General features: G+C 47.3%; 41 protein-coding genes and 1 pseudogene (1 of these 42 running past the window's edge). 26 read left to right on the top strand and 16 right to left on the bottom strand.

Features of this window, described 5'->3' with window-relative positions; genetic code table 11:
• From ACED36_RS02965 to ACED36_RS02950, 4 genes and pseudogenes are all read right to left on the bottom strand, one after another.
• Window positions 1-209 (bottom strand): annotated as a pseudogene (locus tag ACED36_RS02965) (hypothetical protein); the annotation flags it as partial.
• A 558-nt stretch (window positions 210-767) separates the two neighbouring features.
• Entirely contained in the window at window positions 768-2,648 is a 1,881-nt protein-coding gene (locus tag ACED36_RS02960) for a methyl-accepting chemotaxis protein (protein ID WP_016962553.1), read from the bottom strand.
• 219 nt (window positions 2,649-2,867) lie between these two features.
• A complete protein-coding gene (gene trxC / locus ACED36_RS02955) occupies window positions 2,868-3,296 on the bottom strand; it encodes a thioredoxin TrxC (protein WP_016962552.1) in 429 nt (142 codons plus the stop codon).
• Window positions 3,297-3,424: 128 nt separating this feature from the next.
• Window positions 3,425-4,324, bottom strand: coding sequence for a LysR family transcriptional regulator (locus ACED36_RS02950; protein ID WP_017006250.1), 900 nt, complete (start codon window positions 4,322-4,324; stop codon window positions 3,425-3,427).
• A 143-nt stretch (window positions 4,325-4,467) separates the two neighbouring features.
• On the opposite strand from ACED36_RS02950, the gene ACED36_RS02945 reads away from it, so the two are divergent.
• From ACED36_RS02945 to ACED36_RS02920, 6 genes are all read left to right on the top strand, one after another.
• The gene (locus ACED36_RS02945) at window positions 4,468-4,872 is read left to right on the top strand and encodes a RidA family protein (protein ID WP_017003730.1); all 405 of its coding nucleotides are present in this window, start codon (window positions 4,468-4,470) and stop codon (window positions 4,870-4,872) included.
• 29 nt (window positions 4,873-4,901) lie between these two features.
• The gene (locus ACED36_RS02940) at window positions 4,902-6,350 is read left to right on the top strand and encodes an aldehyde dehydrogenase family protein (RefSeq protein WP_371732757.1); all 1,449 of its coding nucleotides are present in this window, start codon (window positions 4,902-4,904) and stop codon (window positions 6,348-6,350) included.
• Between the two features lie 39 nt (window positions 6,351-6,389).
• Entirely contained in the window at window positions 6,390-7,379 is a 990-nt protein-coding gene (locus ACED36_RS02935; RefSeq protein WP_371732756.1) for a membrane dipeptidase, read from the top strand.
• An 88-nt stretch (window positions 7,380-7,467) separates the two neighbouring features.
• A complete protein-coding gene (locus ACED36_RS02930) occupies window positions 7,468-9,039 on the top strand; it encodes a BCCT family transporter (protein WP_016962546.1) in 1,572 nt (523 codons plus the stop codon).
• A gap of 137 nt (window positions 9,040-9,176) precedes the next feature.
• Entirely contained in the window at window positions 9,177-10,886 is a 1,710-nt protein-coding gene (locus ACED36_RS02925) for a hypothetical protein (protein ID WP_016962545.1), read from the top strand.
• A complete protein-coding gene (locus ACED36_RS02920; RefSeq protein ID WP_016962544.1) occupies window positions 10,883-11,641 on the top strand; it encodes a DUF3726 domain-containing protein in 759 nt (252 codons plus the stop codon). The genes ACED36_RS02925 and ACED36_RS02920 overlap by 4 nt, the downstream gene beginning before the upstream one ends.
• 119 nt (window positions 11,642-11,760) lie before the next feature.
• Here ACED36_RS02920 and yeiP read toward each other — a convergent pair whose 3' ends face one another.
• The gene (gene yeiP, locus ACED36_RS02915) at window positions 11,761-12,327 is read right to left on the bottom strand and encodes an elongation factor P-like protein YeiP (protein ID WP_016962543.1); all 567 of its coding nucleotides are present in this window, start codon (window positions 12,325-12,327) and stop codon (window positions 11,761-11,763) included.
• 196 nt (window positions 12,328-12,523) lie between these two features.
• On the opposite strand from yeiP, the gene ACED36_RS02910 reads away from it, so the two are divergent.
• The 6 genes from ACED36_RS02910 to ACED36_RS02885 all read left to right on the top strand — a co-directional run bounded on the left by ACED36_RS02910 (window position 12,524) and on the right by ACED36_RS02885 (window position 19,548).
• Complete coding sequence (locus ACED36_RS02910) at window positions 12,524-13,093, top strand: cysteine hydrolase family protein (RefSeq protein ID WP_371732755.1); 570 nt, start codon at window positions 12,524-12,526, stop codon at window positions 13,091-13,093.
• Between the two features lie 48 nt (window positions 13,094-13,141).
• Window positions 13,142-13,687 (top strand): NUDIX hydrolase, encoded by a 546-nt coding sequence (locus tag ACED36_RS02905; protein ID WP_017006330.1) that lies wholly within the window; start codon window positions 13,142-13,144, stop codon window positions 13,685-13,687.
• A 363-nt stretch (window positions 13,688-14,050) separates the two neighbouring features.
• Complete coding sequence (locus tag ACED36_RS02900) at window positions 14,051-16,207, top strand: TonB-dependent receptor plug domain-containing protein (RefSeq protein ID WP_371732754.1); 2,157 nt, start codon at window positions 14,051-14,053, stop codon at window positions 16,205-16,207.
• 91 nt (window positions 16,208-16,298) lie between these two features.
• The gene (locus ACED36_RS02895) at window positions 16,299-16,784 is read left to right on the top strand and encodes a YfiR family protein (RefSeq protein ID WP_371732753.1); all 486 of its coding nucleotides are present in this window, start codon (window positions 16,299-16,301) and stop codon (window positions 16,782-16,784) included.
• A complete protein-coding gene (locus tag ACED36_RS02890; protein ID WP_371732752.1) occupies window positions 16,781-18,715 on the top strand; it encodes a diguanylate cyclase domain-containing protein in 1,935 nt (644 codons plus the stop codon). Before ACED36_RS02895 ends, ACED36_RS02890 begins: the two co-directional genes overlap by 4 nt.
• Before the next feature lie 209 nt (window positions 18,716-18,924).
• Window positions 18,925-19,548, top strand: a complete 624-nt coding sequence (locus ACED36_RS02885; RefSeq protein ID WP_016962534.1) for a LysE family translocator — start codon at window positions 18,925-18,927, stop codon at window positions 19,546-19,548.
• A gap of 150 nt (window positions 19,549-19,698) precedes the next feature.
• Here the strand turns inward: ACED36_RS02885 and ACED36_RS02880 are convergent, their stop codons facing one another.
• Window positions 19,699-20,565, bottom strand: coding sequence for a LysR family transcriptional regulator (locus ACED36_RS02880; RefSeq protein ID WP_371732751.1), 867 nt, complete (start codon window positions 20,563-20,565; stop codon window positions 19,699-19,701).
• 123 nt (window positions 20,566-20,688) lie between these two features.
• Here ACED36_RS02880 and ACED36_RS02875 point away from each other — a divergent pair, with 123 nt between their 5' ends.
• Window positions 20,689-21,345 carry a glutathione S-transferase family protein gene (locus tag ACED36_RS02875; RefSeq protein WP_016962532.1) on the top strand — a complete coding sequence of 219 codons (657 nt, stop codon included), beginning with the start codon at window positions 20,689-20,691 and terminating at the stop codon, window positions 21,343-21,345.
• Between the two features lie 206 nt (window positions 21,346-21,551).
• The gene (locus tag ACED36_RS02870) at window positions 21,552-22,658 is read left to right on the top strand and encodes a M20/M25/M40 family metallo-hydrolase (RefSeq protein WP_371732750.1); all 1,107 of its coding nucleotides are present in this window, start codon (window positions 21,552-21,554) and stop codon (window positions 22,656-22,658) included.
• A gap of 107 nt (window positions 22,659-22,765) precedes the next feature.
• On the opposite strand, the gene ACED36_RS02865 is transcribed toward ACED36_RS02870, so the two are convergent.
• The 4 genes from ACED36_RS02865 to ACED36_RS02850 form a co-directional block, all read right to left on the bottom strand.
• Window positions 22,766-23,368, bottom strand: a complete 603-nt coding sequence (locus ACED36_RS02865; RefSeq protein WP_016962530.1) for a LysE family translocator — start codon at window positions 23,366-23,368, stop codon at window positions 22,766-22,768.
• A gap of 115 nt (window positions 23,369-23,483) precedes the next feature.
• Window positions 23,484-24,335 carry an AraC family transcriptional regulator gene (locus ACED36_RS02860; RefSeq protein ID WP_016962529.1) on the bottom strand — a complete coding sequence of 284 codons (852 nt, stop codon included), beginning with the start codon at window positions 24,333-24,335 and terminating at the stop codon, window positions 23,484-23,486.
• Between the two features lie 164 nt (window positions 24,336-24,499).
• Window positions 24,500-24,850, bottom strand: coding sequence for a hypothetical protein (locus ACED36_RS02855; protein ID WP_371732749.1), 351 nt, complete (start codon window positions 24,848-24,850; stop codon window positions 24,500-24,502).
• Entirely contained in the window at window positions 24,850-25,074 is a 225-nt protein-coding gene (locus ACED36_RS02850) for a hypothetical protein (protein ID WP_017003719.1), read from the bottom strand. The genes ACED36_RS02855 and ACED36_RS02850 overlap by 1 nt, the downstream gene beginning before the upstream one ends.
• A gap of 575 nt (window positions 25,075-25,649) precedes the next feature.
• On the opposite strand from ACED36_RS02850, the gene ACED36_RS02845 reads away from it, so the two are divergent.
• A complete protein-coding gene (locus tag ACED36_RS02845; RefSeq protein WP_017003718.1) occupies window positions 25,650-26,324 on the top strand; it encodes a GntR family transcriptional regulator in 675 nt (224 codons plus the stop codon).
• Between the two features lie 49 nt (window positions 26,325-26,373).
• A complete protein-coding gene (locus ACED36_RS02840) occupies window positions 26,374-27,015 on the top strand; it encodes a class II aldolase/adducin family protein (RefSeq protein ID WP_016962524.1) in 642 nt (213 codons plus the stop codon).
• A gap of 314 nt (window positions 27,016-27,329) precedes the next feature.
• On the opposite strand, the gene gcvP is transcribed toward ACED36_RS02840, so the two are convergent.
• The 3 genes from gcvP to ACED36_RS02825 all read right to left on the bottom strand — a co-directional run bounded on the left by gcvP (window position 27,330) and on the right by ACED36_RS02825 (window position 32,129).
• Window positions 27,330-30,194: an aminomethyl-transferring glycine dehydrogenase gene (gene gcvP / locus ACED36_RS02835; protein ID WP_371732748.1), complete on the bottom strand. Its 2,865-nt coding sequence runs from the start codon at window positions 30,192-30,194 to the stop codon at window positions 27,330-27,332.
• A 15-nt stretch (window positions 30,195-30,209) separates the two neighbouring features.
• Window positions 30,210-30,587 carry a glycine cleavage system protein GcvH gene (gene gcvH / locus ACED36_RS02830; RefSeq protein ID WP_016962520.1) on the bottom strand — a complete coding sequence of 126 codons (378 nt, stop codon included), beginning with the start codon at window positions 30,585-30,587 and terminating at the stop codon, window positions 30,210-30,212.
• Window positions 30,588-30,728: 141 nt separating this feature from the next.
• Complete coding sequence (locus tag ACED36_RS02825; RefSeq protein WP_016962519.1) at window positions 30,729-32,129, bottom strand: L-serine ammonia-lyase; 1,401 nt, start codon at window positions 32,127-32,129, stop codon at window positions 30,729-30,731.
• 632 nt (window positions 32,130-32,761) lie between these two features.
• Here ACED36_RS02825 and ACED36_RS02820 point away from each other — a divergent pair.
• The 3 genes from ACED36_RS02820 to ACED36_RS02810 all read left to right on the top strand — a co-directional run bounded on the left by ACED36_RS02820 (window position 32,762) and on the right by ACED36_RS02810 (window position 35,657).
• Complete coding sequence (locus ACED36_RS02820; RefSeq protein WP_017003715.1) at window positions 32,762-33,394, top strand: helix-turn-helix domain-containing protein; 633 nt, start codon at window positions 32,762-32,764, stop codon at window positions 33,392-33,394.
• A 119-nt stretch (window positions 33,395-33,513) separates the two neighbouring features.
• Window positions 33,514-34,632: a glycine cleavage system aminomethyltransferase GcvT gene (gcvT, locus tag ACED36_RS02815; protein ID WP_371732747.1), complete on the top strand. Its 1,119-nt coding sequence runs from the start codon at window positions 33,514-33,516 to the stop codon at window positions 34,630-34,632.
• Window positions 34,633-35,048: 416 nt separating this feature from the next.
• Complete coding sequence (locus ACED36_RS02810; RefSeq protein ID WP_016962516.1) at window positions 35,049-35,657, top strand: DNA-J related domain-containing protein; 609 nt, start codon at window positions 35,049-35,051, stop codon at window positions 35,655-35,657.
• 32 nt (window positions 35,658-35,689) lie between these two features.
• Here the strand turns inward: ACED36_RS02810 and ACED36_RS02805 are convergent, their stop codons facing one another.
• Window positions 35,690-36,544: a DMT family transporter gene (locus ACED36_RS02805; protein ID WP_016962515.1), complete on the bottom strand. Its 855-nt coding sequence runs from the start codon at window positions 36,542-36,544 to the stop codon at window positions 35,690-35,692.
• 249 nt (window positions 36,545-36,793) lie between these two features.
• On the opposite strand from ACED36_RS02805, the gene ACED36_RS02800 reads away from it, so the two are divergent.
• Window positions 36,794-40,846 (top strand): response regulator, encoded by a 4,053-nt coding sequence (locus tag ACED36_RS02800; RefSeq protein ID WP_371732746.1) that lies wholly within the window; start codon window positions 36,794-36,796, stop codon window positions 40,844-40,846.
• A 125-nt stretch (window positions 40,847-40,971) separates the two neighbouring features.
• On the opposite strand, the gene ACED36_RS02795 is transcribed toward ACED36_RS02800, so the two are convergent.
• A complete protein-coding gene (locus tag ACED36_RS02795) occupies window positions 40,972-41,268 on the bottom strand; it encodes a DUF406 family protein (protein ID WP_017003712.1) in 297 nt (98 codons plus the stop codon).
• 183 nt (window positions 41,269-41,451) lie between these two features.
• Window positions 41,452-43,098 (bottom strand): AMP-binding protein, encoded by a 1,647-nt coding sequence (locus tag ACED36_RS02790; RefSeq protein WP_016962511.1) that lies wholly within the window; start codon window positions 43,096-43,098, stop codon window positions 41,452-41,454.
• Between the two features lie 454 nt (window positions 43,099-43,552).
• Here ACED36_RS02790 and ACED36_RS02785 point away from each other — a divergent pair, with 454 nt between their 5' ends.
• From ACED36_RS02785 to ACED36_RS02760, 6 genes are all read left to right on the top strand, one after another.
• Window positions 43,553-44,014 carry a TetR/AcrR family transcriptional regulator gene (locus ACED36_RS02785; protein WP_016962510.1) on the top strand — a complete coding sequence of 154 codons (462 nt, stop codon included), beginning with the start codon at window positions 43,553-43,555 and terminating at the stop codon, window positions 44,012-44,014.
• A gap of 231 nt (window positions 44,015-44,245) precedes the next feature.
• The gene (locus tag ACED36_RS02780; RefSeq protein WP_371732745.1) at window positions 44,246-45,448 is read left to right on the top strand and encodes an acetate/propionate family kinase; all 1,203 of its coding nucleotides are present in this window, start codon (window positions 44,246-44,248) and stop codon (window positions 45,446-45,448) included.
• 260 nt (window positions 45,449-45,708) lie between these two features.
• Window positions 45,709-47,247, top strand: a complete 1,539-nt coding sequence (gene gshA / locus ACED36_RS02775; RefSeq protein WP_371732744.1) for a glutamate--cysteine ligase — start codon at window positions 45,709-45,711, stop codon at window positions 47,245-47,247.
• A gap of 69 nt (window positions 47,248-47,316) precedes the next feature.
• Window positions 47,317-49,185, top strand: a complete 1,869-nt coding sequence (locus ACED36_RS02770) for an ABC transporter ATP-binding protein (protein ID WP_371732743.1) — start codon at window positions 47,317-47,319, stop codon at window positions 49,183-49,185.
• Window positions 49,175-50,959: an ABC transporter ATP-binding protein gene (locus ACED36_RS02765; protein WP_371732742.1), complete on the top strand. Its 1,785-nt coding sequence runs from the start codon at window positions 49,175-49,177 to the stop codon at window positions 50,957-50,959. The genes ACED36_RS02770 and ACED36_RS02765 overlap by 11 nt, the downstream gene beginning before the upstream one ends.
• Window positions 50,960-51,035: 76 nt before the next feature.
• On the top strand, window positions 51,036-51,107 hold the 5' end (the start) of the coding sequence (locus ACED36_RS02760; protein ID WP_371732760.1) for a glutathione synthase. 1,380 nt of this gene lie beyond the right edge of the window; 72 of the gene's 1,452 nt are visible here — the first part of the coding sequence; its start codon is at window positions 51,036-51,038; its stop codon lies beyond the right edge, outside the window.

Below are 51,107 nucleotides of genomic sequence, written 5' to 3'. Positions count from 1 at the left end.
AAGGCCGCCCTAGATGATATTAGTGCGCGGTCTCCTGGGTTCGAATAGCCCAGCAATTTATTGTCTTCTTTGAGGTCGAGTAGGAAGCCAACGTCGCCCCGCCCACCATTGATAGAATAAACATTGCCGAAACATTGTGCTTGTGCGGTGTTGGCAGCCATGGCTGCCAGTGATAATGCAAGGGAAGAGAGTGCTAGCCGTGCTTTCATGAATAGTCCTTTTTGTTTTACGTATTTTATTATTTTGATGGGTGCTGTTTATGGCCTTTGAGTGAATGTCTAACAGACATTTCCACAATGAAAGGAAGGCTTTGTTATGTAAATCAGAAGGTAAACAGGTAGATGAGTATCTCGATTTCGACGAGTATGCACGAAGGTGGTGCAGGTGGGGTGTCTCTATTATGGGACTAATTTCATATTAATTATTTAGAATATACTAATAGGAAAGCGCTTTCCTATGTCTTATTCTTTTCGTCTATATACCCAATTAACCTCAATATGATTGCTCAGCGAAAATTGGTCGGCATTCAGGCTGAGGCGGTACGTCGTGGATTTGAAAATATAGTCGTTCTACATTGAAGTCAGTCACCCAGCATGAGAACAAAAAAATCAGGCCCTTGGGAGGGCCTCATCCGTCTACCTTGTTGTCGAAAAACCTCGAAACGTTTTTCAACGTTGTTTTGCCTTTTTTTTCCCAAGTTGAACGTGATAACCGGCTCTGAACGCAGCAACTGGAGTTCGCTCGGTGATATTGCCAATGCTTTATGGTTACACTTTAAATTTATTTAGCTCAATGTCTTGTTTGCTAGTGAGCGTAACCATGCCTGCGCAACGTTGTTCTTGCTCTGTGGCTTTTTCGGATGCAGCTTGGCTCATTGCTCGCATGTTGTTGGTGCTTTGGTTAACTTCCATTGATGTTGTGTTTTGGCTTTCGGCACCGTTAGCAATATCGGTAGTGAGCGTATTTATCTCATTAATGCTGTTTCGGATTTCAGCGAGCACAGCGTCAGCTTGGCCTGCAATTTCTTGTGTGTTTTTGGCTGTATCACGTCCTTTGAGAATGATCTCTTCAGCACTGCCGACACCAATTTGAAGTTGGCTGATCATCTTTTTGATTTCTTCTGTTGATTGTTGTGTTCGAGAAGCCAACGCGCGAACTTCGTCAGCAACGACAGCAAAACCGCGTCCCATTTCACCTGCTCGCGCTGCCTCAATCGCAGCGTTGAGAGCGAGTAAGTTGGTTTGCTCAGCAATACCAGTAATGACCGTCAGAATTGATGCAATGTTGTCGCTATAGCCTGAGAGCTCATTAATTTTTCCGACCGCCGATTCCATTTCTACGGTTAATGATGAAATAGATTTGGCGGTATTTGAAACCACTTCCACCCCTTTACATGCGGCATCATCCGCTTCTTGCGCGGCACCTGATGCTCTTTGAGCGTTGTTAGACACGTTTTGGGCAATAGATGACATCTCCCCCATTGCATTAGTCAGTGATTCTAGTTCATGAAGTTGCTTTTGAATTCGTTGCGATGAGGCTGAGGCTGATTCTGCAGTGAAGTCGGTGTTTTTTCTGACCTCTAGTGAAATGCTTTTTACTTGCCCGATAAGGCTCTGTAAATATTCGAGGAACGCATTAAACTCAATCGACAATTTGCCAAACTCGTCATTGCCAGAAACAACAATGCGTTTGGTTAAGTCACCTTCACCGCCATTGATTTCTCTTAGTGAGTGACGGAGGCCTTCTAGCGGCTTCAGTTGACGTGACACTCCGAAATACAAGGCAATGGAACAAAATAAGGCGCTGAAGATCGTAGCAATCAATGCGGTCCAGCCAAATTGTGTCGCTTCAGCCATGACCTGATTTTTGTCGAGCACAACGCCAATCAACCATTTGTTGCCATACAGGTTAGAAAGCTCATAAAAAACCGTAAAGACACGTTGATCGCCGATGGTGGACTCGGTCATCGTTTGAGAAAACGACGGTACGTTATCGCCAAATAACTCGGTGATAGATTTGCCATTCAAGGTCGTGTTGGGGTGGCTGATAATATTGCCATCTGCGCTGAGCAGGAAAGCGTATCCAGTCTGGTCAAAGTTTAAGGTATTCACCGCCTCAGAAACGGAACTGAGGCTCAAATCGCCACCAAACGCGCCTTTGAATTCGCCTTTGTCGTAGAAATTTGCCACGGCAGAGATGAGAATTTCGTTGGTGCCTGCATCCGCGTAAGGTTCGGTAAGAATTGCGCGGTCATGTTGTTTGGCGAGCGGATACCAAGGGCGTTTTCTCGCATCCCAGTTTTCTGGTGTCCATGTCATGTCATTGGTGATGGATTTACCATCGGTCGCTAAGCCGCCAAAGATGAGAATGAACTCGTCTTTTAAAAGGGGAGTATCAAAGGTTTTTTGAATGGTTTCAGCAGTAAAGTCGGCATCAATGGTTTGAGCCATCATATCGATCAACGCAAGCTTACTATTTAGCCAGTTGGTCACTTGGTTCCCCAGTGCTGACGTGGTCTCGAGTGTCGTTTGGGCCTTGTTTTCATAAAGCGCATTTTTCACCGTGTTGTATTGAAACCAAGAGAAAATAGAGAAACTGAGAACAACAATACAGGACGCCAGCAGCGCAACTTTATGGGAAACCTTCATTTTTACCTCTAACACTTCGTATGATTCAATAATTAATTATTGGTTTATCAATAAGAAGTGTAGTCAGAAAAGAAACATTGAGGTTTTTATTGAGACGGCGAGGGAGGGGCGTTTCAGAGAGATAAGAAAGTCGCTCGGTTGAGCGATGTAACCATAAGTAAAACGCCTTCACTAGAGGGCGTTTTACTTTAGAAAGTGCTTTGATTTATCGAGAGTAAGTTAGATGCTTTGATCTAACCATGCATTGAACTCAGATTGCGGTAATGCACCGTTGATTTGGTTCGCCATTTTCCCGTCTTTAAACACCATAATGGTCGGAATGCTTCGAATCCGGTATTTCGCGCCAAGGGCTTGCTCTTGTTCCGTATTCACTTTCACGAAAATCACATCATCGCCTTTGTGTGCTGCAGTGGCTTCGAATATCGGGCCAAAGCTTTGGCAAGGTCCACACCACGGCGCCCAAAAGTCAATGACGACAGGCTTACCTGATGCGATAAGGGCATCCATGTTGGCTTCCGTTCCTTCAATAGGTTTACCGTTGATCAGCGACGACTTACATGAACCACAGCTTGGGTTGTCCTTAACGCGATCGGCGGGAATACGGTTCATTTTTTGGCAGTGTGGGCAACGCACCGTTAATGTACTCATGATTAAACCTTTCCTTTGTTCTGTTTATGGTTCGTAGCCTAAACCGATGCTTCTAAAAATACCATTGGGTTTTATCAATGGTATCGATAGTAAGTACCTATTAAACCGAAGAAATCATGTTAGTTCTCTCACCGGTTACTTGGGGAGGGTGCAGTGGTGCTTAAAGACGAAATGCAAAGTTCGAAGAAGTCATACGCCTGAGGCGAAATGTATCGGTCGCGCAAACGGAATATGCCGATTTGTCTTTCAACGTAAGGGGAAGAAAGAGGCAGCCAGCAAAGGTGCTCCGCATTTTCAGGAAAAGCCAGTTTAGGCAGTGTGGTGATGCCAACACCCAGCTCCAAGACCGAGAAAAGCGATGTGATGTTTTCCACGCTGTAGAGTGCATTGGCGGCGAGTATATTGGCTGGTGTTGGCTCCAACAAAGAACAGGTGCCATTTTTCACAAAAGGATAGGGCTGTAATGCCTGCCAATCGATAGGGACGTTGAGTGTAGCGAGGGGATGATCCTTTAGACAGACAACGCCTAAGGGATCTGTCATCAACAAGGTGAATTCAATACGTTCGTCTTGAATGTGCAGGCAGTTACCCAACGCGAGGTCCACATCTCCCGCCAATAAACGTGCTTCTACGCCTGCTGCATTGTCATCTATCAACGCCACTTCCACCGTTGGGTGGCTTTCGGTGTAATGGGCGAGAATGCCGGGAATTAACTTGGCAGCGACTGAGGGGACGCTGGCAATGCGCACTTGCCCTAACTGGCCGGCGGCGGCTGAGCGTAAATCAGAATTTAGGTCGTCATAACGTGCAAGAAAGTCATTGATTTTGGGTAGGCAGAACTCGCCAAACGGTGTGAGCTTGGCTTTGTGGCCTGCGTCAAATAATGTCTGACCGAGTATGCGTTCTAACTCCTTCACTGAGGTAGATAACGCCGCTTGAGAGCGATTTGCCTTAGAAGCTGCCGCACGAAACCCGCGTTGCTCTGCAACTAAAGAAAAATGTTTGAGTTGCTGAAGTTTAATATCCACGCTGCGATCCCTTCCCTGCGTTATCTGCCCCTAGTGATAAGTAAAACTGAACAATTGTCAAAAATTAACCGTTCGATTTATCAATTATTGTGATGCAAGATTTAACTAATCGTTAACAAGTGCACAAATTGATAAGGACACGCATGTCAGGATTACCTTCAAATAGGCATGGGATCACGGCAGTGAAAACCCCGCTTTTTGCTTCTAAAGCACCACTTGAATGGGCAGTAACCCATAACGGTACGCTCTACACAGCTCAAATTCCCATTGATGCGGATGGTGATTTGGTTGAAGGCGGTATTGAAGGGCAAACGCGGCAGACACTGAGTAATTTGATGCACACGCTTGAGGCGGCAGGCGTAGGCAGTGACGCCGTGTTGCAAGTATTGATTTACGTGACAGACAGAAATGATCTGCCTACCGTTAACAGAATATATGCAGAATATTTTACCGCTCCATTCCCGAACAGGGCTGCGATGGTCGTTGCAGGTTTGGCACGCGAAGGCATGTTGGTTGAGTTGGTGGTGTATGCCGCTGTAATGAAATAGACACTGGATTTGGATTAAAGGAATAACAGATGACACAACACAGCGAAAGCGCCCTATATATTGGCGGCGAATGGCACCAAGGCAGCGGCACCGTTGCAAATATCAACCCCTCCAATATCCAAGAGTCACTGGGTAATTATGCACAGGCGAGCAAAACACAAGTTCAACAAGCCATCGCTTGTGCTCGAGAAGCGCAGCCGAAATGGGAAAAAACACCGTTAGAGCAAAAACAAAAAGTGTTGCAGACCATTGGGGATGAGTTGATTGCGCGTTGTGATGAGCTAGGACGTTTGCTGTCTCTTGAAGAAGGTAAACCCTTTGCGGAAGGTCGTGGTGAAGTGTATCGCGCAGGGCAGTTTTTCCAATACTACGCGGCGGAGGTGCTTCGCCAAATGGGTGAGACAGCGGAGTCCGTTCGCCCCGGCGTTCAAGTGGAAGTCACCCGTGAAGCCGTTGGCGTGGTCGCCATTATTTCCCCTTGGAATTTCCCGACAGCGACTGCGTCCTGGAAGATCGCGCCCGCGTTGGCGTTTGGTAACAGTGTGATTTGGAAACCTGCCAATTTAACGCCAGCCAGTGCAGTGGCATTGGCTGACATTATTCACCGTTCTGGCCTGCCTGCTGGGGCGTTCAATTTGGTATTGGGCTCAGGCTCAAATGTTGGGGATAGCTTGATCCATAGCCCCAACATTGATGCGGTCAGTTTTACGGGCTCAGTTGATGTTGGGCGAAAAGTCGCAGCAGCAACAGCGCCAAATTTCGTGCGTTGTCAGTTAGAAATGGGTAGCAAAAACGCACTCGTGATAGCCGATGATGCTGATTTACAGGTGGCGGTTGATGCCACCATTGCAGGTTCATTTTCCGGCGCTGGACAAAAATGTACTGCCTCATCACGTCTCATCGTGATGGACGGTATTCATGATGCTTATGTGGATGCACTTACTCAACGTATTGCCCAACTGAAAGTCGGGCATGCATTAGAAGAAGGTGTATTCATGGGACCCGTCGTTGATGAAAAACAACTTGAATCAAATTTACGCTGGGTTACACGTGCCAAAGAATTGGGCGGTGAATTAGTGGCGGGCGGGGAGCGAATTTCGCTTGAACATGATGGCTACTACATGGCACCGACCTTGTTCATCAACACTGAAAATAGCTGGGATGTTAACCAAGAGGAATTGTTTGCACCGATGGCGTGTGTGCAGCGAGTGGGGTCATTGGAAGAGGCGATTGCTCAGGCTAATGACACACGTTTTGGCCTTACCGCAGGCATTGTGACCACCAGTCTTCGTAGTAGCGCCATGTTTAAGCAGCAAGCTCAAACAGGCTGTGTGATGGTGAACTTACCGACCGCTGGCACGGATTATCACGTCCCGTTTGGAGGCAGAAAAGAATCCAGCTTTGGGCCGAGAGAACAAGGACAGTACGCGCGTGATTTTTACACGGTTGTTAAAACCGCTTATCAGCGCCCGTATTAATGACTGACTGCCATTACGCGTGTCGAGCAAGGAGTCGCTATGTATCAGAACGAAATCATTGTTGATGGGTTGCAGTATTGCCATTGGGATCGCGCCTACTTTGAAAGCCTGCAAAAAAGCGGGGTGACAGCGGTACACGCGACCTTGGTTTACCACGAAAACGCCCGTGAAACGCTTACGCGATTTGCGGAATGGAATTTGCTGTTTGAACGTAATGCCGATCTGATCATGCCAGTGATGTCTATGGAGGATATCCGCTCGGCAAAGCAATGCGGCAAAGTGGGTATCTTCTTTGGTGCGCAGAACTGCTCGCCGATTGATGACGAAATTGGGTTGGTAGAGGTCATGCGCAAGCAGGGGCTGCTTATCATGCAGCTGACCTACAACAATCAGAGCCTGCTGGCGGCGGGTTGTTACGAACAAGAAGATGCGGGTATTACGCGTTTCGGCAAACAGGTCATTGAAGAGATGAACCGTGTCGGCATGGTGATCGACATGTCGCACAGTGCCGAACGTTCCACGCTGGAAACGATTGAACTGTCGGAGAGGCCCATTTGTATCAGCCACGCCAACCCATCCAACGTGCATTCTGCGCTGAGAAATAAATCACCAGAAGTGATCCGCGCGTTGACGGCGCGCGGCGGCTTACTCGGTTTCAGTCTCTATCCTTTCCATTTGCCGGATGGAAGCAAATGCAGCCTCGAAACTTTCTGCCAGATGATTGCAGAGACCGCTGATGAAGTCGGTGTGGAGCACTTAGCCATTGGCAGTGATCTGTGTTTAAACCAACCTCAAAGTGTTCTGGACTGGATGCGAAACGGACGCTGGTCGAAAAGCCTCGATTATGGAGAAGGCTCGGCATCGAATGCGGGGTGGCCTGCGGCATTGCCATGGTTCCCCGACAGCAGCGGTATGAAAAATATTTATAAGGGATTACGCGATATTGGCTTCAACGAGGCAGAAACCACCGCGGTCATGGGTGGTAATTGGCTCAACTTTTTGGATGCTGGGTTACGACCAGCACTCTGACAATCGCAGTGCGGGTTAGACCCGCTCACAAGGAAATAGGAATTGGCGCTGACAAGGCGCAGAGTCCGCAATAACGTGGAGATAGATGATGTCTGATTTACTCAATAACGAGAAGACAACAGCGATACCAAAGGCGCAAAATATCTGGGAAAAGTTGGGGTTAGACAACCCTGTACTCTGGTTGAGTGGCGGTTTTCTCACCGCTTTTGTGGTGACCGCACTCATCGATAATGAACTGCTCTCAAGCATGGTGAATAGCGGGTTCAGCTGGAGCGTGAAGATTTTTGGCCCTTACTGGCAGCTGCTACTACTCGCCACCTTTTTAATTGGTCTCGCGTTGGCGTTTAATCCGTCTACGGGCAAGGTACGTCTTGGGGCGATGGACAAACCTGAGATGGACGGTTTTAAGTGGCTGGCGATTATCCTTTGTACCCTGCTCGCAGGGGGCGGCGTTTTCTGGGCGGCGGCCGAACCGATTGCGCACTTTGTTAATCCACCACCGCTTTATGGTGTGCCAGAAGGCAATATTCAGCGCCAAGCGTTTAATGCACTTGCACAATCGTTTATGCACTGGGGATTTCTTGCTTGGGCCATTCTTGGCACCCTGACCACCATCGTGCTGATGCATTTGCATTATGACAAAGGTTTACCATTGAAACCGCGCACTTTGCTGTATCCAGTCTTTGGTGATCGCGCCATGACAGGTTGGCTTGGCGCCTTGATTGACGCATGCTGCATTGTGGCAGTCGCTGCCGGTACGATTGGACCAATCGGTTTTCTTGGCCTGCAAATCAGTTATGCCTTGAATGCATTATTTGCTCTGCCTGATGGCTTCACCACCCAATTTATTATCATTTTGTTTGCCATCGCTATTTATACCATCTCTGCACTGAGTGGTGTAAACCGAGGCATACAGATCTTGAGTCGATACAACGTCATTCTTGCTGTTGCGCTGATGGCTTACATTCTGTTGGTTGGCCCGACAGACTTCATCATCAATGGTTACGTTCAGGGTGTCGGCACCATGATAGACAAATTCATCCCAATGGCCACATTCCGTGGAGACATGGGTTGGTTAAGCTGGTGGACAGTGTTCTTCTGGGGCTGGTTCTTAGGTTATGGGCCAATGATGGCGATCTTCATTGCCCGTATTTCTAGAGGCAGAACCATACGTCAGTTAATTGTCACCATCAGTATTATTGCGCCGCTCATCACCTGTTTCTGGTTCACCATTGTGGGTGGTTCAGGGCTAGCATTTGAAATGGCAGAACCTGGCTCGGTGAGTAAAGCGTTTGAAGGCTTCAACCTCCCAGCATCCTTACTGGCAATTACACAGCAATTGCCATTTCCGACCCTGATTTCAATCTTGTTCTTAATTCTCACGACGATCTTTATCGTGACCACGGGTGACTCCATGACGTACACCATTAGTGTGGTGATCAGTGGGGATCTTGAACCTAACGCGCTGATCCGCATCTTTTGGGGGATCATGATGGGGGCAACAGCCATTATATTGATTTCATTGGGATCTGGCGGTGTATCCGCGTTGCAATCCTTCATCGTTATTACCGCAGTGCCTGTTTCCTTGATTCTTCTCCCAGCGTTATGGAATGCACCCAAAATCGCACTGCAAATGGCAAAAGCGCAGGGATTGGATTAACGCGATACGCCATATCTGAACAGATGCAATATCGGGACAACCTGAACCTAGGTTGTTCCCAATAATAGTGGTAGGGCTGAGTGTTGGCTTTGTTAGCCAGTTGGCTGTACCAAGATGTTGAGAATAGGTAAGAAGTGATGACTGCAAAATCTGTCATGAAAGCAGCAATGATACTGCGCGATCCTGCGATGGTAATGAACCCACATCGGCTTGGTGCCATGCATCAAACGCGTATCAGTTTTGTTCGTTCGCTGCTCCGTAAAATGGCCAACGAAGGTTGGTGCCTGTCACTTCAGCGATGGGATCTTCAGGAAGACGGGTTTGGCACAGCGATTTATGAGTTAGCAACGCCAGAGCATATTTATCAGCTGGTGGTTTTTTCTGACGCGATCGCTGATGACGAACGCATTGACCGAGTAATAGCCGAAAAATGGGATGTCACTTTCGCATTAATCAAAGGGCGTGTCAGTCAAGAAGGGCTTGAGCAGTTGAGACAGAACGTTCCTCTGCAAGAAGCAGGACGTAACTCGCCCAAGGTGTTGGTGTTATCTCGTGCAAACAAGAGTGTTCGCGTGTTTGAACATATCGTTGATACGTTAGCAAACGGTGAGCAACCTGACTCTTCTGTTATCGCGAGCGTGGGTTACATTTTGAGAACCACGGCAGTGTATGGCAACGGGAAATTTGGCATTGCGGATTTCGAAACGTTGCAAGATAACGCCGATTTTCACCTCTCGTTCAGTGCGCAAATGTGTGCCGTTTACTTGTTGCGGCAGTTCAGCTTGGATTGGGTTCACTTCATCGCTGAAAAGCGAGGAGGGCAAGGCGCTGTCACCTTATCGCCGGGCCTGCAGCGATATATCGGGATAGGCAATGCCACCGGTCTAGGAATGGCGCCCTATCTTATTACGCATCCTAGAGTGGTTGATAAGTGGCTCACTCAGCGTGAAGTGGCGTTAGCAACAGTGCTGGCGCTCCCGGTCGATGAAATGCGTGTCGCGGATGTTTGCCGTCTACTTGAAAAAGCCTGCAAGCATTTGTGCCAAGTAGAAACTATCGATGATAATCAGCGTGCATTAAATGCACAAAGCGTGATTGAGCTTGTTGATATTATCGCGACGATTAATGCGAAAACGAACCCCAAAATGCAATGGGAGAGTATTTACGCGTTGGCAAAATCGCTCAGCCTCGAAACACAGGAAATATTGCTGACCTGTCTTCTTGAAGTCCACCCTGAGCAAGTGAATGTGTTTGCTGAAGACATGAATTGCGACCAGACTTTGTCGTTGACGCCAGGTGTTCAAATTGGGGCGATGATGTCACTGATTGAAACACGTTATCAGTGGGTGATGGATATCGACTTCTCCCAACCTGATAGCCAATACTGGTTCTGGTATCGTTCGGTTGATAAAGAAGAGCCACGCATGGCGGTGCGAGGCGAGGAACCGGGTGAAGACAATGAATTGAATCTAGACGTTGCTCGCCAAGTGCATCGGCTTTATCTCGCGTTAAAAGAGAGTGATCAGCAAGCATCTCTTGCTCGATTTTTGCTGAATTATCCGAGCTTAAGGACCATTGCGCGTCGAGTATGGACCATGGGGAATTTACCTATGGGGGATATTCAAATAAACGTACTGTCACGCGAAGTACGCCCTATGCATCTGTTGAGGTGCAAGCTATCAATGTTTGGTGCGACCAAGTTTGACCCTCGTTCTGACCGCTGGGTGCGCGTAACCTTATTTCAAGGTGCTCCTCTGTTTGCAGAATTGTCGACTGAAGATATCGAGCAAAGCTGGCTATTTCCGCTGTTGCCCGAAGCCGATGCCAATAGGGAGAATCAGCCATGATGCAAGTCTCCCACAATGAGCTGGTCACGCTTTGCACCAAAGCCTATGACAGCTTAAAGCGGCAATGTGGCGAAGCTGAAACGATTGCCAACATGGTTGTCGATTTAGAAATGGCAGGGCTGCAAGGGATGTCCTTTTTCCTCGCTGCATTGGAATCAATCGAGCAGGACACTGATTACCCTGTGCCTGTTTTTGATGCTGATGATCATCAAATCAAGGTCGATCTGGGTGGGGCGAGTTTACTCTGCCATTTTCCTGCATTGATTGATGTGGCGTTAGAGCAGCTTATTCATGGGCAGCGAGTGCAGCTTCATATTCGGGATTGTCATAACCGCTGGTTTGGTTTTGGTGAGTTATTAAAGCTCGCCGGGAAAGGACTTTCTGTGAGAGCACAGTGGCGGAATGATCAAGCACCTAACTATGTTGATTACGTGCACAATGCCGGTTTTCGCTACCCAAATATCTATTTTGATAACCCAGGGCAACTGCGAACACAACCGCTGTTCTCAACCAAGATGCATCAAGAACAGCTACAGAAAAACGATTTGCTGGTGGATATTCAACTCTATCCTTTCGAGATTTTTCGAGCAAACAGCGTGCCAGACATCAGTGCTGAAATGCAATCAGTGGCTGAACAACGCGCATGGAAACATGGCATTGATATTGAAGAAAATGACTGGAATACATTGAAAAAATACGTGGCAAGAAGTCTCGTGGAAAACAGCGAACGTTCCCTGCAAGGTGCTGGAGAATAGTGAACATCGCAATTTAGCAAAGGTTGGCGAATAAACGAAAAAGCCCTGATGATTATGTCCTTTAGACAGTCATCAGGGCTTTTCTATTTGGCGCGATGAATCGGTGTAATGTTTAGAAACTACGCACGACTCATGAATTTGTGTTCCGTGGTGTTGATACGGATTTTGTCGCCAATGCCGATGTATTCTGGCACTTGAACAGTCAGACCAGTAGACACAGTGGCAGGCTTAGTACGCGCGCTCGCTGAAGCACCTTTGATAGACGGAGACGTCTCGGTGATCACCATATCAACGGTAGAAGGCAGTTCAATCGCTACTGGCTTACCGCTAACAGTCAGGATCTGAATGCCTTTGGTGTCTTCGTTAATGAACAACAGTTCATCAGCAATGGTTTCTTTGTTGAAGTGGTACGGCGTGTAATCTTCGCTGTCCATGAAGATATATTCTTCACCATCGATGTACGAGAAATCCGCTGCGTGGCGGCTGAAATCAGCAAAGTTCAGCATGTCGTCAGCTTTGAAGCTTTCGTCGACTTTTGCACCTGTTGCTACATCGTACATACGCATTCTGTACAAGCTAGTGCCTGCACGGCCAGCAGGAGTCAGCTTTGCAATGTCTTTAACCGCAAGCACTTTGCCGCCATGTTCGATAACTGCGTTCTTTTTGATGTCACTTGCCTTTGGCATGGTCGTATTTCCAATTTAGAAAATTTGGCAAGAAAATATCACGAATCAAAATTTTCGCAAGTGGATCAATGTGACTATCAGCTCTCAAACGTGCTGTTTGAGTGCAATTCTCCCTGCTTGGTTTCAATGGTACTCGGTTTTCCGTACGGCGTGTCTATACTGATCAATTCGTGAATTATGTAAAGGATGGGGCGCTATGCTAAACGCACTTATCGTTATCGACTTTATTAACGACATTGTTCATCCGCAGGGAAAAATCCCCAGTTGCGCGCTTCAGGTTTCGCAAAAGCAAGTGATTGCAAATGCAAACGTCGCGATTCGATGGGCGCGTGAACATCATCATCTGTTGGTGTTTATCAAAGTGGGTTTTCACCCTAGCTATCAAGACCAACCTAAACGTTCTCCTATGTTTGGTAAAGCGAACGAAATTGGGGCGCTCCAGTTGGACGCGTGGGGAACGCAATTCCATGATGATTTGGATGTGCAGAACTCTGATCTTGTGGTGGTAAAACCTCGCGTGAATCCTTTCTTTAATACGTCGTTGGATTCCATTTTACGTGCGAATCAAATCGACAGTGTGTTCCTCTGTGGCGTTAGCACAGGATGGGCAATTGAAAGTGCTGCCAGAGATGCCCACGACCGAGATTATTCCGTTCACATTGTCGCAGATGCCTGCACAGCACACTCAGAAGATGAGCACCAAACATCGCTTCAATTACTTGAGCGGATCGCGACCTTGCATCAAGCAAGTTTACTCAATGAATAACCCTGATAATCTTGAGGGCTGAACATCGAAGCAAATGCGCCTTAGCGAATGGACAAGCCTGTGATAAAGCAACTCGACAGTAAGATCGTATACCAGAACAAATGGATGACAGTGCGGGAAGATAAAATCCTTCGACCCAGTGGCGCTGAAGGCATTTATGGTGTGGTTGATAAACCGGATTGCGCAGCGATTCTCGCCATTGATAACGGGCTGATTCACTTGGTGCAGCAATATCGTTATACGGTGCAACAGCGCTGTTGGGAAATTCCCCAAGGGGCATGGGAATCAAACCCAGATGCAGATCATGCTGAGTTGGCAAAGGGAGAGCTTCGCGAGGAAACAGGCATGCAGGCGCAAAGCATGGTGTATGTCGGTGCGCAGTTTGTGGCTTATGGCTTCCTTAACCAGACTTGCCATGTGTATCTTGCTAGCCAGCTCAGTGAAGTGGGAAAACAACTTGATGACGAAGAAGAAGATCTTATATCACAAGCTTTTCTGGTTGCTGATTTTGAGCGCATGATTGTAGACGGTGAGATTAAAGACACTGTGACCATTGCGGCTTACGGTTTAGCAAAACTGAAAGGCTTGGTGTAAAAACCCGCCTTAAAAAAGCGCCTTCAATTCGCGTTATATCCACTCACCAGAAAGTACGGTTCATCGGTGTTTTTTTTGTGCAAATATCGCCGTAAAACTGACGCTTTATTACGCTTGAAGTCATTTTAATGCCGCGGGTTGCTTTTCACTCACAGACTAGTGAATAAAATACATATTTTCAGACTGTTGCTGTACAGAATTTCAAAAGTCCCACGTATAATATGCGTAAAAATACACTGTAATCCAAATTGCCAATGTAATGGCTAAGCGAATTGCAGCCAATGCATTCATTCGTGGATATGACGCTTGTAGCCGGACGCTACAGGTGGCGTGGCATCTGCGTCTATATACTGGAACCACATTATGCTTAAAGTCAGTCTTGCAGTGACTACTGCATGTTTAAGCTTGCAAATATCATCTCCAGCCTTTGCGGATACCGATTTAAGTGACCTTTTGGATATGCCACTTGAGTCGCTTTCAGAAACCAAAGTGGTATCAGCAACGCGAACGGCATTGAGCCTGGCGGATATTCCAGCTGCTGTGCATGTTATTTCCTCGAAAGAAATTCAACGATCTGGTGCGCGCTCTGTGGCTGACGTACTGACTCTTGCACCCGGTTTGCATGTTGCAAAATACTCGAATTATGACTGGGGTATTGCTGCTCGTTCACCCAATGAAACGCTGAGTAACACCATGCTAGTGATGGTGGATGGGCGCAGTGTGTTTAACGGCATGTTTTCTGGCGTGGACTGGGACTTGATCCCCGTTAGTTTGGACAGCATTGAACGTATTGAAGTGGTCATGGGTCCTGTTGGTACGATTTGGGGCGGCAACGCCGTGAATGCGGTCGTGAACATCATTACCTATGATGCTGAAGATGCGCCACGAAATAAAGTCTCCGCCTCGGTAGGTAATTACCATTACAAAGAAGCGCGAATTCATCATGGTGGTCAGGTTACCGATAATCTCTATATGAGTGGGTACGCCGAGCTTGTTGAACACATGCCATGGACCAGTGATGAAGGACGCGTCCAGCCGATACAGCACTTTCGTGTTCAAACCGAGCGCTTTGGTGTACGTGGTGACTATCAGAAAAATGACCGAGAGGTGTCGTTTCAGCTTGGCGGCATTCGTTCTCGTGAAGACTACAACTGGGGTTCTTATCAACCACACTTTTTGACGCCCGGTGTCGATGCTCCAGATTACGTCAATTATGAAACTGAAATGCTGGCGGAAGAGTATTTTGCCGGCGTTAAGTTCTTGCAAGAATTAGGTGATTCCAAACAGTGGGAGCAGCAATTCTGGCTGACCTATAGCAATAGCGATAGCTCGGATCGTAACGCCTATTTCACACGTATCGACTCGGAAACGCGCTACAGCGACAACAACGTGTGGGGCGGGCAACTGACGGTGGGTTTTGACTATCGTTTGATTGACGAATATTTCCGCCCGTATGAGAAAAATGAAATTTATACCTCGCCGTATGTGCGTGTCGCAGACGAACCCGGTTTCGTGAATCAAAGCGCTGCGGCGTACTTCAACTACACCTATCCGCTGACAGCCACGACGTCACTGATGCTGGGTAACCGTTGGCAGTACTTCAATATGGTCAGTGAGACCTTCTCTCAGCCACAGGTACGTGTCATGCAAGACGTTGGTGATAATCAACGAGTATGGGCGGGTTGGGGAAGGGCAGTGGTGACGCCTGCGCGCCAAGGGCGCACGACGGATTTTCACGAAAACGCTTATGGAAGTAACTTGGCATTTTGCGATCAAGGCACACCGCCAAACTGCATTCCAGTTGATTACCTTCAGATCATTGAGAATCATGGAAACGAGGATCTTCCTGTTCAGAATGTTGATACATACGAACTGGGTTACCGTTTCTGGGAAGGAAATCGCTTCCAGTTTGATGCTAATTTGTTCTATAGCGAAGAGGACGGTATTACTGCTTGGCAGTTGATTAATTCACAACGCGTTTTCCTTCCTGAGAATTCATCTCCTGGAACCGTTGGAACGATCATTGACGTATTCCAATATCAACACATTGCACCGCTAAGTTCTCAGACCTACGGTGGTGAGTTGAGCATGAAATGGCAGCCATCTTCAGCGGTACAAGTGAATGCGAGTTACAGTTATCGCGAAATCAAAGCGGATTGTCACGGCGCGATCTGTTCTTCGACGGACCTCCCAATGCGTTCTTACGAAAATGAACCTGTGCATTTAGCCAATGCCCTGATCATGTGGGACATCACGTCGCAATGGTGGGTGACTAACGTCCTTAACTATGTACATGCCAGCAATCCTGATGACGTGCTTCAGGATGATGAGTACTACGCGTGGCCAGAAGTATTAACGTGGGATATGGTGATCGGCTGGCAAGCATCTGAACATATGCCGCTTGTTACTTTGAGCGCAGAAAGCTTGTTCAACGACCAAGTGAACGAGTTTCCCGAAAGCTATCGGGGTTTTAATAACGGCACACAATATTGGTTAGAAGTCGATTGGCAATGGAAATAAAGACAATTTGATTGGGTTGCGCTTTTGAATGATTGATTTGGCGAAACGTACTTTCTCGCGAAGAATAAGCTGGCTCTTGTTGACGATTGTCATGATGGTCAGTTTAGGGGTGCGTGCGAGTGATTTTCGAGATGAAGATCTGAAAGCTGTGTACCTATTTCGATTTGCATTTTTGACTGATTGGAAAGACCGTCAACCCCAAAATGGTCGCTATCAATTTTGTGTAGACGGGAACAGCGTCGTGAGCCGACGTTTGCAAGATGTCGTTACACAAAAGCCGGAGCAGGCAAACTTTCGCGATATTACGCAAGGGGATGACAACGTTTTAGGCTGCCACATTGTTTACACCACTGAAAGCGCCGCGGCTCGAATTGCGGCATTACGTACTCGCTTTCCTGACGCGTTGATTGTCGGAGAAGGCGAAAGCTTCACTGCTGCTGGCGGCATGGTGGCCTTTATCAAAGTAAATAACCGAGTCAAACCCTTAGTAAACCTGAAAAACTTATTGGGTACGCCGTTTACATTGCGCTCTCAGTTGCTTTCAATCGCCGTCATTGATGTGGAGGGTAATGCATGATCTTTCGTTTTTTGAACAACCTCCCATTGAGGGTGAAGTTTATCCTGCCAACATGGCTATTAATGACCGGCGGCGCAGTTGTGCTTGGGGTGGCTGTCGATCATATTGTGGGTAAGAATCTCGAAAAAAGTTTGATTAGTCGTGCAACTGTGATGGCTAACGCGGCAGCGAGCAACCTGACCGCCGCCATCGCATTTAGTGACAAAGAAACAGGCCGAGAGCAACTGATGGCGCTGAGCGCTGATCCCGATTTAATTGCTGCACGGGTTGTGTCTCCCGAGCAGATTGAGTTTGTTTCGTTCATGAGGTTACCGTCAGATTGCGGATCTCAAAATGGCACTATCGCATGTACCAACATCGCCGTTGAGTATGTGGTCAGGCCAATCATTTTGGGTAAAGAGACGCTAGGGAAAATAGAGCTCTATATTTCTCGTGAAACCATCGACAGTGAGCATCGCATGTTGTTGGTGTACCTGGCTGTCGGTACGGGATTTTTGTCTGTGTTCTCGTTGCTGTTTGCACAGTTTCTACACCAAATCGTCGCATCCCCCCTGGGTTCACTGCATCAGTCTATGTCATCGATTGTTCGTCTGGGTGTGCTAAGTCGAACTATTCCTGTGCGTCATAATGATGAGCTGGGCCAACTCACCGCCTGTTTTAATGAGATGGTGACGAATCTCTCTGAGCGCGACAATCAGCTAAAACAAACGCTGCAAGAGTTGGAGAAAAAAGGGCGTTATATCAGCCAAGTACTCGATACCATGGAGCATGGCGTCATCGTGATCTCTCCAGGTGACAAAGTCACGTATTACAACCCTGCGGCGGCAATGCAGTTAAACCGTTTTGGCTGCTCCCCCACTGATCTTGAACAGTTGCTGGAAACGTTCGAGCCGGTTTCACGCATCATGGCGATATCAAAAGCAGTTGATGAGCACTTGCCATTGAAAAACGTGGAATTGGTTCACATTGAAACAGGTGCGGTATTCTCAATCAGCACTCATCCGATGGCGTCCGCACAGCACTCCTTGTTGCAGTTTGAAGACATCACCGCTGACCGAGAAGCAGAACAACGTCGAAAACTGGCGGAATTGATCTTCGATAAGAGCCAAGATGCCACGTTAGTTTTGTCGCGTTCACTTGTCATCAAAACACAGAATACAGCCAGCATCAGAAAGTTTGGGGTCAGTCACCACTGGCAAGATCTCTCAGCGGGTGACCTGGGATATGTCACTTTTGGTGGCTTAAAAACATTGATAACGTCGGGGAGCTATCAATGGAATAGTAAGATGCAATCAGCGGCTGGCCATTATATTCCATGTCAAGTCACCGTGCGGACACTGACGGATCACCGTGGAAAGGTTGAAGGCTTTGTGGTGTCGATTGTGGATCAGTCGGTCGAACTAGAAAATAAACGCCTTAGCCATATTGCTAACCATGATGTACTGACAGGGTTGGCTAACCGCGCTCACGCGTTCGAAAAACTGGTGAAGATACACAGTAAAGGACGAGATATGCATGTCCTATTTGTTGATCTGGATGGTTTCAAAGCGGTGAATGACCAATATGGACACAAGGTGGGTGATGAACTGCTAAAAGTGGTGGCAAGTCGGATGAAAGCCAGTGTTTCTCGTCTCGATTTCGTTTCTCGCTTGGCGGGAGATGAATTCCTTATCGCCATTTATGATATGACGACCGTTCACCCTATCGTGACGCGTATTCTCGATAGGTTGAATCAAGACATTGTCATCAATAGTTGTAAACCGAAAATCAGTGCGAGTATAGGTGTGCGTTTTTGGGCTTCCGATGACAGGACATCGTTGAGCACGGTGATTGAACAGGCGGACAAAGCCATGTATCACGCTAAAGCCAGTGGTAAAAACCGCTATTCTGTAGCAAAAGAGGGTCAAGAAGACGTGTTGGAATACGTTTAGGTAAGCTATTCATTCAGCACAATTCAGCCATCAATTAGGCCATACCATGAGAGCAGCGAGATCATTCAATGAATGTCTCGCTGTTTCGGCTTAAGTCAGGGAGCTGGAGATTGTGAGCAATAGTCTGTCAATTCATGCAAAACTCCTCTCGAGTAACCCTACGATTTCTGGTAATTTCTGAAAATTATTGAATGCCGAAAGGAAGAGCTATGTCTCTCGAAGGCGCGGTTACATTTACGCTCGCTATTTTTATCTTTGTATTGACTCCGGGGCCGGGGGTTTTTGCCATTCTTGCGCGTGCCATGGTAAAGGGGGCGCGTGATTGCACAGCACTGGCTGCGGGCATGGTGGTGAGTGATCTGGTTTATCTGACGTTGGCCTGTTTTGGCTTGGCAACCATTGCTGAAAACTATGCTGAACTTTTCACGGTTATCCGTTTCATGGGCGCGGCGTATTTAATCTATCTCGGCTACAAAATGTTTCGTGCGTTACCACAACTGGCTTCGATGTCAGATTCGCCGGAAGAGAAAACGAAAGGGCACTTGTCTGCTTTCATCCAAGGCTTTTTGATTTCGGCTTCCAACCCGAAAGTGATTTTGTTCTATATCGCTTTCCTGCCCACGTTTATGGATTTGACCGTACTCAGCATGGCAGATGTGGTATTGGCTAATGTGCTGGCAGCCATTGCATTAATGAGTGGTGCAATGCTGGTGGCGTTTGGCGCGGCGAAAGCGGCGAAATTACTTCGAACCGAAAAAGCAGTCAGGCGAATGAACCGTGGTGCGGGATCCATCATGATTGGTGCTGGGGCTTACTTGGCGCTAAGTCGTTAATGACGTCGTCGTTTGGCCAGTGACCACAGAGTGAGTGGCTCAAGGTTTCAAAAATAGAAAAGCAGCGAATTCGCTGCTTTTTTGTTTTTGATCGCGGGAAAAATCGCAATGAATTCCTCACCTAGACCTAGACCTAGACCTGTTCCAAAGCTAGGCGATGTGCATATGACTCTGCTCTTGGACCAAAAACGCCTGAGATATTTGTGATATTACTGACGGTGTGATCAATGGGTGTGAGCGGCTTGCGGTAACGACGACAATATCAACCGCAGGCAGTGGCGGAAGACTCCCACTATCAATGAGCTGTAAATCTAGCGGCACACTGCTGGCCGCCATGGCGGAAATAGCAAGGTTTTCGCGGGCTAAACCATGAAGGGTTGAAGCGCTGGTGGTAAACGCCACCAAATCGACCTCGATCCCGAATTTGCCTAACCCATCCAATGCGGTGGAATGAAACTTACAGTTCTTATCGAACAAGGCGATGGGCAAAGGTCTGCGATGAAGCAAGCTTGTATCGCTGCCACACACCCATACCCCTTTATCATGTTTGAGCAGCCAACCTTCGTCAGAATCGGGTGAACGGGTGAGGATTGCCATGTCTAATTCACCGCTATCTAAACGTTGTCTTAGGCGTGTGCTAGAAGCACAAAGCACATCGAAGGTTTGCTCACCGATGCGTGACCGCAGTGTGCTAATAAAGTCGGGTAACAAAGATTCTGCGTAGTCATCGGGACAGCCAATTCGTATCGGGCGAGAGGTATCTTCGCGCTTGAATGCTTCCAGCGCTTCATCGTGCCCAGCGATTAAACGCCGCGCATGACTGACAAGGCGCTGACCAGCAAAGCTAAGGCTAAGAGGCCGTTTTTCTCGGTCAAAAAGCGGGCTGCCCAGCTCTTCTTCAAGCCGCTTTATCTGCATACTGATCGCTGATTGCGTGCGGTGAATTTGTGCTGCGGCACGAGTGAAACTGCCTGTATCGACGATGGCTAAGAAGCTTCTCAGTGAATCAATATCCATATTTGCAAATCCTTAGCATCAACAATTCAAATACAAGGTATCAAGACTATGCGTTAGAAACCTTCACTGCAACCTAGCATACTGGTTCTGTCTTCATCCCCTATCAATGCAAAGGAGTGTGCAATGAAACTCATCATCGCAAACAAAAATTATTCAACGTGGTCGTTACGCGGCTGGCTAGCACTACGTGGTTTCAACATCGATTTTGATGAAGTTGAACTGGCGCTTTTCACCGAGTCTTTCTACGCAGAGATCGCTAAACACTCAGGTGCAGCGAAAGTACCTGTGCTGGTGGACGGTGACATCGCGGTGTGGGATTCGTTGGCAATCAGTGAATATGTGAATGATCGCTATCTCGATGGAAAGGGCTGGCCTCAGGACGTGGCACAGAGAGCCAAAGCACGTGCAGTGTCTGCAGAAATGCACTCAGGTTTTAATGCCTTGAGAAATGAAATGCCCATGAATATTCGTGGTCGAAGAAAAATATCGCCGTCGGCAGCATGCCTAAACGACATCGCCCGCATTGATCAAATATGGGCCGATCAAATGAAAGAGTTTGGCAATGAAGGCGGTTGGCTATTTGGTGAGTTCTCCATCGCGGATGTCATGTATGCGCCGGTGGTATTGCGCTTTATTACTTATGGCGTGGCGTTATCTGCTGATGCGCAGAAATACGCAGAGCAAGTCATGAACAGCCCCGCCGTGCAGCAATGGATCAGCGAATCGAAATCTGACACCTCTATTGTCTCTGAAGATGAAGCGGGTGTTGAAAAAGCCTAGCGTTGGCAAGTATGTCGGAGGAACAAAGCATCTGAAATGATGCGGAACAGGTACCATACCTTTGGCGGGCATTAGCCCGTCTTTTTTGTTCTTTTTTTGTCTGTCATTTTCTCAAATCGGCCATTTTATTGATGTAACCCATCTAAACGGTGCCTCATTTGGGTTTATGGTATTGCCTCATCTCGCAGAAAAGAAGTCGCACACCGATGACAACGATTAATCAAGAAAGACTGGTTGAGCATTTTATTGAGCTGGTGAAAATTGACAGCGAATCTGGCAATGAAAAAGCCGTAGCAGAAGTATTGGCTGAACAGCTGGGTCAGATGGGTTTTGACGTCACAAAATTGCCGGTACCAGATGCCATCTCTAATGGTTTTAATATCTACGGGAAACTGAAAGGTTCGCTGGATGGTAGCATCATTTTCAGCAGCCACATGGATACCGTGACGCCAGGCAACGGCATTGAGCCCGTTATTGAAGATGGCATTATTCGCTCCAACGGCGAAACCATTTTGGGTGGCGATGACAAATCGGGTATTGCCGCTGTGATGGAAGCGATACGCACGATTCAAGAAAGCAGTGACGCTCACAAAACGATTGAAGTGGCTTTTACGGTTTATGAAGAACTGGGCCTGGAAGGTGCGAAGCACTTCGACATGAGTATGATCGAATCGCAGCAAGCGATTGTCTTGGATTCAGGCGGCCCAATAGGCACGATTATTACGACGGCACCGGGTCAGCAAAGCCTAAAAATCACCATCAAAGGCAAACCTGCGCACGCGGGCTTGGCGCCTGAAACTGGCATCAATGCGCTAACCGTGGCGTCTGATGCAATCAGTAACATGACCCTCAGTCGTATCGATGAAGAAACCACTGCAAATATTGGTGTGGTGCGTGGCGGGCAAGCGACTAACATCGTGATGCCTGAGCTTTACATCGAAGCAGAAGCGCGCTCGCTGGATGACAACAAACTGGCGAAACAAGTTGAGCATATGGTGTCGACGTTTGAAGCTGCAGCGGGAAAGCACGGTGCAGGCATTCAAATTGAATCAACGCGTTCTTACAACGCCTACCGTATTTCTGATGACAACCCACATGTTGTTGCGATTAAAGCAGCGTTCGAAGCAATCGGCATTGAGCCTGTGACCAAACCTACGGGTGGCGGTTCTGACGCCAACGTTTTTAACGAGAAAGGCCTGCTGACGGTGAACATGTCGACAGGCATGGCAAAAGTTCACACGACGGAAGAGTTCATTGCGATTGCCGATCTCGTCGCTATCAGTGAGTTTGTTCGTTCTTACGTGACCAAATGATGCAGAGACTCTGTGATGTGTAGAGACATTGAAACTATCACATGCAGTCCAACGTTGAAGTGAACATCGAATCACACTGGCCGCCTATTTAGGCGGCCTTTTTTATCTTATCCAAACCAAGGTAAATAAACGTGTTGGTATCCAATCTCAAACGCAACGAAGACAAGTAACAACGCCATCACGATGTTGAACACCCGAAAATACATGGGTTGTTCAATTCGTCTTCCTAGCAAACTACCTATTAATGAATAAGACGTTGGCGCACCGAAGGCCAACATGCTTAAGACGGCGATCCAAAATACACTGCTTGTACCGTGAATACCTGCGGCAGGAAACTGAATGGTGACGATAGGAAGCGTTGCAATTAGGCCTTTGGGGTTAAGCAGTTGCAGGATGAGCCCGTCTTTGAAGGTCAGATATTCTTCATTATCATGCCCAGTCAGTGTCACAGTAGCCCTTAGCAGTTTGTAGGCGATATAGAAAATGTAGCCACAACCAAGCACGCTGAAATATGGCAACGAGGATTGAGTGACCAGCGAGCCACCAATGAGGTTCATGGTGACAAACAAGATAAACATTGCTGCTGCAACCCCCACAAAATAAGGGATATTCTGCTTTGTTCTTCCGTGAATACCCCCGTGAAGCCCGAGTAAATTGACAGGGCCTGGGGAGTACATGATGCCAAAAGCGTATGCCCAGAGTTCTAACATGGCGATCTTACCTCTTTATTGAAGGCGCAAAAATGACGTCCTCAGTGTGTTTACTGAAGAAATCAATGAGATGAATAGGATGGAATAGCGAGCGTAAGTGCTTGCGAAAAAGACGCTAGGTAGAGAATATCGGCGGCGGTAGCTGGCGGACCTGAATCTGATATTGTTTCGGCGTCATGCCATACACGCGCTTAAAGCGACGATTCAAGTGGCTGCTGTCAGCAAAACCGAATGCTTGGGCAACATCGCTGGAAAGCATGCCTGAACCCAATGCTTTTCTCGCCCCATTGATGCGGCAATTCAAAACATATTGGTGTGGTGTGATACCAAATTGGGCCCGAAAAAGCCGAATGAAGTGGAATTTTGATAGAGATGCAGCATTCGCGATGTCATCAATAGACATGTCTTTATCGAGATTACATTGGATAAACTCTTTGGCGCGAAGGAGTAGGGTATCTTGTCGGCGAGACGGGCCTAATTCGTCAAGCAGCCCAGCACAAGACACCATGGCATGAGAAAGCTGAAACAGCGCTGATTCCTGTTCAATGCGAGTGCTTTGTTTATCTTTGATTAACGAAGACATCATCAATGCTTGGTTGCGCAGCGCCAAGCTATCAAGACGGCAACCTTCAACGCGAAGATGGTTGGGGTCACGCACACCAAGTGCCTTGAACTGACTGTCTACGCTTTTGGGATGCACATACAACATCAGGTACTCAAGATCTTGTTGACCGCCTGAACTGCCGTCGTGGACATCTTCAGGATTAAACAGCAACACACAGCCAGCGGGGTTTTTGTGGTACGCCCCCTGACAGAAAAAATCTTGGCGGCCTTGTAATGTCACGCCAATCGAGAACTCTTCATGGGCATGCTTATCGTAGGCAAATTCACGCATATTGGCATCAAGTACGGAGACACCATCAAGGTGTTTGCTGTTAGCAAAATGAAAGTGATTCTCTGCGTTCACGTCGATTCCCCTGTGTGCCGATTTAACATCTTGGCAAAGTATAAGCATCGAAGGGCATCAAAACTTGAACAAAATTGCTCGATTTACGCCCAGCAGCGTCAAGACGTTTTGATGTAAGGCCTCGTCCAAAAGGAACTTGGCTCTTAGTAGGATGAGAGAAAGGATTAAATGTCTTGCTGAGGAAGGGCCATTTGCCGTAAGTGTTGGCGTATTTCTTTGGCCGAAGAGTCAGTCAAAACAACATTCATCGCACACAAAAACACAACAGACCCAGCAAGCCCAGCTGAGAAAAATGCGCCAGCGCCTAGGAATATGAAGCACTGAATAACAAAGAGGATAGCGACAAGCAATTGACCGGTTTGATTGTATGCCACGACAAGCATGTCTTTGGCGATGTCGTGCTTAATGGTAATCGGCAACACCGCCCAACCTGAATGCACGCGGACATTCCCATTTTTCATTGTCGCGTTAAAGCCGTTGTTATTGAGCAGGTCACTAAGCGCGCTTAACGCCATTAGATGCCGCCAATACTGTCTGTGTACCCAAATGTTGAACCACAGCATGTGCATTGTTCGTAGGCGCTGCCGAGCATTAAATCCATTGAGTTCGAAAGAACAATCGTGGCACGTTGAAAGAAGGTGCTGTCTGGGGAAATTTTTCGTGGCTCGAGTTGGATGTGCATATGGAGCGTTACCTGCCCACAGTCCTCACAATAAAGCGTATCGTTTTGTTCTGCCATCTCGCCCTCCTTGGTTTCTTACTAGAGATACTCTACTGCAACATTTCATCATCCTGATGTTTTGTGCTGCAAAGGAGTATTCAGACTACGGTTTGCCGAATGAATCGGTAGTCTAAAGGCCTATTTTTGAGATCTGTATCAATAGAACAGTGAAAATATGGAGGTATTTTAACCGTATCGGATTCAATCAGAGGCTAATTGTTCTCTCCCTTCAGTGCCGCCCTTGCTTAGACTCTCCCTCTATTCGTCTATCCATTCCTCATTCTATCCATGTAACGTATTTCTAGCGGCTCCAAAAGACAATTTAATGTATACATTAAAAATATGAGAATTCTAATCATCTAAAAGATGACCTATGATTTCTATGACTTGAGATTGATGATTTAAGTGATAAGACTCTCATTTATTGATGTATATAAGTTAATAAGTGTCTTCAACTTGCGAAATATTCACTTTTTGACAAAACTATCAATGTATACATAAAGTACGAAATACGTATAAATGGTCATGACGCAATGCGAGTCTTTCGGGGGAGGCATCTTCCACAGCGAAGCGCATGAATGTTAAGGATGGTGATGAGAAGAACGCTGACAGAAACGGCATATCAGGCTGTCAGGCAAATGGTTTTGTCCAATGAACTTGAAGTCGGGAGTTACTACCTCGAAGAGGCGCTGGCACGTCGTATCGACGTTTCACGTACGCCACTGAGGGAAGCATGTATTCGGTTGGCGCAAGAAGGGTTGGTTGAGCCAGTGCCAAGACGTGGCATCTATATCAAGCCTATCTCCTTGGATGAGCTTAATGAGGTGCTTGAGGTGGTTGCCGCGTTGGAGCTATTTGCCATTAGTCATCTTGACCTCCAAACGCTGGATGAAAAACGTTGGGATACCTTAAGATTTCATCTGCAAGGACTTCATGACGCACGTGACCAGCAAAGCCACACTAAGTGGGTGAGGCATGAAGCGGGTTTTCGTATGTCGCTGATCCGGTTAACAGGCAATAAAACCTTTTTATTGCTCATGCAGCGCATGATGGATAAATCTCGCCGTGTACGGGCAATGGTTTCCAAATTAGGCGCAACGCCTTGGGATTCAGTTGATGCGTACTCACATTTAGTCAGCGCAATTGAACGTGGTGATAAAGAAACGGCGAAACATACTCATGAAGCGTACTTACAGCGTTCCTCGGAAGATTTGATTGCCTTACTGAAAGGTATTACAGGCTTGATTGAAGCAAGACCGACGCAATAGACGTACACGATATTTTTGGCAGTGACAATTACTTGGTTGGAGATGAGACATGTTAGAGCAGGGTAATCTACGGAAGCAGCTCGTTGATTACAGCCGCGAACTCTTTTTACACAGACAAGGTGTAGAGGGGCGAGGTAATCTCTCTGTGTTGATGAGTGATGACACAGTCTTGATGACGCCAAACGGTTTGGGTCATGGAAAGCTGCGACCACAGTTGCTTTCATTAATGTCTCTAGAAGGTCGACTAATATCCGGAGAGAAACCGCAATGGGATGTTGAGTACCACTTGGCTATCTATCGTGCGAATCCCAAGTATCGCGCCATTGTTTCTATGCGTTCCAAACACATTTCAAAACTGGCAGACAACGAGAGCCTTAATCCGGAGAACGTCTTGCCTGCGTTTGCGCCGTTTGTTGCGATGCGAACGCCGATACTACCTCGAGTCTCGGTCACTGATAACAATGGAGTGAGTAATGAGTTTTGTATGCTGGCAGAAAAAGCCAGACAGCATCATGCTTTGTTGACAACAAATGCGGGTTTAGTTGTCATGGGTGAAAACCTTAAAGATGCTATGTATAACTTTGAAGAGCTGGAAGAAACGGCAGCACTAAGATTACAAACTCCAAATGAAAACCTGCAATATCTCAGTAATGAAGAGATTGCCGAGATTAACGCCGTTTTTGCACATTGAGTGTATTTAGTATTGAATCGTGTATGGCTGATTTTTTGCCATACCAGCCATAATGGGTATCATCCCTCTTGCTGCCATCACGTGTATTTTTAGCCTCCAGTATTTACCTTTCAGATATTGAACAAGATCGTCATCTTACCCATTATCTTATTGATTTTGTTTATCTTATTTATTTTGTTTATCTTATTGATTTTATTTATCTTATTGATCGTTGTTTTATCTAGACAAAGATAGATTTTGATCAAAAAGAAAAGGGCCATCGGATTCGATGGCCCTTTTTATATCGTTCTGCAGCGCTTAATGAAACAAGTGGATTACTCTTCCACGTAGCTTTCAATGCTAGGGCAAGAACAAATCAGGTTACGATCACCGTAGACGTTATCGACACGATTTACCGTTGGCCAGTATTTGGCTGCCTTCGCTTGTACGCTAGGAAAACAGGCTTGCTCGCGGCTGTATGGACGCTCCCATTCTGCCGACATCAGATCAGCTTGCGTATGCGGTGCATTGACCAATGGGTTATTTTCCAGCGGCCATTCACTATCTTGTACTTTTGCGATTTCTTCACGAATAGCGATCATTGCATCACAGAAACGATCTAGCTCTGCTTTGTCTTCACTTTCCGTTGGCTCAATCATCAGTGTGCCCGCAACAGGGAACGACATGGTTGGTGCATGGAAACCAAAGTCCATCAGGCGTTTCGCGATGTCTTCTTCACTGATGCCTGACGCGTCTTTAAGTGGGCGAATATCAATGATGCATTCATGCGCAATACGACCATGTGTACCGCGGTACAGGACAGGGTAGTAAGGGCGCAAACGCTCCATCACATAGTTCGCGCTCAAGATAGCGATCTTGGTGGCTTCTGTTAGGCCTTGCTCACCCATCATGGCAATGTATGCCCAAGATATTGGCAAGATAGACGCACTGCCCAACTGCGCAGCAGAAACCGCGAAGTTTGAACCGTCTTCTACGTGGCCTGGCAAGAAGGGTGCAAGGTGCGATTTCACACCGATTGGACCCATACCTGGGCCGCCACCACCGTGTGGAATACAGAAGGTTTTGTGCAGGTTAAGGTGAGACACGTCAGAGCCAATAAAGCCTGGCGTGGTCAAACCTACCTGTGCGTTCATGTTAGCGCCATCAAGGTAAACTTGACCGCCTGCTTCATGAACCAATTCACACACTTCTTGAACCGCTTCTTCATATACACCATGTGTAGATGGGTAAGTGATCATGATGCATGACAATTCGTTGCGGTGTTTTTCGATCTTCGCTTTCAGATCCGCCAAATCGATGTTGCCATTGTCATCACAGCCGACAACGACCACTTTCATGGAAACCATCGAGGCTGATGCTGGGTTCGTGCCATGTGCAGAGCTTGGGATCAGGCAAACATTGCGGTGCGTGTCGCCACGGCTTTCGTGATAACGCTGAATGGCGATTAAACCCGCGTATTCGCCTTGCGCGCCAGAATTTGGTTGAAGCGACATGGCATCGTAGCCTGTGATTTCACAAAGCATCTTGTTCAACGACGTTGCCAGTTCGCCATAACCTAACGCTTGATTCGCAGGAACAAACGGGTGCAATGCGCCGAATTCTGGCCAAGTAACAGGGATCATTTCTGCGGCTGCGTTTAGCTTCATGGTGCAGCTGCCTAGTGGGATCATGCCGTGAGTCAAAGAAAAATCTTTGTTTTCCAGCTTCTTCATGTAGCGCATTAGCTGGGTTTCACTCTGGTGTGTATTAAACACAGGGTGAGTCAGGTAATCGCTAGTGCGACGGCACGTTTCTGGAATCGCGGCGAATTCGTCTGCTTCCACAGAAGAAGCGAACGGCGCAACGTCTGATTCGTCAGTCAGTGCTGCAACCAGTGCATTCACTTCTTCCAGTGTGGTTGTCTCATCGAAACTGATACTCAGTTGACCATCTAGCTTGCGCAGGTTGAAACCAGCGTCTTGTGCTTTTTGGAACAAAGCGTCAGTGTCCGAGCCAGTATTCAACGCGATGGTGTCGAAGAAATCATGGTGCGCTAGCGCGACGCCTGCGTGGTTAAATGCTGCTGCTGCCAAAGCCGTCAAATGATGTACACGACGTGCGATCTTCTTCAGGCCTTGTGGACCATGATAAACCGCGTAAAAAGCTGCCATGTTCGCCAGAAGTGCTTGCGCCGTACAGATGTTAGACGTGGCTTTCTCACGGCGAATATGTTGCTCGCGAGTTTGCATCGCCATGCGCAATGCTTGGTGGCCTTTAGTATCAACAGATACGCCAATAACACGGCCCGGCATGGTGCGTTTCAGCTTGTCACGCGTGGCCATAAAGGCCGCGTGAGGACCACCAAAGCCCATTGGCACGCCGAATCGTTGTGCCGAACCAATGACAACATCAGCGCCCATTTCACCCGGCGCTTTTAACAAGGTTAACGAGAGAAGGTCAGTCGCCACAGCAACCAATGTTTTGTTCGCTTGAGCCGATGCAATAAGCGCAGTCAAATCGCGCACTTGGCCCGTTGTGCCAGGGTATTGAAGAAGCGCACCGAAGACATCATGGGTCGGCAGCGTGTCTTCTGCACCAATAACGACGTCGAAACCCATAAATTGTGCGCGAGTCTTAATCACGTCCAGTGTTTGTGGGTGAACGTCGTCAGCCACGAAGAAGGTATTACTTTTGCTCTTACCGCCACGTTTACACAGGGTCATGGCTTCTGCAGCAGCTGTCGCTTCATCCAGCAGTGATGCGTTTGCGAGATCCATGCCGGTCAAATCCATCACCATTTGCTGGAAGTTCAGCAGAGATTCAAGACGACCTTGGGAAATTTCAGGTTGGTATGGGGTATAAGCCGTGTACCAACCCGGATTTTCAAGCACGTTGCGCAGAATTGGGTTTGGCGTGTGAGTGCCATAGTAACCTTGACCAATAAAGCTTCGCTTAATGATGTTCTTGCTAGCAATCGCTTTTAGCTTTTGCAGCATAGCGACTTCGCTCAGAGCGTCGTCAAGATCCAGCGGCTGAGCCAAACGGATGGCAGCAGGCACTGTTTCTTCAATCAAGTGTTCGAGGCTGGTGGCGTTTACCGTTTTCAGCATCTCGTGCTGATCGGATTCGCGTGGACCATTGTGGCGAGTGGCAAACTCATTGTGAGATTGCAGTTGATCGAGTAGGCGTGATTCTGTCATGACCTGCGTCCTGAATTAGTCTTCGATAGTTTCTAGGTATGCTTCAGCGCTCATCAGATGATCAAGGTTGCTGTCATCTGCGAGCTTGATTTTTGCAATCCAACCGCCCTCGAAAGGTTCTTCGTTAACCAACTCTGGGCTGTCATCCAGATTTTCGTTAACTTCAAGCACTTCGCCATTTACTGGGCCGTAAATATCCGATGCTGCTTTTACTGATTCTACGAGAGAAAAGCCTTCGCCGACTTCTACATCACTACCAACTTCCGGCAGATCGACAAAAACGACATCGCCAAGAAGTTGTTGTGCGTGATCAGAAATTCCAACAGTGACAGTGCCGTCGCCGTTGTCTTTTACCCACTCATGGCTCTTAGAAAACTTCAGGGTTGCATCCATTTTTACATCTCCGTATGAAACGAGTTAATTGTTGTCCGCTATACATACAGCGGAAAATTTGGGCTTCCTTGGTGTTCAGCATTTCCCTCTGAACACCGATAAATTCTTCGTGCTGGTCAGGTTTTTTCACATCAACATCGGTTAGCAAGCGACCACATTGATGGCAATGGCGTTCGTTGCCAACCCGCCTTGGGACGTTTCTTTGTACTTACTCATCATGTCGAGACCCGTCTCGTGCATGGTTTTAATCACGCTATCAAGCGAAACATGGTGACTGCCGTCACCATTGAGCGCTAAGCGAGTCGCGTTAATCGCTTTCACTGCGCCCATAGTGTTTCGTTCAATACAGGGTACTTGCACCAAACCATTGATAGGGTCACACGTCAGGCCAAGATTGTGCTCCATGCCGATTTCCGCCGCGTTTTCAATTTGTTCTGGTGTCGCCCCCATCGCCGCGGCTAATCCAGCAGCTGCCATTGAGCACGCCACGCCAATTTCACCTTGGCAACCGACTTCGGCAGCTGAAATAGACGCATTGGTTTTGTAAAGCGAACCAATCGCAGCGGCTGTCGCCAAAAACGTTCGGATGCCTTCAACATTGTTTGGCGCAACAAACTTGTTGTAGTACGCCAATACTGCTGGGATGACACCTGCAGCGCCATTGGTTGGTGCTGTGACAACACGACCGCCCGCGGCGTTTTCTTCGTTAACTGCCATGGCGTACATATTGACCCAATCGTTGGTGTCCACGGGCAAGCCATCGGTATCTTTCTTTACAATACGATCGTGTAGATTCTTAGCACGTCGTTTGAGCTGTAATCCGCCAGGTAACACGCCGTCTTGTTCAATGCCGCGCTCAATACAAGACAACATCACTTGCCAAATGGCTTCAATGTTTTGGTTTATTGTGTCGATGGTTGCGTGTTTATCCTCATGTTTTGCTCGAGCGAGTTCGTTCACAAACATGATTTGCGCAATCGATTTTTTTTCTTTCTCACAATGTGCCAACAGTTCAACGGCACTGGTAAATGGAAAAGGCGGCTTGAAATCAGAGGCCAGCGCATCCGTTTCACCTTTTTCTACAACAAAGCCTCCCCCAACCGAAAAATAGGTCCGAGAGAGCAGGGCTTCAGCATTCTCACCGAAGGCTGTCAACGTCATACCGTTAGGGTGTTCGGGGAGCACTTGGTCAAAATGGAAGACCAGATCGGTATCCCAATCAAACGGAATAAAACGATGACCATCTAAAGGCAGTTCTTTACTGCCTTTGACCATGGCGGCCAGTGTAGGGATATCGTCTGAGTTGATGCTATCTGGCCATTCCCCCATTAATCCCATCACACAAGCAACATCGGTTGCGTGGCCTTTTCCGGTGAGCGCCAACGAACCATAAAGTTCGACACGCACATTCTCCACATTGTGGAGCCGTTCATTTTCACGTAACGCAGAAGCGAATCGAGCGCTTGCCAACATCGGACCCACAGTGTGGGAGCTTGAAGGGCCAACGCCAATTTTAAACAGGTCAAACATGCTATGACTCATCGCACGTATCCTTGCTTTGTAGGTTAAGCATCACGGATACCGAGGTAATGGTTAGTCCGTGTCATGTGTTGTCGTCCAGTTCTCATTGTTGCCCATTTCAGCCTGTGCTTTGCACATGTCTACTTTGGGTATAGCAAGAGTGGTTTATTATCGTTATTTCGACTTCAACATTTGCGTAACATACAACCCGTATTTGCGTCGTGCAAAACAAAATTTCCTATAGGAAACTCTCATTGTGATCCCGTAGGCAGTTTTGCATTTAAGTTCCTTGATAGAGGCATCAAGAATACCAAGCTTGCGCAAACGTTTGCCTTTTTACTATTTTGCTGAAAAGATTGCAATTAGCATTTACTTGAAAATAACTAATAATCATATAAAACAGTGACTTGAAATTATTGCTGATTGGGTGGTTATTTCTTGAACTGTCACCTCATTGGACTTAGTCTGAAATTCTGTGCTGAACATCAGTGTTAAGCACACAATGGTGAGAGAGTAAGTTTCCTATAGGAAACTTTTTGTTAAAAATGTTAACTTGGCCGTGTTGAGTAAATCTATTCTCGTGTAAAAATGGCGGCTCACGACAAAGACGCCAACAACGTGCTTGATGAATTGCCAAAGGTGAGGGACGAAAAATGACAGACTCAGATGCACAGGATGTGTATCCGTCAGTAACCATTGAAAGGGCGAGTGGACAAGCTGATGCACATATTGCACCGCTAAAGTTAGGCGAGCGCCTCAAAGAAATTCGCACGAGTAGTGGGCTAACGTTAGAAGAAGCGAGCAAGTTAACCGGCTTGGCGCGCTCAACCTTATCCAAGATTGAAAATGAACAAATCTCGCCTACATTCCAAGCCATGCAGAAACTGGCGGCGGGGTTGAACATTGATATTCCCCAATTGTTTGCGCCACCGAAACAGCGCAAAGCGATGGGTCGTCGTGATGTCACGCGCATGGGTGAAGGCAAGATGCGCCCAACGGGAACCTATGAACATGAATTGTTGGCGTCGCAACTCACCAACAAAAAAATGTTTCCGTTCAAATCACGGGTTCGTGCTCGCACATTTGAAGAGTACGACGAGTGGATCCGTCACGATGGCGAAGAATTCCTATTAGTACTAGAAGGCAGTATTGCTTTCTTTTCTGAGTTTTATGAAGCGATTGAACTGAATGAGGGTGACAGCGTGTATTACGACGCCGCGATGGGTCACATGCTTACCTCGTCCAGTGAACAAGATGCCCTGATTTTATGGGTGACCGCGTCCTGATAGTGTCAGGTGCACACATATTTTAGCCCGTTGATATCTTTAGCTTGCGTACATCTTGAGCTTACAGATAGAGCGGAAATGCGAGAACGTCGGCTGACGCCGTGATCATGGAGTGAAACATGTCTCAGGATCTTTTGAAAACCCCGCTACACGATCTGCACATTGAAATGGGTGGCAAAATGGTGCCATTTGCTGGTTACGAAATGCCCGTTCAGTACGCGTTAGGTGTACGTAAAGAACACATTCATTGCCGTGATAATGCCGGCTTGTTTGACGTTTCGCACATGGGGCAACTTCGCCTTCATGGCGAGAACGCGGCAAAGGCGCTGGAAGCATTAGTGCCAGTCGATATTATTGATCTGCCAGCAGGTAAACAACGCTATGCACTGTTTACCAATGAGCAAGGCGGCTTGATGGATGACTTGATGGTGACTAACTTTGGCGATCACCTGTTTGTGGTCGTTAATGCAGCGTGTAAAGAACAAGACATTGCACATCTACAGGCTAACTTACCTGCGGATGTCACGCTGGAACGGATTGAAGATCGCGCACTGCTTGCCTTACAAGGCCCGAAAGCGGCTGATGTGCTTGCCCGTTTGAACCCTGCTGTGGCAGACATGGTCTTTATGGATGCGGCAATGATGGATCTTGGCGGCATAGAATGCGTGGTGAGTCGCTCAGGCTACACTGGTGAAGATGGCTATGAAATCTCAGTGTCTGCCGATAAAGCCGATGCGTTTGCTCGCTCACTGCTAGCGAACGAAGAAGTCGAGTGGATTGGTCTTGGCGCGCGTGATTCACTGCGTCTTGAGTGCGGATTGTGCCTGTATGGGCACGACATCGACACCACCACCACGCCAGTTGAAGCAAGTTTGCTTTGGGCGATCAGCAAGCCACGTCGTGCCGATGGCGAGCGTGCGGGTGGCTTCCCGGGTGCTGACATCATTCTTGATCAAATCGCCACCAAAGATGTGTCACGTAAGCGTGTTGGTCTCATTGGTTCAAGCAAAGCGCCTGTTCGCGAAGGCGCAAAACTGTTTGATGCCGATGACCATGAAATAGGTATCGTCACCAGCGGCACGTTTGGGCCAACCAAAGGTCAACCCGTAGCGATGGGCTATGTAGCAATAGCAAGTGCAGTGATTGGCACGGAAGTGTTTGCGGAAGTGCGTGGTAAGAAATTGCCGATGACGATAGAGAAAATGCCGTTCGTGCCACAGCGCTATTACCGTGGTTAAGCACTGCGTGTAATCAGGTCGTTTAACGTTGTTAGCGATGCGGTGAAAATGATATTGCGTCACTTTTTTGCCGCTTTATCACGATGCGTTTAATCTGATTAACGCTTGTCTATTGTTATCTAGTCAAAAGGCCAAAGCCTCGCTTTGGCCTTTTTTCTTTCTTCTCAACACCCTGCGCATATCTCACGTTTTTCACTGAACACAATATCGGAAAATCTAACACGCAATCTCAAAACTGGCACTGAGTATGCAACCCCTGTTTTCTGAGTCTTTTGTCAATAGCGAGCGGTAACGACAAACTTAAGAAGGCAAGAAGTTGTGACTCATTACAGAAGAAAGCAATTTTGTAGGCGATTCACGTGATTATGGATTAATGTCTTATAAGTACGACATTAGGGCAAAGGAGAAATGGCAGTATGCTTGCAGAACAACGGGATGAAATTGATAACCCTCTGATCTGGCCAATACTTAGTGTTCTTGAAGCGTCGAATGAAAGCTGGAAAGTCCACTACCTAATGGCTGAACTGCAGAAAAATACCATCATGGACCACTTGGATGATGATCCCCAATTGGACCTGTTCAAGCGTAATTTTCTCATCATGAACGCGCTCTACCAGTTACAAGAGACGTTGCTTCCCAACCAATGGCTTCAAGTTGAATCCATGGATATTCGATTGATGTGGCGTGGAGCAGGGTCAGGTTTTGTCCAACATGAAGTGAATCGCGATGATCCATTGCGAGAATACTACATGGATTGGAAAAACTATGATGCGCAGACGGAAGACGTTCGAGAGCTGCTCAAGTCATTTTGGAAACGGTATCAGCAGCACGTTGGTCACTGCAGCGAAACTACCGTAGAACGGCGCAATGCGTTAAAAGCCTTGGGGTTATCAGATACAGCATCAAACTTAGAGATCCGCCGACAGTGGCGCAAGATGGCGTTGAAGTGGCACCCCGATCGCCCTGAAGGTGATGCTGCGACATTTCGTACTATGTGTGAAGCGTGGCAGAGTTTGCGCTTATAGGTTGGCATTAAACACGATGCCCAGCGTAATGATTACAGTGCGCTGGGCTTTTTATTGGACATTTTTCGGCTCTTTGCCGCCGAGAGTGTAAACAACACTAGCGTCAGCAAGATAATTCCGCCCCCGATCAATACATTCTCACTCGGTACTTCTCCCAATGCCATCCAAACAAAAATCGGCCCAAGAATTGCCTCTAACAGCATGAAGAGATTGGCATGAGCAGCAGGAAGGTATTTCGGGCCAATGGAAATCAAGATAAAGGAAACAGGCACAACACCCGCACACAAAATGAGAATATATACCCACTCTTGCTGCGTCAGCGAAAAGGGCTCTGCACCTGCTATCAGCGCAATGGTCGCTGTACATAGTCCGCCAAAGATCAGGAACAATTGAGCATTTGCGCTTTTACTTTCTCGCAGTACCACAAAATAAGTGGCCAACATCAATGCAGTGACTAACGCCATCATATTGCCAAACGACGCGTTCGGTAACGCCTTCCCATAAAAAACAAACACGATGCCAAAAGTCGCTGCAACGATCGCCAAGAGAGTTCTTGTGTCAATTTTTTCTTTTAAAAACACAAACGCAAGCGCTGCGCAGATCAACGGGCTGACATTGATAATAATAAGCGTGCTGGCAACTTGAGTGTGTTCAATCGATAAAACGAAACACACCGTGGAGAGAGAGAATGCCAAAGACCCGATCAGTAAATTTTTGGAAGGTTTTTTCAGTGCTGTTAGCGATTCTTTGGGGTTACGGACAAGTACAAATGCCGTAATCACTATTGCAGAGATCAGGCCTCGCCAGAAAAGCAACGTCCAACCGGATGCCTCAATTAATCTGATCAACAGACTATCGACGCTGAGTATGGAAATGCCAATTAGCATTGCCATTGTTCCTTTATAAATGGGTGTCACTTTTACCTCTTCATGAGTTCCGTCTCTGTGCCAATCCAATGTGCTCGCGGCAAACTCTCGTACTGCTCATGTTTGGATATTTTTTGAGCGTTACTCAGTTATGACGTGATTTATCGATAAGTGCAAACAGGCTTTTGCTTTTTCTCACTTTATCAACGGTCACTAGCGGTCTACGCTTATGTGATAGCGGTGTCACCATTTCGAGACTTTGGAGACAAAATGAGATCGATTCGCCACATTTTCTTCGCATTAATGGGGTTTATTCTCGTTCTTGGCGTGTTAACTATATTTGCAAACATACGCTCAGAAGCCCTCTCAAAAGACATAAATATCATTTATGAAAAACGCTATGAACAGTATGCGTTGGCAACAGAGTTAAAAAACAGCTCCGAATTGCTAACACAGTTTGCGCGAAATTATGCCGTCACATCGAACAATCGTTGGCGTTACTTGTTCGAGAATGTGAAAGCGGTACGAGATGGACAGCTCCCGCTTCCTGAGAGCTTTAATTTTGATTATTGGGCCCAGTTGTCTGATCCCAACTATGAAGTGCAAGCCCCTGATATTCCGATTCGTCCTGATTTCCCTTCCTTGCTAAGCCGCATGCGCGATTCGGGGGTGAGTGAAGCGCAAATGTCGTTTTTGACCCAAGCACTTTCTCGATCGCAAGAGCTCATTTCCATTGAGCAAGAGGCAATGAATTTGATCCAAGGGAAGAAACGCACGGCTCGTGGTATAGAGCGTGTCATTCCCGATCCTGAACTTGCACGACAAATGTTATTCGGGCCGGAATATATCCATGCAAAAAACAAAATCATGGGGCCTATTGGCGCATTTTATGATGCCATTGAGAAAAGCTCACATGCCGAACTAGATCGACTGGTTCAGCAACGCGCAAACATGGATGGTGTTGCTATTTCGATGGCATTTTTGTTGATTGTGACAGTGGGAATGTCCACCGTCCTGTTATGGTATCGATTCCTCAAACCGCTAGATAACATTCGCCGCGTTATTGTTAGCAAAGTGCGTGACAAGCAGTTCGAATTCAAGCTGGATGTGGAAAGCCAAGGCGAATTGAAAGACCTTGCTGCCGCACAAAATGAAGTGTTGGCTGAAATTGCTCAGAGGTTTGAATTCAGTCGTCAAATTAAAGCGTTTTCAGATCTTATCCGTGGTTGTTCCGATACCAAAGACCTTGGCCTTCAAGTTGCGAACTTCTATTCACAACGCCTTGAGTTGCCTTATGTTGCGATCTACGTTCTCCGAGGAGAGAGGCTGAATTTGGTGGGCGGCGTGGGTGTTGATGAAAAAACGGAAGAGATGGACGTAGAAGCCGTCTCTTTCCATCGCACCATTATGCTGACAAAAGAGTTTCTGCGGATCAGAAACGACAAAGACAAATTCGCGCTTACGTTACCTGCTGGTAAGTTGATGTTGGAAGAAATGTATTTCATGCCCCTTATTGTTAATAACGACATGGTCGGGGTGTTGGAATTAGGGTCTGTACGTACTTTCTCTGACAAGGAAATTGATTGGTTATTAGAGGCGCAAGAAGATTTGGCCGTGGGTATTCAGCTCACCATTAACGCCGAGCTACAACTCGAAGCGGAGCACCGTGTTTCTGAGCAGTTGAAGCTCAACCAGCAAATTATTAATGCGATACCAAACCCTACCTACTTTAGAAACACCGAAGGCTATTACATCGGCGTCAACGACGCGTTCACTGACTTTCTTGGCCTTTTCTATGTCGATGTCATGGACAAAACACCGTCGGAGCTATTTACCGAAGATGTCGCCACCATGTTCGATGAAAAAGAAAAAACACTGCTCGAAAACCCAGGCTCAAGCGTCTATGAGATAGAACTTCCGAATGCCAATGGCGATGTCCGTATCTTAACGGTGTACGAAGCCACTTATTACGGCGGTGATGGAGAACCCTTGGGTGTTGTGGGCATGTTCGTTGATGTTACCACTCAAAAACGCCTCGAATCCGATTTGATTGCCGCGAAAGACCAAGCCACAGAAGCCAGTAAAGCCAAAGGGGAATTCTTGGCGAATATGAGCCATGAAATCCGTACGCCAATGAATGCCATATTGGGTATGTCTCACTTAGCTTTGTTAACGGATTTGAATGACAAGCAACGTAACTATGTCGGCAATATTGAAAAAGCGGGTAAGTCGTTGCTTGGCATCATCAATGACATTCTCGATTTCTCGAAAATTGAAGCCGGTAAGCTCTCGGTCGAACACATCGGATTCCGCTTTAGTGAAGTGCTGGACAACATCAGCAACATCATTTCAGTCAAAGCGAAAGAGAAAGAGCTGGAGCTCATTTTTGATATTGACCCCGACTTGCCAGATGACCTCGTGGGTGACCCGTTACGCCTAGGACAAATTATTATTAACCTGACGGGTAACTCCGTTAAATTCACCGACAGCGGCGAAATTATTATTCGCGCTAGAAAAGTGACCGAATGCGATGAAATTGTCGAAGTGCAGTTCGACATTCAGGATTCGGGGATTGGCATGTCTGATGAGCAATTGGGACGCCTGTTCCAGTCATTCTCTCAGGCAGATGGCTCTATCACGCGAAAATACGGCGGTACAGGGCTTGGTTTAACCATTTCAAAAAGCTTTGTTGAATTGATGGGCGGGCGAATTTGGGTCGCGAGTGAACCCGGAAAAGGTTCCACGTTCTCGTTTACCATTCGTTGTGGTCGTAGCGAATCCAGCATTAAAGAGCAGGTGGCTAAAGCGACCGTGCTCAATGATAAACGTGTGTTGGTTGTGGATGATAACCAAGCGTCACGAGACATCATGTATGCCTTGCTTGATAACCTAAATCTGCGCGTGGCGGCCGTCTCTAATGGTGAAGAAGCCGTGTTCGAAGTGCAATCTGCCGATCAAAGTAACGATGGCTTTGATGTCGTGGTGATGGATTGGAAAATGCCGGGCATTAATGGTGATGAAGCCACGATGCAAATCCATGAGTTACAAATCAATAAAATGCCGAAAGTGATTCTGGCTAGTGCCTATGGTGAAGATGCAGGGCTGATCGGTGACGACGTACAAAACTTGTTTGATGCATCGCTGGTAAAGCCTATCAATCCATCTTCCTTATTTGACGCCTTGATGGGAGCATTTGGTAAAGAAGAGCTTAAACTTCTTAATAGCCGTGACGTGCATCAAGATGTTTCTGAAGAAATAGACTTCACAGGCGTAAAAATACTCCTGGTAGAAGACAACATGATCAACCAAGAAGTTGCCAAGGGTATTCTTGAGCAGTTTGACCCAGTGATTGAAGTGGCAGACAACGGCCAAATTGCACTTGATATGGTGCAGGAACAACACTTCGACATTGTGTTGATGGATATGCAGATGCCTGTGATGGATGGGGTGACGGCCACCAAGAAAATTCGAGAAATTGAGTCATTGGCGGGGCTGCCGATTGTCGCCATGACGGCTAATGCCATGGAACGAGACGTCAAGCAGTGTAAAGAAGCAGGCATGAATGATCACGTATCTAAGCCGATAGATGTGGATGAGCTTCTTACTACCATCCAACGGTGGACGACAGCGTCCAAAGAGGTGGTGAAATCGTCAGTCGTGCTCAATGTTCAAAAGGTTCAAGATGAAATTGATGTTCAGATTGCAGACATTGATCCACTGGTTCTTGATGCCAATGAGGGGATTAACCGTATTGGCGGCAATTCGAAAGCCTACTGGAAAGTCATGGGGGCATTCACAGATACGAAATTGGCCGTGATTGATAAAATCCGTCAGGCACTGGCTGATGAAAATCGAGAAGATGTTGAGATGTTTGCTCACTCTTTGAAAGGCGCTGCTGCCAATGTGTCTGCAAAAGGCTTAGCTGTTCTTGCCGGGAATCTTGAAGATCAAGCAAGCACAGATCTGAAAATGGATGCCAGCCTGATGGACAAAATCGAGGCGTGCTTAAAACAAATAAAAACCTACATTCCGGGTGAAAAAGAGGAAGAAGCGAAGCCCGTGGAAGCCGGTTTTGCGGGTTATACGCCAAGAGAGTTCCGTATTGAATTGGAGCAACTTAAAATCTTGCTCAATAATTTTGATACGCAGGCGGTTGATTTTATTACAGGTATCAAACAAAGCTCGAAAAGCATGGACGTTAACCTTGAGCCCGTTGAAGACGCCATTCGTAAGTTCGAATATGAAATTGCAGCGAAGAAACTTGAGGCGGTAATTGAAACCCTGGGTGTGGATGAAGAGGAAAACACGCCGACATTGTTCTAACGTTGTTTTGGTGAGTTACAGGTATTGCTGAAAACAAAAAAGGCCGTTAGCAGATTTAGCTAACGGCCTTTTTTCATTCATTGTGTTCAGTGATAGCAACAAGCACTAACAAGAATGATCGAGTTTTATTTTGCCAGTGCGCGGCTACGGAGTTCGAAAATGAGCTTCTCAGCACTGCATTCAAACTTAAGCTTCACGGTCAGTGGGTTTAACCCCCACTCTGCGTTTTCATCGAGGTCATGAATCACTGCGTCATTAACTTCTTTCGCCAGTGACAGGTAAGCACGAAACTCAGCCATGGCGGCTGTTTTGTCCGACGCAAAGATTTCAACTTCAGCCACGTCATCGCCTTCGCTGATCACGTAACCCATTTCTGCGGTCACGCCGCACGCATCACATACTTGATATTCTTCCTGGCTCATTGATCACTCTCTCGATGATGGGGATGAGGATAGTCTTTCGACTTTTCGTAATATTACTACATTTAACGCCTCGGTTTGTAGGGTTTTTTATTGGATTATCGAGAGGAAATGAATCAACCAGTCGAATTGAACACAATAAAAAACGGGCCCAAAGGCCCGTTTAGATACTTGATGTAAATAGGGTTAGTCTTCCCATTGCACCAGTTTATCAGCAGGCCATACCGCACCGACATCATGGTATTTCTTTTCAAGCAGATGACGACGGATTTTCAACGTTGGTGTTAGTAATCCGTTTTCAATACTCCAAGGCTCTTTGATCATCAACACACCTTTGATTTTCGCGTGTGATTCAAGCTCCTTGTTGATGGTCTCAATCACTTTCGTCACGCGACGCTCATAGCGCGCGCGATCAAAGTTAGGGAAATCATGGGGGAGAGCCAGAAGAACAGGGCCAGGCATGCCTGAGCCAACCAAGCACATCATTTCAACGTTACTGAGTTCAAACAGCCGCTTCTCAATAGGCACAGGGCTAACAAACTTACCTTTGGCCGTTTTGAACGTGTCATTCTTACGCCCTTGAATCGTGAGGTAACCCTCGTTATCAATATCGCCAATGTCACCGGTATGCAGCCAGCCATCAATGATGGTTTCAGCACTGGCTTCTGGGTTTTTGTAGTATCCAGCAAAAAGCCCCTGACTTTTCACAAGGATCTCGCCATCAGCAGCAATTCTCATCGCAACACCCGGGCCGGCATTACCGACGGTACCGATTTTGTCTTCTCTGAATGGGTAATTCAACGTGCTATAAGCGAACGACTCCGTCATACCCCATGCTTCAGTAATGTGTAACCCGAGCTTTTCATACCAGCTCAGCAGTGCTGCTGATACTGGTGCAGAACCACACCCGAGTACGCGCGCTTGGTCCAAGCCAAGGTTCTGCGCGATCTTCTTTTTAATTAAGCCAGAAACCACAGGGATCTTGAGCAAAATGTTGAGTTTCGCAGGAGGCAGTTTTTGCTGAATACGTTGCTGAAACAGCGTCCATAGACGCGGTACAGAAATGAACAGGGTCGGGCGGTGCATTTTGACATCATCAATAAAGGTATCGAGAGATTCAGGAAATGCAGTGCAAATGCCGGACATCATTGCTGTGCCAAGAATGTAAACACGCTCTGTAATGTGTGCGAGTGGCAAGTAAGAAAACAGGCGTTCGCCCTCTCGCATACCAATGCTATTAATCAGTTGTTGTGACGACCAAGCAAAGCCACCGTGAGTCAGCATGGCGCCTTTTGGCAAGCCAGACGTACCGGAGGTGTACACGATAGACATTAAATCGTCGTCTTGATGCTCTGGGTTCACTTCAGCTCGGCTATGTTGAGCAATCAAATCACCCCAGTCGTAACCGCAATGAATGGTGGGATAAGGGAACGCTATAGTGGGAAGCTTGCTACGGGTTTCTAGGGTCTCTTTCAGCGCTTTTGTGTCGTCCAATTTACCTACAAACAACAACTTTGCTTCTGAGTGATCGAGACAATGCCCAATGGTATCTGCGCCCGCGGTTGGGAAAATGGGGACGCTGACATAACTTCCTAGCATCAAAGCAAGATCGGTGATGAACCACTCTGCGCAGTTCTTCGAAATCAAGCCGATTTTATCTCCAGGTTCCAGTCCCATACCTCTCAGGGCAGAAACGATCCTCAGAGCTTGGTCAACAGCATCAGAGTAAGTGAAGTCCTTAAACTGACGGTTGATGATCTGGCGAAGAAAGATCTCATTCGGGCGTTCTTCAGCCCAGCGAAGAGCTTGTTGGTAAGGTTTTGGTTGAGCCATAAAGGACCCCGTATAGCTGTAGGGAATAGAGTAATAGTTATAATTCTATGTTATCGAAGTGTTAAATTAAGGATTTCTATGTGCTTAGGTCAAGAGATTCATTTAAACACTTGTTCAAATTTTGATGCAGGTAACGCTCGCTGCATTTTGTTCACGTATTGTTAACATAGAATAGCATTTTGCTTTCAGTACGTTACAGATCCATGTTGATACCCGCCCTCAAATCTAACGCTGTTCACGCTTCTTGGATTTTCGAACGTCTTTTGCTCATAAAGTGTACACATGTACTATCTTTAAGATCGTTAACTTAAGGGTAGGTGGTCGGTAAACTCTTTCGTTTTAAGCGTAATCAAGCTCTACGGTAATGCGACATAAATAATAGAAGCGCTTGCAGCAGTAGAACTGATGTCTTGATTGTTACAGGTGATTGAAGCCAAGAAACAGGGATAAGACCATGCCAAAGAGAAGCAAAGAAGATACTGAAGTCACGATAAGAACGATCCTTGATGCGGTGGTTGACCAATTGGTTACGCTTGGATACGACAAAATGTCATACACAACACTGAGTCAGCAGACAGGCATATCTCGTACAGGGATCAGCCACCACTTTCCAAAGAAAACCGATTTCATTACACGTCTAGATGACAGGTTACTGAACATATTGATCGATCGGTTAGATTTAGAAGGTGACAAGCGTACATTCATTGAGAGCTGGCTAACCGCACTTCGATCTGACAACCGCTTTACTGCCGTTCTCCGCCTCTTCTTTCTTCACTCCGTTTCTTCGGAAAATGCAGTAGAGTTCACTAGCCATGCCAGCCGAAAATTGCATGATGTGTGCTGTAATCGCTATGGTGAAGAGTTCGAAAAAGAGTTTGAATGGCTGCTAGGCAAGTCGCTTCTTACCATGGCCTGAATTGCCAAATAGCTTGACTTTTAAAGCGCCTATATGGGCGTTTTTTTGTGTCTTATGGAGACTGATAACGTTCATTTTTGTCAGTAAGCGTGCGCATTTTTGATCTGAAACATTAAAAGGTTAAAAAACGTTTAATCATTCAAATAAACATTGTGTAGTTAAAAATTAATTGAATAATGGAGATTCTGAATCTGAGTATTCCGTATCACCCATTTGCCAACGAGATTTTTCATGAGCAATTCACTAGTACTGGTCCTCAACGCAGGCAGTTCCTCCCTTAAATTCGCATTGATGGATGCACAATCTGGCGAGGCGATATTATTTGGCCTTGGCGAGTGCTTCGGTCTTGACGATGCGCGCATTAGCTGGAAACGCGAAGGGCAAGACAAGCAAGAAGTTATGCTTGAGCAAGGTGGTAGTCACCACGAGAAAGCGGTGGGAATCATCGTTGAATTGGTCGAAAACATGGATGTTGGCAGCCAATTGGTTGCTATTGGTCACCGCGTCGTTCACGGCGGTGAGAAGTTTGCTACTGCAACGCTGATTGATGAAAGCGTAGTCGCTGAAATTGATGCACTGAGTGATTTGGCTCCGCTTCACAATCCAGCAAACGTCATGGGCATTCGTGCTGCCATGAAGGCTTTCCCAAGCTTGCCACAAGTTGCAGTGTTCGATACCGCGTTCCACCAAACTATGCCGCAGAAAGCGTTTACGGGCGCTATCTCAAACGAACTTTACACAGAATACGGTATTCGTCGCTACGGCTTCCACGGCACTAGCCACTACTTTGTTAGCTGTGAAGCAGCGAAGGTATTGGACAAGAAGATTGAAGACACCAACGTTATCTCTGTTCACTTGGGCAACGGTGCATCGGTGTGTGCTGTGCGCAATGGCGAATCGGTAGATACCTCAATGGGCTTCACACCGCTAGCTGGCCTGATGATGGGGACACGCTCTGGTGACTTGGACCCAGGTATCATCGAGTTCTTGCTGAAAAAAGGCTGGAGCCAAGAGCAAGTGTTCGACACCTTGAACAAGAAATCGGGTTTCCTAGGTGTATCCGGACTAACGTCTGATGCACGTGGCATTCTTGAAGCCATGGATAACGGTCACGAAGGTGCAAAACTGGCTTTTGAAGTGTTCACCTACCGTGTTGCTAAGTTCATCAGTTCTTACATGATCACCCTCGACAGCCTTGATGCCATCATCTTTACGGGCGGGATCGGTGAGAACTCACTGCCAATTCGTCGTGAAGTGCTCAAGAACCTAAGAATTTTGGGTTTTGTTGAAGACGAAACGGGTAACGAAGCAGCGCGCTTCGGCAAAGGCGGCATGATTGCAAAATCTGACCTCCTGGATGCTGTCGTGTTGGTTATCCCAACGAACGAAGAATTCGTGATTGCATCGCAAGCTGTTGAGTTCACTAAGCAATAAATCAATATCGCGTTGAGTTAAGAAAAGCCGCTGATGAGAGTCAGCGGCTTTTTTGTGTTCTCCAAGCTCTACATGTTTGAAGGTGGTCAAATTTATAGAGTGAGAAGCCACTCGATCCATTTAGCGGCATCGGGCTAAAAATAAATGTCACTTTTCGTCGTCTTTTCTCGTTTGTCTTCGTCTTATAGGTAAAGAACACGTAAACGCCACGCGTATTTCATGTGGTGATTTTATGTCACTCATTACTGAATATAAGAAAGATGACGAAAAAACGAGAGAAAATATTGGTAGGCACGCTTGGAGGCATCCGCCGCGGTATTGAAAAGGAAACCATTCGGACAACGCCTAAAGGCGCATTGGCGAAAACCTTACACCCTAGAACCTTGGGTTCTGCTTTAACGCATCCGTTTATCACCACTGATTTTGCGGAAGCTCAGCTGGAGTTGATCACGCCAGCCTACACAAACAAAAACCAGATGTTTGATTGTTTGTCCTCATTGCATCATTTCGTTGCGGGCGCATTGCCAAAAAACGAGTTGTTATGGGCGGGTAGCTTGCCGCCTGTATTGCCAGCAGACCGTTACATTACGTCCGCACAATATGGTTCCTCGCACTCGGCGAGGATGAAAATGCGTTATCGCCAGGGTTTGGCGAATCGCTATGGCAAGCGCATGCAAACTATCTCGGGAATCCACTACAACTTCTCGTTGCCAGAAGCGTTTTGGCAGGCGATGCACGCGCATGAAAAGAGTGAACGTTCTCTTGCAGACTATGTGTCTGAGAAGTACTTCCACCTAATCCGAAACGTGATGCGTCACGGCTGGGTGATTCCGTTTTTATTTGGTGCATCTCCTGCGCTGGATAAAAGCTATTTGGAAGGGCGAGAGCATCAACTCGAGCCAATGGGCGATCACTCGTTTTACCTGCCGTGGGCAACGTCGTTGCGGTTGAGCAGTTTGGGTTACACCAACAGTGAACAATCGAAATACCCAATCAATTACGACGATAAAATGGCGTATTTGAAAGGCGTTTCAGCGCTGTTGGCGATGCCGAGTGAGAAATACCGTCATTTGAACGACAATCAGCAACTCAACACCGCCATTTTACAGCTTGAAAACGAACTCTACGGCTCAGTGAGACCGAAAGTCGTGAATGCAGAATTGCGTCCATTGGAAGCCATGTGTCGTCATGGTGTGGAGTATGTTGAGCTTCGCACGGTAGACAACAATCCCTATTTGCCGCTCGGTCTGAGTGAAGCCCAGAGCGATTTCCTCGATCTCTTCCTCACGCATTGTGCGCTCGCGCCGAGCCCATCGTTAACCCGTGAAGAGCAATTAATGATTCAACAGCGTGTTGAATTAGTGACAACAATGGGAAGAAAACCAGACCTTTTGCTGCCGACGGTCGATGGTGACGTGTCGCTTGTTGAATTAGGAGAAGCGCTATTAGGTGCGATGGATGATGTCGCCGCCTTGTTTGATAGCGGTTTCAACACGCAGGCGTATTCGTTGAGCCTTTCGTTGGAAAAACAGAAGCTGTCCGATATGTCATTAACGCCTTCTGCGATGATGCTGGCCGACATGACAGCTAATGACATTGGTTATCGTGAACTGGTTCAACGATTGTCTGAAGGGCACATGTTGACACACAGCGCGTATCCCGTTTCAGCAGAGACCGTCGGTCAGCTCAATGATCTTGTGACGACGTCACTCAATCAGCAAGCCGAATTGGAGCATGTGCAGGAATTGTCATTCAGCACATTCTTGACCAAGAAAACAGCCATCACGTGTGATTGCTAACTGTGATTGCTAACTGTGATTGCTAACTGTGATTGATAACTTCGGCTACTAATACGAATAGATGACCCCATGGAATTAATTTGGAAAATGCGCGGCTACATGAAGCTATGTACTCGCCGATATCTGATCGCGTTTTTTGCGCTGCAAACCGTCGCGATACTTAACCTTGCACCACCTTGGCTAATTGGCCGTATTGTTGATGCGATCAGTAATGATGCGTTGACAAGCCAATTACTGATGACCCACTTAGCGGGTATCTTTGTCGCCGCGATTGCCATGTATGCCCTCAGGTATGTGTGGAATAGCCAGCTTTATGGGGCAGCCATAGAGATTTCTCGTGTGATCCGTCGAGATTTGTTTTTGCATTTCACGGCCATGTCACCGTCGTTTTATGGCAAGCACAGTGCGGGCGATTTAATGGCACATGCCACCAATGACCTGAATGCGGTGGAATCCGCTGCGGGTGATGGCGTGATGACGCTGGTGGATTCGTTAATTGCAGGCTTTACCGTGATCTTCGGTATGGTGTTTTTGGTTAGCGGCCATCTTACCGCCGTCGCATTGTTGCCGTTTCCGCTGTTGGTACTGGTTACCAATCGTTATGGCGCAGGTATGCAAAAACACTTTGGACGCGCGCAGCAGGCATTCTCTCACCTGAACGAGGAAGTGCGCGAAACTGTCGCAGGTATTCTTGCCGTGCGTTCCCATGGCATTAACCCGCGACAAAAAGCGCGCTTTGGTGAAAAGCTGGATGAGACGTTAGAAGCCAACATTGATGTAGCGAAAATCGATTCATTGTTTGGGCCAACCATTCAATTGATCTACGGCACTTCGTTCGTCATCACGCTTGCTTATGGCGGATGGATGATCAGCGAAAATGCCATTACCGTTGGTTTGTTTACGAGCTTCACGTTGTACCTTGCGCAGTTACTGGGGCCGTTCCTGCAATTTGGCTGGCAGTTCAACGTGTTCCAACGTGGTAATACGTCGTGGAAACGTCTTGAAGCGTTGTTTGCTCAAAAGCCTGACGTGGTAGAAGGACACGCCGTGATTCCTAACGGTGCTTCTTCGAACCTTTCTGTGAATGTGCGTTCATTTGCTTACAACTCATCTATTCGCACTTCATCTACTGATACCTCCACTATTGATATGTCATCTGCTGACACATCAAGACCGGTACTTAAAGACGTGGCGTTTACGATACCAGCGGGTGGTTTTATTGGCATCACCGGCCCGACAGGCGGTGGGAAAAGTACCCTGATCAGTCTGATCATGCGTCAATACGGTTTGAGCGATATGCAATCCGAGATCACCTTGGCAGGGATGAACACCGAACACCTGACGTTTGATTCACTCCGGGGAAAACTCGCTTGGGTGCCTCAAAAGCCGCTGTTGTTCTCGGGTTCAATTTCAGAAAACATTGCCATGGGGAAACCTCATGCAACAGAAGAAGAAATCGCGTTTGTCGCCGAAATGGCAGGCATCAAGCAGGAAATTGAAGCGATGACGGGCGGGTTTAATGCCGCGCTTAATGAGAATGGAGCAAACCTGTCTGGTGGTCAGCGACAGCGCGTAGCGTTGGCACGTGCATTGTTGGTGGATGCCGATATCTTGCTGTTGGATGACCCATTCAGTGCACTAGACATGAAAACAGAGGCCATCGTTCGTCATAACTTGAAGAAACACTATGGTCATAAGTCCATGCTGTTGGTGACACAACGGCTCCCTAACTTACGACATGCTGACGACATTCTCGTGCTCGATCAAGGCGAGGTGATTGAACGCGGCAAGCATCAGGCATTAATGACAGAAAAAGGTTGGTACGCCGCCGTGTATGAACGCCAAGCTCACACGCATGTTCAGTTAAACACGTCTATCACGCATGACAACCATGACGTTAATAACGCCGATGCGGAGGAGGGAAGCCATGTTGAGTAAATCTATGGGGCGTCTCGTTCGTTTCACCTTGCCACACAAGGCGCGATTTGCCGTTGCCTTTGCATTCATGTTGGTGTCTGTATCTGCGGAAATGGCGATTCCTTGGCTGGCGAAAGTCATCATTGACGAAGTGATCGTGCCTCAGCAGTTTGATTGGAAGCACTTAGGCGTGCTAAGTGCCGCCGTATTGCTGCTTTATATGTGCCAAGCAGGCTTTCAGTATTTGCAGTCTCTCTCGTTTAAGCATGGCGCCTTGTTGGTGGTCAACGATGTTCGCAAGCAGTTGTTTGATCATGTATTGAGACTGCCGATTGCGGCGTTTGACCGCCTATCAACAGGTCGTATGGTGTCTTATGTCACTAACGACACCGAATCGCTGCGTGATCTGTTTGTGTCGACCTTTCCCACTATCATTCAGGGAAGCTTGCGCATCGTGGGTATTTTCATCGCGATAGCGTTACTGGATTGGCGTTTGGCGGTTATCAGTATGGCATTGATTCCGGTGCTGCTAGCAACCATGCAGATCTACCGCAAGGTGTCGACGCCCGTGTTTAATGGTATTCGGGTTCAGATTAGCCATATCAACAACACGATCAGTGAATCGCTTCAAGGCATGTCATTGGTTCAGGCATTTCGCCAAGAGAACGCGTTTAAAGCGCGCTTCGAGAAAGACAACGATACGTGGTTTAACTTCCGCACCCGCTCGATCGCCGTAGACAGTTTGATGCTGCTGCCATTCACGCGTTTGGTTGGTTCATTAACCGCGCTTGGCATCGTGGCTTGGTTTGGTAATGCTTCGCTACAAACCGTGGTCGAAGTCGGTACGCTTTACGCCTTCTTGAACTACATCGAACGCTTCTTCGAACCGTTTAGGCAGCTGTCGATGGAACTTCGAAAGATGCAGGTGGCGTTGGTGTCCTCCGCGCGTATTTTCGAAATCCTTGATGAGCCTGTGCATCACGCCCAAAAAGACGATGCGCCAATGGTCGAACTTGCGCCACAAAAAGACATCGAGTTCAAGCATGTGCGTTTAGCGTATGAAGAGGGCGTTAACGCGCTGGATGATGTCAGCTTCGTGGCAAAAAGCGGCCAGTTCACAGCCATTGTCGGCCCTAGTGGTAGTGGGAAAAGTTCGGTGGTGAACTTGCTGATGCGTTTTTATCCGCATCATGAAGGCGACATTTTGGTGGGTGGACAACGCATCGACGATCTGCCTGATGCGCAAATTCGTCGTCTGTTTGGTTTGGTCTCGCAAGACCCTTACATGTTTAGCGGATCCATTCGAGAGAACATCGACTTAATGCAGCGTGAAACCCGCTCAGATGTTGCGATTGATGCCGCCAGAGAAGTGAATGCATCGGCGTTTATCGAGCGCTTGCCTGAAGGGTATGAACATCAACCCGGCAATGGCGGTTCATCATTGTCTGTGGGTGAAAAGCAACTGATTGCGTTGGCACGCGTTTTTGCTCACGGGCCAGAGATCTATTTGCTGGATGAAGCGACGGCCAACATTGACAGCGAAACCGAAGAAGCCGTTAAAAGCGCGTTATCAAATATTCAACATGGACGAACAGTCATTGCGGTAGCGCACCGCCTTTCAACCATTAAGAATGCGGATCAAATATTAGTGATGAGCAAAGGGAAGGTTGTCCAACGCGGTACCCATGACGAGCTAGTGGCTCAAATTGGCGAGTACCGAGAGTTATATCTTGCACAGAAAGAACAAGAAGAACATGAAACTGAAAATGCCCATCTCGGCTTGGCAACAGCATGAAACGTCATCAAATGGCGTCATGCGCAGCGTTAAAACACAAACAACATGCGTCGAAGGGAGCAGTAAGGTGAACACCGTGAATTCTCCAATCGTTGATAAACAAATCACAGACGAAGCATACCAGTGGCAAATCATGCATGGCGTGGCA

It is taken from the genome of Enterovibrio sp. FF113, from assembly GCF_041439165.1.
GTDB classification, from domain to species: domain Bacteria; phylum Pseudomonadota; class Gammaproteobacteria; order Enterobacterales; family Vibrionaceae; genus Enterovibrio; species Enterovibrio norvegicus_A.
Note: the sequence above shows the minus strand (reverse complement) of the source record. Positions and strands in the feature narration are given on the sequence as shown.

Bases quoted from the DNA above. Each gene is read 5' to 3' on its own strand.
- ACED36_RS02900 (WP_371732754.1), top strand. From the start codon at position 14,051: ATGCTTAAAGTCAGTCTTGCAGTGACTACTGCATGTTTAAGCTTGCAA.
- ACED36_RS02865 (WP_016962530.1), bottom strand. From the start codon at position 23,368: ATGTTAGAACTCTGGGCATACGCTTTTGGCATCATGTACTCCCCAGGC.
- ACED36_RS02925 (WP_016962545.1), top strand. From the start codon at position 9,177: ATGACTGCAAAATCTGTCATGAAAGCAGCAATGATACTGCGCGATCCT.
- gcvP (WP_371732748.1), bottom strand. From the start codon at position 30,194: ATGACAGAATCACGCCTACTCGATCAACTGCAATCTCACAATGAGTTT.
- ACED36_RS02850 (WP_017003719.1), bottom strand. From the start codon at position 25,074: ATGGCAGAACAAAACGATACGCTTTATTGTGAGGACTGTGGGCAGGTA.
- gcvH (WP_016962520.1), bottom strand. From the start codon at position 30,587: ATGGATGCAACCCTGAAGTTTTCTAAGAGCCATGAGTGGGTAAAAGAC.
- ACED36_RS02930 (WP_016962546.1), top strand. From the start codon at position 7,468: ATGTCTGATTTACTCAATAACGAGAAGACAACAGCGATACCAAAGGCG.
- yeiP (WP_016962543.1), bottom strand. From the start codon at position 12,327: ATGCCAAAGGCAAGTGACATCAAAAAGAACGCAGTTATCGAACATGGC.
- ACED36_RS02780 (WP_371732745.1), top strand. From the start codon at position 44,246: ATGAGCAATTCACTAGTACTGGTCCTCAACGCAGGCAGTTCCTCCCTT.
- ACED36_RS02855 (WP_371732749.1), bottom strand. From the start codon at position 24,850: ATGGCGTTAAGCGCGCTTAGTGACCTGCTCAATAACAACGGCTTTAAC.
- ACED36_RS02910 (WP_371732755.1), top strand. From the start codon at position 12,524: ATGCTAAACGCACTTATCGTTATCGACTTTATTAACGACATTGTTCAT.
- ACED36_RS02790 (WP_016962511.1), bottom strand. From the start codon at position 43,098: ATGGCTCAACCAAAACCTTACCAACAAGCTCTTCGCTGGGCTGAAGAA.
- ACED36_RS02810 (WP_016962516.1), top strand. From the start codon at position 35,049: ATGCTTGCAGAACAACGGGATGAAATTGATAACCCTCTGATCTGGCCA.
- ACED36_RS02935 (WP_371732756.1), top strand. From the start codon at position 6,390: ATGTATCAGAACGAAATCATTGTTGATGGGTTGCAGTATTGCCATTGG.
- ACED36_RS02785 (WP_016962510.1), top strand. From the start codon at position 43,553: ATGCCAAAGAGAAGCAAAGAAGATACTGAAGTCACGATAAGAACGATC.
- ACED36_RS02805 (WP_016962515.1), bottom strand. From the start codon at position 36,544: ATGCTAATTGGCATTTCCATACTCAGCGTCGATAGTCTGTTGATCAGA.
- ACED36_RS02875 (WP_016962532.1), top strand. From the start codon at position 20,689: ATGAAACTCATCATCGCAAACAAAAATTATTCAACGTGGTCGTTACGC.
- ACED36_RS02840 (WP_016962524.1), top strand. From the start codon at position 26,374: ATGTTAGAGCAGGGTAATCTACGGAAGCAGCTCGTTGATTACAGCCGC.
- ACED36_RS02945 (WP_017003730.1), top strand. From the start codon at position 4,468: ATGTCAGGATTACCTTCAAATAGGCATGGGATCACGGCAGTGAAAACC.
- ACED36_RS02885 (WP_016962534.1), top strand. From the start codon at position 18,925: ATGTCTCTCGAAGGCGCGGTTACATTTACGCTCGCTATTTTTATCTTT.
- ACED36_RS02960 (WP_016962553.1), bottom strand. From the start codon at position 2,648: ATGAAGGTTTCCCATAAAGTTGCGCTGCTGGCGTCCTGTATTGTTGTT.
- ACED36_RS02920 (WP_016962544.1), top strand. From the start codon at position 10,883: ATGATGCAAGTCTCCCACAATGAGCTGGTCACGCTTTGCACCAAAGCC.
- gshA (WP_371732744.1), top strand. From the start codon at position 45,709: ATGACGAAAAAACGAGAGAAAATATTGGTAGGCACGCTTGGAGGCATC.
- gcvT (WP_371732747.1), top strand. From the start codon at position 33,514: ATGTCTCAGGATCTTTTGAAAACCCCGCTACACGATCTGCACATTGAA.
- ACED36_RS02845 (WP_017003718.1), top strand. From the start codon at position 25,650: ATGAGAAGAACGCTGACAGAAACGGCATATCAGGCTGTCAGGCAAATG.
- ACED36_RS02800 (WP_371732746.1), top strand. From the start codon at position 36,794: ATGAGATCGATTCGCCACATTTTCTTCGCATTAATGGGGTTTATTCTC.
- ACED36_RS02820 (WP_017003715.1), top strand. From the start codon at position 32,762: ATGACAGACTCAGATGCACAGGATGTGTATCCGTCAGTAACCATTGAA.
- ACED36_RS02905 (WP_017006330.1), top strand. From the start codon at position 13,142: ATGGACAAGCCTGTGATAAAGCAACTCGACAGTAAGATCGTATACCAG.
- trxC (WP_016962552.1), bottom strand. From the start codon at position 3,296: ATGAGTACATTAACGGTGCGTTGCCCACACTGCCAAAAAATGAACCGT.
- ACED36_RS02795 (WP_017003712.1), bottom strand. From the start codon at position 41,268: ATGAGCCAGGAAGAATATCAAGTATGTGATGCGTGCGGCGTGACCGCA.
- ACED36_RS02825 (WP_016962519.1), bottom strand. From the start codon at position 32,129: ATGAGTCATAGCATGTTTGACCTGTTTAAAATTGGCGTTGGCCCTTCA.
- ACED36_RS02940 (WP_371732757.1), top strand. From the start codon at position 4,902: ATGACACAACACAGCGAAAGCGCCCTATATATTGGCGGCGAATGGCAC.
- ACED36_RS02880 (WP_371732751.1), bottom strand. From the start codon at position 20,565: ATGGATATTGATTCACTGAGAAGCTTCTTAGCCATCGTCGATACAGGC.
- ACED36_RS02895 (WP_371732753.1), top strand. From the start codon at position 16,299: ATGATGGTCAGTTTAGGGGTGCGTGCGAGTGATTTTCGAGATGAAGAT.
- ACED36_RS02870 (WP_371732750.1), top strand. From the start codon at position 21,552: ATGACAACGATTAATCAAGAAAGACTGGTTGAGCATTTTATTGAGCTG.
- ACED36_RS02890 (WP_371732752.1), top strand. From the start codon at position 16,781: ATGATCTTTCGTTTTTTGAACAACCTCCCATTGAGGGTGAAGTTTATC.
- ACED36_RS02765 (WP_371732742.1), top strand. From the start codon at position 49,175: ATGTTGAGTAAATCTATGGGGCGTCTCGTTCGTTTCACCTTGCCACAC.
- ACED36_RS02770 (WP_371732743.1), top strand. From the start codon at position 47,317: ATGGAATTAATTTGGAAAATGCGCGGCTACATGAAGCTATGTACTCGC.